Origin of the sequence: Microvirga alba, from assembly GCF_015694465.1 — a bacterium.
Taxonomy (GTDB): Bacteria; Pseudomonadota; Alphaproteobacteria; order Rhizobiales; family Beijerinckiaceae; genus Microvirga; species Microvirga alba.
Window position 1 is genome coordinate 283,124 of record NZ_JADQDO010000003.1, and the last position, 57,226, is coordinate 340,349.

The 57,226-nt window shown below is 62.1% G+C and carries 54 protein-coding genes and 2 pseudogenes (1 of these 56 only partly in view); 16 read left to right on the top strand and 40 right to left on the bottom strand.

The annotated features are described in order from the left end of the window. The 25 genes and pseudogenes from I2H38_RS09520 to I2H38_RS20950 form a co-directional block, all read right to left on the bottom strand. On the bottom strand, positions 1–112 hold the start of the coding sequence (locus I2H38_RS09520; RefSeq protein WP_196271607.1) for a DMT family transporter. The gene continues 770 nt to the left of window position 1, outside the view; the window shows 112 of its 882 coding nt (coding positions 1–112); the start codon lies at positions 110–112; the stop codon falls past the left edge of the window. Between the two features lie 103 nt (positions 113–215). Then, on the bottom strand, positions 216–1,694 hold the full coding sequence (locus I2H38_RS09525) for an AMP nucleosidase (RefSeq protein ID WP_196271608.1): 1,479 nt from the start codon (positions 1,692–1,694) through the stop codon (positions 216–218). Positions 1,695–1,800: 106 nt separating this feature from the next. Continuing rightward, positions 1,801–2,487, bottom strand: a complete 687-nt coding sequence (locus I2H38_RS09530) for an SDR family oxidoreductase (RefSeq protein ID WP_196271609.1) — start codon at positions 2,485–2,487, stop codon at positions 1,801–1,803. A gap of 9 nt (positions 2,488–2,496) precedes the next feature. Continuing rightward, positions 2,497–4,149: an energy-dependent translational throttle protein EttA gene (gene ettA / locus I2H38_RS09535; protein ID WP_196271610.1), complete on the bottom strand. Its 1,653-nt coding sequence runs from the start codon at positions 4,147–4,149 to the stop codon at positions 2,497–2,499. Between the two features lie 138 nt (positions 4,150–4,287). After that, positions 4,288–5,631 carry an erythromycin esterase family protein gene (locus I2H38_RS09540; protein WP_196271611.1) on the bottom strand — a complete coding sequence of 448 codons (1,344 nt, stop codon included), beginning with the start codon at positions 5,629–5,631 and terminating at the stop codon, positions 4,288–4,290. 64 nt (positions 5,632–5,695) lie between these two features. Then, positions 5,696–6,394: an SDR family oxidoreductase gene (locus I2H38_RS09545; protein ID WP_196271612.1), complete on the bottom strand. Its 699-nt coding sequence runs from the start codon at positions 6,392–6,394 to the stop codon at positions 5,696–5,698. A 63-nt stretch (positions 6,395–6,457) separates the two neighbouring features. Next, positions 6,458–8,401 carry a mechanosensitive ion channel family protein gene (locus I2H38_RS09550; RefSeq protein WP_196271613.1) on the bottom strand — a complete coding sequence of 648 codons (1,944 nt, stop codon included), beginning with the start codon at positions 8,399–8,401 and terminating at the stop codon, positions 6,458–6,460. Positions 8,402–8,517: 116 nt separating this feature from the next. Next, positions 8,518–10,266, bottom strand: a complete 1,749-nt coding sequence (locus I2H38_RS09555) for a M14 family zinc carboxypeptidase (RefSeq protein ID WP_196271614.1) — start codon at positions 10,264–10,266, stop codon at positions 8,518–8,520. Next, complete coding sequence (locus tag I2H38_RS09560; RefSeq protein WP_196271615.1) at positions 10,263–11,120, bottom strand: ABC transporter permease; 858 nt, start codon at positions 11,118–11,120, stop codon at positions 10,263–10,265. Before I2H38_RS09560 ends, I2H38_RS09555 begins: the two co-directional genes overlap by 4 nt. 5 nt (positions 11,121–11,125) lie before the next feature. Further along, a complete protein-coding gene (locus I2H38_RS09565) occupies positions 11,126–12,049 on the bottom strand; it encodes an ABC transporter permease (protein WP_196271616.1) in 924 nt (307 codons plus the stop codon). A 39-nt stretch (positions 12,050–12,088) separates the two neighbouring features. Continuing rightward, on the bottom strand, positions 12,089–13,615 hold the full coding sequence (locus I2H38_RS09570; protein WP_196271617.1) for an ABC transporter substrate-binding protein: 1,527 nt from the start codon (positions 13,613–13,615) through the stop codon (positions 12,089–12,091). A 24-nt stretch (positions 13,616–13,639) separates the two neighbouring features. Beyond that, positions 13,640–15,523 (bottom strand): ABC transporter ATP-binding protein, encoded by a 1,884-nt coding sequence (locus I2H38_RS09575; protein WP_196271618.1) that lies wholly within the window; start codon positions 15,521–15,523, stop codon positions 13,640–13,642. Between the two features lie 172 nt (positions 15,524–15,695). Continuing rightward, entirely contained in the window at positions 15,696–16,961 is a 1,266-nt protein-coding gene (locus I2H38_RS09580; protein ID WP_196271619.1) for an aminopeptidase, read from the bottom strand. Between the two features lie 78 nt (positions 16,962–17,039). Continuing rightward, positions 17,040–18,149 (bottom strand): molybdenum ABC transporter ATP-binding protein, encoded by a 1,110-nt coding sequence (gene modC / locus I2H38_RS09585; protein WP_196271669.1) that lies wholly within the window; start codon positions 18,147–18,149, stop codon positions 17,040–17,042. Then, positions 18,149–18,844 carry a molybdate ABC transporter permease subunit gene (modB, locus tag I2H38_RS09590; RefSeq protein ID WP_324617372.1) on the bottom strand — a complete coding sequence of 232 codons (696 nt, stop codon included), beginning with the start codon at positions 18,842–18,844 and terminating at the stop codon, positions 18,149–18,151. The genes modC and modB overlap by 1 nt, the downstream gene beginning before the upstream one ends. Continuing rightward, a complete protein-coding gene (gene modA, locus I2H38_RS09595; protein WP_407664052.1) occupies positions 18,841–19,656 on the bottom strand; it encodes a molybdate ABC transporter substrate-binding protein in 816 nt (271 codons plus the stop codon). The genes modB and modA overlap by 4 nt, the downstream gene beginning before the upstream one ends. 66 nt (positions 19,657–19,722) lie before the next feature. Next, positions 19,723–20,367: a protein-methionine-sulfoxide reductase heme-binding subunit MsrQ gene (gene msrQ, locus I2H38_RS09600; RefSeq protein ID WP_196271620.1), complete on the bottom strand. Its 645-nt coding sequence runs from the start codon at positions 20,365–20,367 to the stop codon at positions 19,723–19,725. Next, the gene (gene msrP, locus I2H38_RS09605; RefSeq protein ID WP_196271621.1) at positions 20,367–21,314 is read right to left on the bottom strand and encodes a protein-methionine-sulfoxide reductase catalytic subunit MsrP; all 948 of its coding nucleotides are present in this window, start codon (positions 21,312–21,314) and stop codon (positions 20,367–20,369) included. The genes msrQ and msrP overlap by 1 nt, the downstream gene beginning before the upstream one ends. A gap of 88 nt (positions 21,315–21,402) precedes the next feature. After that, on the bottom strand, positions 21,403–22,473 hold the full coding sequence (locus I2H38_RS09610; RefSeq protein ID WP_196271622.1) for an ABC transporter ATP-binding protein: 1,071 nt from the start codon (positions 22,471–22,473) through the stop codon (positions 21,403–21,405). Positions 22,474–22,547: 74 nt separating this feature from the next. Further along, positions 22,548–23,231: an N-acetylmannosamine-6-phosphate 2-epimerase gene (locus I2H38_RS09615; RefSeq protein ID WP_229426627.1), complete on the bottom strand. Its 684-nt coding sequence runs from the start codon at positions 23,229–23,231 to the stop codon at positions 22,548–22,550. Positions 23,232–23,239: 8 nt separating this feature from the next. Next, positions 23,240–24,109: a carbohydrate ABC transporter permease gene (locus I2H38_RS09620; RefSeq protein WP_229426628.1), complete on the bottom strand. Its 870-nt coding sequence runs from the start codon at positions 24,107–24,109 to the stop codon at positions 23,240–23,242. Next, positions 24,106–25,038, bottom strand: coding sequence for a carbohydrate ABC transporter permease (locus tag I2H38_RS09625; protein WP_196271623.1), 933 nt, complete (start codon positions 25,036–25,038; stop codon positions 24,106–24,108). Before I2H38_RS09625 ends, I2H38_RS09620 begins: the two co-directional genes overlap by 4 nt. Before the next feature lie 57 nt (positions 25,039–25,095). Further along, positions 25,096–26,343 (bottom strand): extracellular solute-binding protein, encoded by a 1,248-nt coding sequence (locus tag I2H38_RS09630; protein WP_196271624.1) that lies wholly within the window; start codon positions 26,341–26,343, stop codon positions 25,096–25,098. A 75-nt stretch (positions 26,344–26,418) separates the two neighbouring features. Next, entirely contained in the window at positions 26,419–27,219 is an 801-nt protein-coding gene (locus I2H38_RS09635) for a hypothetical protein (protein ID WP_196271625.1), read from the bottom strand. 176 nt (positions 27,220–27,395) lie between these two features. Beyond that, positions 27,396–27,624 (bottom strand): annotated as a pseudogene (locus I2H38_RS20950) (4-hydroxybenzoate 3-monooxygenase); the annotation flags it as partial. A 3-nt stretch (positions 27,625–27,627) separates the two neighbouring features. Between I2H38_RS20950 and I2H38_RS09640 the strand changes: the two are divergent. Next, complete coding sequence (locus tag I2H38_RS09640) at positions 27,628–27,831, top strand: helix-turn-helix domain-containing protein (RefSeq protein ID WP_196271626.1); 204 nt, start codon at positions 27,628–27,630, stop codon at positions 27,829–27,831. A 10-nt stretch (positions 27,832–27,841) separates the two neighbouring features. Here I2H38_RS09640 and I2H38_RS09645 read toward each other — a convergent pair whose 3' ends face one another. After that, positions 27,842–28,906 carry a 3-carboxy-cis,cis-muconate cycloisomerase gene (locus tag I2H38_RS09645; RefSeq protein WP_196271627.1) on the bottom strand — a complete coding sequence of 355 codons (1,065 nt, stop codon included), beginning with the start codon at positions 28,904–28,906 and terminating at the stop codon, positions 27,842–27,844. Between the two features lie 21 nt (positions 28,907–28,927). Further along, positions 28,928–29,127 (bottom strand): annotated as a pseudogene (locus tag I2H38_RS09650) (CoA-transferase); the annotation flags it as partial. A 21-nt stretch (positions 29,128–29,148) separates the two neighbouring features. Between I2H38_RS09650 and I2H38_RS09655 the strand changes: the two are divergent. The 6 genes from I2H38_RS09655 to I2H38_RS09680 all read left to right on the top strand — a co-directional run bounded on the left by I2H38_RS09655 (position 29,149) and on the right by I2H38_RS09680 (position 34,545). Next, on the top strand, positions 29,149–29,727 hold the full coding sequence (locus tag I2H38_RS09655; protein ID WP_196271628.1) for an IclR family transcriptional regulator domain-containing protein: 579 nt from the start codon (positions 29,149–29,151) through the stop codon (positions 29,725–29,727). A gap of 247 nt (positions 29,728–29,974) precedes the next feature. Next, positions 29,975–30,784, top strand: coding sequence for a diaminopimelate epimerase (dapF, locus tag I2H38_RS09660; protein ID WP_196271629.1), 810 nt, complete (start codon positions 29,975–29,977; stop codon positions 30,782–30,784). Between the two features lie 103 nt (positions 30,785–30,887). After that, entirely contained in the window at positions 30,888–31,721 is an 834-nt protein-coding gene (locus I2H38_RS09665) for an exonuclease domain-containing protein (RefSeq protein ID WP_196271630.1), read from the top strand. Then, the gene (locus I2H38_RS09670; protein ID WP_196271631.1) at positions 31,718–32,200 is read left to right on the top strand and encodes a ribonuclease H family protein; all 483 of its coding nucleotides are present in this window, start codon (positions 31,718–31,720) and stop codon (positions 32,198–32,200) included. Before I2H38_RS09665 ends, I2H38_RS09670 begins: the two co-directional genes overlap by 4 nt. A 61-nt stretch (positions 32,201–32,261) precedes the next feature. After that, positions 32,262–32,582: a hypothetical protein gene (locus tag I2H38_RS09675; RefSeq protein ID WP_196271632.1), complete on the top strand. Its 321-nt coding sequence runs from the start codon at positions 32,262–32,264 to the stop codon at positions 32,580–32,582. 157 nt (positions 32,583–32,739) lie between these two features. Next, positions 32,740–34,545, top strand: coding sequence for a DEAD/DEAH box helicase (locus I2H38_RS09680; RefSeq protein ID WP_196271633.1), 1,806 nt, complete (start codon positions 32,740–32,742; stop codon positions 34,543–34,545). A 233-nt stretch (positions 34,546–34,778) separates the two neighbouring features. On the opposite strand, the gene cls is transcribed toward I2H38_RS09680, so the two are convergent. From cls to I2H38_RS09700, 4 genes are all read right to left on the bottom strand, one after another. After that, entirely contained in the window at positions 34,779–36,215 is a 1,437-nt protein-coding gene (gene cls / locus I2H38_RS09685; protein WP_196271634.1) for a cardiolipin synthase, read from the bottom strand. A 158-nt stretch (positions 36,216–36,373) separates the two neighbouring features. Beyond that, positions 36,374–36,877 (bottom strand): phage holin family protein, encoded by a 504-nt coding sequence (locus I2H38_RS09690; RefSeq protein WP_196271635.1) that lies wholly within the window; start codon positions 36,875–36,877, stop codon positions 36,374–36,376. A 3-nt stretch (positions 36,878–36,880) separates the two neighbouring features. Beyond that, positions 36,881–37,183, bottom strand: coding sequence for a hypothetical protein (locus tag I2H38_RS09695; protein WP_196271636.1), 303 nt, complete (start codon positions 37,181–37,183; stop codon positions 36,881–36,883). A 2-nt stretch (positions 37,184–37,185) separates the two neighbouring features. Then, a complete protein-coding gene (locus I2H38_RS09700; protein ID WP_196271637.1) occupies positions 37,186–37,425 on the bottom strand; it encodes a hypothetical protein in 240 nt (79 codons plus the stop codon). A 364-nt stretch (positions 37,426–37,789) separates the two neighbouring features. On the opposite strand from I2H38_RS09700, the gene I2H38_RS09705 reads away from it, so the two are divergent. After that, entirely contained in the window at positions 37,790–38,029 is a 240-nt protein-coding gene (locus tag I2H38_RS09705; RefSeq protein ID WP_196271638.1) for a hypothetical protein, read from the top strand. 250 nt (positions 38,030–38,279) lie between these two features. Next, complete coding sequence (locus I2H38_RS09710) at positions 38,280–38,684, top strand: GNAT family N-acetyltransferase (RefSeq protein WP_196271639.1); 405 nt, start codon at positions 38,280–38,282, stop codon at positions 38,682–38,684. A gap of 68 nt (positions 38,685–38,752) precedes the next feature. Here I2H38_RS09710 and I2H38_RS09715 read toward each other — a convergent pair whose 3' ends face one another. The 9 genes from I2H38_RS09715 to uxaC form a co-directional block, all read right to left on the bottom strand. Beyond that, on the bottom strand, positions 38,753–40,744 hold the full coding sequence (locus I2H38_RS09715; RefSeq protein ID WP_196271640.1) for a PAS domain-containing sensor histidine kinase: 1,992 nt from the start codon (positions 40,742–40,744) through the stop codon (positions 38,753–38,755). Between the two features lie 675 nt (positions 40,745–41,419). Further along, complete coding sequence (locus I2H38_RS09720) at positions 41,420–41,713, bottom strand: HU family DNA-binding protein (RefSeq protein WP_196271641.1); 294 nt, start codon at positions 41,711–41,713, stop codon at positions 41,420–41,422. 183 nt (positions 41,714–41,896) lie between these two features. Then, on the bottom strand, positions 41,897–43,105 hold the full coding sequence (gene manD / locus I2H38_RS09725) for a D-mannonate dehydratase ManD (RefSeq protein ID WP_196271642.1): 1,209 nt from the start codon (positions 43,103–43,105) through the stop codon (positions 41,897–41,899). A gap of 19 nt (positions 43,106–43,124) precedes the next feature. Then, the gene (locus I2H38_RS09730) at positions 43,125–44,609 is read right to left on the bottom strand and encodes a mannitol dehydrogenase family protein (RefSeq protein ID WP_196271643.1); all 1,485 of its coding nucleotides are present in this window, start codon (positions 44,607–44,609) and stop codon (positions 43,125–43,127) included. A 7-nt stretch (positions 44,610–44,616) separates the two neighbouring features. Beyond that, the gene (locus tag I2H38_RS09735; protein ID WP_196271644.1) at positions 44,617–45,459 is read right to left on the bottom strand and encodes an ABC transporter permease; all 843 of its coding nucleotides are present in this window, start codon (positions 45,457–45,459) and stop codon (positions 44,617–44,619) included. A gap of 4 nt (positions 45,460–45,463) precedes the next feature. Beyond that, complete coding sequence (locus I2H38_RS09740; RefSeq protein WP_196271674.1) at positions 45,464–46,369, bottom strand: ABC transporter permease; 906 nt, start codon at positions 46,367–46,369, stop codon at positions 45,464–45,466. A gap of 11 nt (positions 46,370–46,380) precedes the next feature. Continuing rightward, positions 46,381–47,454: an ABC transporter ATP-binding protein gene (locus tag I2H38_RS09745; protein ID WP_196271645.1), complete on the bottom strand. Its 1,074-nt coding sequence runs from the start codon at positions 47,452–47,454 to the stop codon at positions 46,381–46,383. Between the two features lie 14 nt (positions 47,455–47,468). Beyond that, a complete protein-coding gene (locus I2H38_RS09750) occupies positions 47,469–48,656 on the bottom strand; it encodes an ABC transporter substrate-binding protein (RefSeq protein WP_196271675.1) in 1,188 nt (395 codons plus the stop codon). 50 nt (positions 48,657–48,706) lie between these two features. Beyond that, a complete protein-coding gene (uxaC, locus tag I2H38_RS09755; protein WP_196271646.1) occupies positions 48,707–50,110 on the bottom strand; it encodes a glucuronate isomerase in 1,404 nt (467 codons plus the stop codon). Positions 50,111–50,235: 125 nt separating this feature from the next. Between uxaC and I2H38_RS09760 the strand changes: the two genes are divergently transcribed. The 7 genes from I2H38_RS09760 (at position 50,236) to I2H38_RS09790 (ending at position 57,186) form a co-directional block, all read left to right on the top strand. Further along, positions 50,236–50,961, top strand: coding sequence for a GntR family transcriptional regulator (locus I2H38_RS09760; RefSeq protein ID WP_196271647.1), 726 nt, complete (start codon positions 50,236–50,238; stop codon positions 50,959–50,961). 57 nt (positions 50,962–51,018) lie between these two features. Further along, the gene (locus I2H38_RS09765; protein WP_196271648.1) at positions 51,019–52,551 is read left to right on the top strand and encodes a UxaA family hydrolase; all 1,533 of its coding nucleotides are present in this window, start codon (positions 51,019–51,021) and stop codon (positions 52,549–52,551) included. Between the two features lie 605 nt (positions 52,552–53,156). After that, positions 53,157–53,882 carry a GntR family transcriptional regulator gene (locus I2H38_RS09770; protein ID WP_196271649.1) on the top strand — a complete coding sequence of 242 codons (726 nt, stop codon included), beginning with the start codon at positions 53,157–53,159 and terminating at the stop codon, positions 53,880–53,882. A 226-nt stretch (positions 53,883–54,108) separates the two neighbouring features. Beyond that, positions 54,109–55,137: an ABC transporter substrate-binding protein gene (locus I2H38_RS09775; protein ID WP_196271650.1), complete on the top strand. Its 1,029-nt coding sequence runs from the start codon at positions 54,109–54,111 to the stop codon at positions 55,135–55,137. Next, positions 55,137–55,952, top strand: coding sequence for an ABC transporter ATP-binding protein (locus I2H38_RS09780; protein WP_196271651.1), 816 nt, complete (start codon positions 55,137–55,139; stop codon positions 55,950–55,952). Before I2H38_RS09775 ends, I2H38_RS09780 begins: the two co-directional genes overlap by 1 nt. After that, positions 55,942–56,727, top strand: coding sequence for an ABC transporter permease (locus I2H38_RS09785; RefSeq protein ID WP_196271652.1), 786 nt, complete (start codon positions 55,942–55,944; stop codon positions 56,725–56,727). The genes I2H38_RS09780 and I2H38_RS09785 overlap by 11 nt, the downstream gene beginning before the upstream one ends. 60 nt (positions 56,728–56,787) lie before the next feature. Further along, positions 56,788–57,186 carry a RidA family protein gene (locus I2H38_RS09790; protein ID WP_196271653.1) on the top strand — a complete coding sequence of 133 codons (399 nt, stop codon included), beginning with the start codon at positions 56,788–56,790 and terminating at the stop codon, positions 57,184–57,186. Positions 57,187–57,226 lie beyond the last annotated feature (40 nt).

Sequence of the window (57,226 nt, forward strand, 5' to 3'; positions counted from 1 at the left end):
ATGGGTTGAGATGCTCGACGGCAAGATGCGTGAAGGGCAGCGTGCCGGCGAAAATGCAGACGCCGACAAAGCCGAACAACAATCCCAAGGTTTCCCGCCGCATCTTACTCATGCTGAAACGCCAGCGCGCCGACGATTGCCGGCGCGACCGTTCCACCCCTTCACTCAGGCATGATCGTGTCGGACGTCTCGATCTCCGCTTCTTCCGATCATGCTCAACGGAAGGGAGGCTCGTCGAAGCTGCGCAGCTTGCGCGAATGCAACGATGAGCGTTGATCGCGCAAGATGTCGATGGCGGCAAGGCCGATCATCAAATGCTCGCTCACCGCGCGCTCATAGAAGGCATTCGCCGCGCCCGGCAACTTGATCTCGCCATGGAGCGGCTTGTCGGAGACGCAGAGCAGCGTGCCGTAGGGCACGCGCAGACGGTATCCCTGCGCCGCGATCGTGCCGCTCTCCATGTCGACCGCGATGGCGCGGGAGAGGTTGATCTGCCGCCGCTCCTGGCTCCAGCGGAGTTCCCAGTTGCGGTCGTCGTAGGTCACGACAGTGCCGGTGCGCAGCCGCCTTTTGAGTTCCTCACCCCGTTCCCCCGTGACGCGCGCGGCGGCCTCCTGCAGGGCCAGCTGCACCTCGGCGAGAGCCGGGATCGGGATTTCCGTCGGCACGGCCTCATCAAGGATGCGATCGCGGCGGAGATAGCCGTGAGCAAGCACGTAGTCGCCGATGGTCTGCGATTGCCGTAAGCCCCCGCAATGCCCGACCATCAGCCAGCAATGCGGACGCAGGACAGCGAGATGGTCCGTGATGTTCTTGGCGTTCGAGGGGCCGACGCCGATATTCACCAGGGTCACGCCATGCCCGTCGCGATGAACGAGGTGATAGGCGGGCATCTGGAAACGGTGCCAGGGCGAAGATCCCACCAGCTCGGCGACGGCCGCCTCGTCGAGCCCGCGCTCGATGGTGATGCCACCCGGCAAAACCAGCTTGATGTAGGGGCTCTCGTCCTTCGCCAATTCGCCGACCGCCCAGCGAACGAACTGATCCACATAGCGATGGTAGTTGGTCAAAAGGATCCAGGGTTGGATCGAGCGCCAGTCGCTGCCGGTGTAATGCACGAGGCGGCGGAGCGAATAGTCGCTGCGGGCCGCATCGAAGAGCGCCAGCGGGCGCGGTTCGTTCTCGTGGAAGATCCAGGTGCCATCGGCAATCTCGTCACCGACCTTCGCAAGGAGCGGCGTCGGGAAATGCTGTGCGAGTTCGGCCGCCGAATGCGCGCCCCGCCCGAGTTCGTCGCCGCGCTCGAAAACGTAAGGATAGGGAATTTCCTGATCGCTCACCCCGACTTCCAGCGTCGCGCCATAGTCGCGCACGAGGTAATTCAGTTGTTCCTGCAGATAGCTTTTAAAGAAGGCGGGCTGCGTCACGGTCGTTGCGTAAACACCCGGCCCCTGGAACTTGGCATAGGCGCGCTGCTTGACCGGCGGCACCGAGTTGGCCCGGTAGATGACGCGAAGTTCGGGATACCGAAAACGGGCCCGCTCGCTGGCGGTCGGCGCTATGCCGGTGGCGAAGAAATGCTCAAGCGCATGGCGTTGCGCGTCGATGGCGGCGTCATGCAGCCGGATGAGCTGAGCGACTGCTTCTTCGGGAGTGGCGACGGATTTGAAGGCTGAAATGTGATCGGCGGGCACGTGGACTTCTCATTTTTGTGTCTCGTGCCTCAAGGGTCATACACTGTTTCATCGAAGAACCCAACTGCCTTAATTCAAGGATTTGGGTTCCGCAGCGTCACGACCATCAAAACGGTATCGCGTCTCCCTGCCAATCGAAAAAGCCGCCCGTTTCTTTCAGTGTCAGCCGATCGACAAGTTTCACGAGTCCGGCGGCGCTCTGTTGCACCGAAATATCCGCTCCCGAACCACCCATGTCGGTTTGGACCCAGCCCGGATGCACGGCAATCGCCGCGATCCCGTCCACCGCAAGGTCGGTCGCGAGTCCCTGCATGACCTTGTTCACGGCGGCCTTGGAGGCGCGATAGGCGATCCGGTCCGATTTTGCGTAAGACAGGGAGCCCATGCGGCTCGATATCGTGACGATCTTGGCCTGCGGCGATCGACGCAACTGGGGCAAGAACGCCTGCACGACCCGCAAGGGCCCGAGCGTATTCACCCGCAACGTGTCGAGAAAGCCCTCGAAATCCATGTTGAGGGTCGACTGCCGGTCAGGGCCGATGATGCCAGCATTGTTGATGAGCACATCGACCGGCTCGTTCACGCGGCTCGCAGCGTCGGCGATCGAGGCCTCGTCGCGAACGTCCAGCTTGAGCAATTCAAGCCGGCCGTTCTTGACGAAGGCCTCCCATTCGGCGGGCACCTGACCCGGATCGCGAACCGTCCCGATCACGCGATCTCCACGGGACAACAGGATGCGGGTCAGCTCTTGGCCGATTCCACGTCCGATGCCCGTGATGAGGTATGTGCCCATGACAAGTCTCTAGCGCGAGAACTTCTTGTACTTGATGCGGTGGGGAATCGTGGAATCCACACCGAGGCGGCGCTTCTTGTCTGCCTCGTAATCCGCGAAGTTGCCCTCGAACCATTCCACATGGCTGTCGCCCTCGAAGGCGAGGATGTGGGTGGCGATACGATCGAGGAACCAGCGATCGTGGCTGATGATAACGGCGCAGCCCGCGTAATCTTCCAGCGCCTCTTCGAGCGCGCGGAGCGTATCCACGTCGAGGTCGTTGGTCGGCTCGTCGAGGAGCAGGACGTTCGCGCCCGACTTCAGGATCTTGGCGAGGTGCACGCGGTTGCGCTCACCGCCTGAGAGCACGCCGACCTTCTTCTGCTGGTCCGCGCCCTTGAAGTTGAATGCGCCGCAATAGGCCCGCGCATTGATTTCGCGCTTGCCGAGATAGAGCACCTCGTTGCCGCCCGAGATTTCCTCGTAGAGCGTCTTGTTCGGGTCGAGGGAGTCACGGCTCTGGTCCACATAGCCGAGCTTCACGCTCTCACCAATGGAGATCTTGCCCTCGTCCGGCTGCTCCTGGCCGTTGATCATGCGGAACAGGGTCGTCTTACCGGCGCCGTTCGGGCCGATGATGCCGACGATGCCGCCCGGCGGCAGCTTGAAGGACAATCCGTCGATCAGCAGCTTGTCACCGAAGGCTTTTTTCAGACCGTCGAACTCGATGACGTTGTTGCCCAGGCGCTCGGCGATCGGGATGATGATCTGCGCGGTCGTCGGGGCCTTCTCGTTCGCCTTGGCGACGAGGTCCTCATAGCGCTGGATACGAGCCTTCGACTTGGCCTGACGGGCCTTCGGCGAGGCCGAAACCCATTCGCGCTCGCGCTCGATGGTGCGCTTGTGCGCCTCATCCTCGCGCCCCTCCTGCTCAAGGCGCTTCTGCTTCTGCTCCAGCCACGAGGAGTAGTTGCCCTCATAAGGAATGCCGCGGCCACGGTCGAGTTCGAGAATCCAGCCGGTGACGTTGTCCAGGAAGTAACGGTCGTGGGTGACGATCAGGATCGCGCCGGGATAGGAGCGCAGATGCCCTTCGAGCCAGCCGGTCGTCTCGGCGTCCAAATGGTTGGTCGGCTCGTCGAGGAGCAGCAGTTCCGGCTGTTCGAGCAGAAGCTTGCAGAGCGCGACACGGCGGCGCTCACCGCCCGAGAGCTTATCGACGCCCCAGTCGTCCGGCGGGCAGCGAAGCGCGTCCATGGCCTGATCGACCTTGGAATCGAGATCCCACAGGCCCTTCGCCTCGATCTCGTCCTGAAGGCGGGTCATCTCGTCCGCCGTCTCTTCCGAGTAGTTCATGGCGAGATCGTTATAGCGGGTGAGGATCGCCTGCTGCGGGGCTACGCCTTCCAGCACGTTCTCGCGCACCGTCTTCGTCGGGTCGAGCTGCGGCTCCTGCGGCAGGTAGCCGACGCGCGCGCCTTCCGCGACCCAGCCCTCGCCGTTCCAGTCCGTGTCGATGCCGGCCATAATGCGCAAGAGCGTCGATTTACCCGCGCCGTTGACGCCGAGCACGCCGATCTTTGCGTCCGGGTAGAAGGACAGGTGAATATTGTCCAGGACCTTCTTCCCGCTGGAATAGGTCTTGGTGAGGCCACGCATGTGGTAGATGAACTGACGAGACACTGAAAAAGCCTGCTAACGGGGTTGAAGGAGTTGCGCGTCAGTTAGCAGGGGGGGAGGGCCGGAGCAAGGCGGACAAGTGACGGGCGAGTGCCTGATCAGAGAAAGCGGAATCCTGTTTTGCCGAAAGATCACGCGGCTTCAGAGACCGAACGGATATGTTTCCGGCATCCCCTCGCTATGGGCGTGCGACAGCGGCGTCACGGCCTTCGTCTTGTCGAACCAGACGAACGCGTCGAACTGCTCAGCGAGGATCGCCTCGAAATAATGGCTGTAAAGCTCACTTTCGGGCCGATAGATCACGCCGATGGCCCGTTCCAGGCGCGGGCGGGATAGAGCGTCGATCAGTTCGTTCTGCCCGTTTTCCCGCCAATCGGTCAGAAAACGGCCAAGCCCCGCATCCCGGAAAAGCCGCTCGTGGCTGTCCGACCGCGCGGGCCGCACGTCCTTGACCTCCATAGGCGCATCCCAATCGCTCGCGGCAGCAACCGTCCCGCGATCCGTGCCGAAGCCGATGAGCACCGCCTTGTCGCGGTAGGACGTACGGCAAAGCCCGCCGATATTGAACTCGCCCTGCCAGCCCATCGCGGTGGCTGACGCGTCGCCGATGTGGGAATTATGCGCCCAGATGACCGCCCTGGCCCCTTCCCGCCTGGCCAGCAGGCTCTCGAGGGTCTCGAACATGTGCCGGTCGCGCAGGTTCCAGGATTCCGTCGCGCCCTCATACATGATCCGGTAATAATGCTCTGCCGCGTGGACGATCTTGGCGTTCTGAATGGCATCCAGAAACTCGTCGCTGCCGTCGGCCCCCAGATAATCGAGCCGGTGGTCCAGCATGGTCTGAAGCTGGGCGAGCAGCGCCCGGTCGCAGGGTCGCTTCTGGCCGGTCAGAACGGCCTTTCCGTAGCGTGCAGGGTCGGACTGCCAGGGGCTGAGGCAACCAAAGCGCGCCCTCGCCTCCTCGGCGGCTTGTCGATCGACCCTGTCGAGATAGTCGAGTACCGCACGGATCGATGTGTTCAGGCTGTAGATATCGAGGCCCCGGAACTCGACCTGGGCGGCTGCCGGACGGTCCTTGTTGTAGGCCCGCATCCAGTTGACGAAATCGGCCACCTCCCCATTGCGCCACATCCAGGTGGGAAAGCGCTCGAACGCCACGTCCTCACCCCGGGGAACGGGTTTATGCCGCACATAAGCGTCGATCCGCGCCGCGTCCGGCCAATCGGCCTCGACGGCGACGACGGTGAAGCCATGCTCTTCGATCAGCCGCCGCGTGATCGCCGCGCGGGCGCGATAAAACTCCGACGTGCCATGCGTCGCCTCGCCGAGAAGCACCACATGGGCATCGGCGAAGCGGTCGAACATTGCGCCGAAAGCCTGACCATCCGAGAGAGGCGGAAGCGGTTCGCCCTGATCGCGCAGGGTGCCAACCGCCTCCTTGATGGCCGCTTCGCTCTCACTCCGCTGCCAGCGCAACCAGGCCATGGCCGCCACTCCCGAGGCTGAAGCAAAACCTACTAACGGCTGCCCCGGTTGCGCTGTTCCGAGTTTACAACCCGCGAACGAGCCCGCCGTCGACCATGATGTTCTGGCCGGTGATGTAGCCCGCATCGTCCGAGAGCAGGAACGCCGTGGTCTTCGCCACCTCGGCCATGGTGCCATAGCGCCCCATCGGAATGCGGGCCATGCGGTCGGATTTTTCCGGCAGGCTGTCAATGAAGCCCGGCAGGAGATTGTTCATGCGGATGCCTGCTTTGGCATAGCGGTCCGCGTAGAGCTTCGCGAAGGAGGCGAGCGCCGTGCGCAACGCCGCCGAAACCGGAAAGTCCGGATCGGGCTCGAAGGCGGCAAAGCTCGAGATGTTGACGAGGGCCCCCTTCCCCGCCTTCTCCATGACCGGGGTCACGAGGCGGGCCATGCGCACCACGTTCATAAGCACGACGTCGAGCCCCTTGTGCCAATCCTCATCGGGGATGGCGAGAAGATCACCCTTCGGCGGATGGCCGGTATGGTTCACAACCGCGTCGACGCGGCCATAGCGGTCGAGCGTCGTTTTGACGAGCCGCTCCAGATCGGCCGGTTCCGTCACGGACCCTTGCACGGCGAGAGCCTCCGTCTCGCGGGCGATGGCTTGCAGATTATCCGAGCGCGCAAGCAGTGCGAGACGATAACCGCGTGCGTGCAGCTCTTTTGCAATGGCCGCGCCCATTCCCTGGCTGGCGGCGGTGACGATGGCGACAGGACTCATGAAAACATTCCCTCAGCGATCCGTCGAAGGGGCCACAGATAGCCGAAGACTTCAAGGCCGCGTTCATGCCTCGGGCGACTTGGGGGACCCGTTGAGGGTCGTAAGCGCCGCAGCCTTCACCACATCCGGGTTATCCACCCCCGGCGGCATCTGAACGACCACCTGCGGCCGGGCGAAATCGACGCCCTCACGGGCAAAGGCATCGCGGATGCGGTGGAAGACCTCCCGTCGCAGTGCGAATTGCTCACCCGGCTTGGAGGTGAACTTCACGCCCACCACGAGCCCGTATTGCTCCATGCGTCGCACGCCCTGGAACTTCAGCGGCTGGAGCAGATGGGGCATGAGTTCGGGATCGCTGTTCAGCTCCGCCGCGATCTGTTTCACGATCTTTTTCGCTTTAACGAGATCCGTGTCGAAGGCGATCGTGAACTCGATCTTCACGATGGTGTAGTCGCGGCTGTGATTGACGATCTGCCGGATCTCGCCGAACGGCACCGTATAGAGCGGGCCGCGCGGATGGCGCAGGCGCAACGAGCGGATCGACATCTTCTCGACATTGCCTTTCGCGTTGCCAATCTCGATGAACTCGCCGAGGCGGAAGGCGTCGTCCGCCAGGAAAAACAAACCGGAAATCACGTCCTTCACCAAGGTCTGCGATCCGAAGCCGATGGCAATGCCGAGAACACCGGCACCCGCCAGCATGGGGCCGATATTCACGCCGAGCGAGGCGAGGATCACCATGCCCGTTACGACGGCGATGAAGATCCCCGTCGCGGCGCGCAAGAGCGGCAGAAAGGTCTCGATGCGGGTCGAGGTCCTGGTGTGCCCCGGCTCCTCGGCGTGCTCCCCCTCACCATGCGCAGGCGGGCTATAGGAATCCAACGCCGTGCGCGCGAGTTCCCACAACATCAGGGCGAGCGCGCAGGCGACACCGGTATCGATCAACGCCCGCACAACAGGTTGCCCGATCCTGTCCGAGGCAAGGGTCAACGGATTGATGCCCCAGATGACGGCCAAGCCCAGCCAATACGCCGCGAAAACGGCAAGGCGCGCGCAGCGCCTGAGCGCCTGCCGCCAAGGCCGCGTTTCATCGGCAGCGACGTCTGGTTTCACGAACAGGAAGACCAGCACGACACCCAGCAGGAGAACGCTTCCAGCTCCTTTGACGAAGGCGAAACCGCCCTGATTGACGGAAGAAACCAAGGTCATGATGGCGGTCAGCCCCAGCATGAAATTGGAAACGCCATACCAATGGGGGCGAATGTATTGGACGATAATATCGCCCTTCTCGTGCGGCAACTCCCAATCGAGGGGCAAGGTATCCCGAAAAGCCTTCAGCACCGCGAACCCCGTGCCGATGAACACGAGCCACAGGATCGTCGCGAGCGCCAGCCGCGCCTCCGGCTCGACGCCGGCAATCCGCATCAGGCCCAGGCCAATATAGCTGAAGACCAGGATACCGAGGCAGAGCTGGATCCGTTGCAGGGGCCGGCGGGCGATTTCGGCGGCTGCGGGCTTGATGAAGGTCCGCAAGAAGGCGCCCACGATGTGAACGACGCTCCAGGCCAGGGCGATGGAAAGCGCGGTCGAGCGGATGGGAGATCCTTTGAACGCGAAGAAGACCAAGGACGGCAGAGGAATCAGAAGGCTCAGAAGGAAGGTTCCGCCGCGACCCGGCCCGACTTTCTGCGGATTGCGTGAGCGCCAGAAGCGCCTTGCGAGCTGCTCAAGCACATAGCCCGCCAGGATCGCGGCCGTAACCGTCAGCAGAAGGAGCAGCATGGCGCGGAGCGGAGGACGGTCATCGACGATCCACTGGATCGTCCGTCTAAGGGCATCCGGAAGGCGATCGAACCCCCGTCCGACCGTCTCGGCATGGACCGCGATTTTCTCCGCCGCCTCTTCCGACGCGCCGACGAGGGCCGATGCATCTTCCTGCGCAGACGCCGCCCCGCTCCCTGCGAGGAAAACGCCGATACCAATTGCACCCGAACCGAACCGCGTCATCGCCTGACACCTCGCTTCATAGCCGCCGGGCATACGAGACGTTCCGGCGTTTTTCTATGAGATACGATTAGATAGGGTGCCGCGACGGCATTGACAGAAACAATGCCTAGAAGGATTTAGGCCACCGCCGCCATCATCTCCGCCAGGGCTTCCTCGGCGGCGAGAACCGTCGTCATCTGGACTGTATGGGCGAAGCGGTAGGGCTCGCCATAGATCGTCTCGTCAGGGAACTCGGTGATGAGGGTCAGCGGGGTCGGATGACGCTCCTCCGCCGTCAGCAGGCAAGGCACGCCGTTGATGATCTCATAGGGAGTGCCCCCGGTGTGGATCGAACAGATCTCGATCTGACGACGATTGAACTCCACGAGCCCCGGAACGGCCGAAAGGCGCTTTGTCACCGCCTCGACCAAATCCCTCGCGCGCTCGGTCCATGAAGGGTGGTGGCGCAGGATCAGGAAGAAGCCCTTCGGGATCGTCCAAAGCTCGAAGCCGCGCGGCAGGTAGCCGGTAAAGGGCCGGGTCCATTCATGGGCCGGGTAACCGTGCAGATTGACGTGCAGTTGCGCGCCCGACATCTCCAGCGCCTTGAGGCGTGCGCCGACTTCGTAGGTCGGGTTGCCGCGATCGTATTCCACGTCGCTGCCGAGCGAGGTGTAGCGCGCCGCGTGGTGCATGTGGCGCGGATTACCCTCGCAGAGACGTCCATGGAGGGCGTATCCATCCGGGTTCTCGACCGGGATCAGGGCGATATTCGCGTCCGGATCGGCGAGGAGTTGGCGCACCGCACGAAGCGCGCCGACAGGGGCCGAGGTCTCGTTGGCATGCTGCCCCGCCGACACGAGAACCGCAGGCCGGGAGCCAGGGCGGTAGAGGCCGCGCACCGGACGTCCCTCACGAGAGCGGCCCTCGAAGGTCTCACCCGGCAACGCGGCGAGTTCCCGATGAAGCTGGGCCAGGCTTGGCGCAGCATCGGCCTTCGCGAGCACCTGTTCGGGTCGAACCGGATCCTTCGGGACACCGAAGGAGCGCAAGGCCACGCGCACATGCGCATCGCCCTCACCGGCACGGATGTCGGGCACGATCTGGCCCGGCTGCACGCTGCGGTCCTCGGGCGGCCGGCCGGACTTGCGCTTGAAGAATTCGAGGAGCGAGAAATAGAAATCCTCGTGCAGCGCCTCGCGCGTGCTCATGACCTCGTCGCCATAAGGCAGAGCGCGCTCGATGCCCGCCATGGTCACGTCGATGGCAAGCGTTTCCGCATAAGGCTCTTCCGTCGGCCATTCGTGGGCCTCGATGGCCGCCATGACATTCTGAAAGACGAGCTCGGCATCCGTCTCAAGATCCTCGTCGATCTCCGGCGCGTCATCGGGACGGTGCGTGATCCGCAGCCAACCGGTGGGCGTCAGGTCGATCTCGTCGAGATGGTTCTCGCGCAGGCGGTTCGGCGCGAACACCTCGTGCTCGGCAACGCGTCCGTCGCGATATTCCGCTTTCACCCGATAGGTCAGATCTGCCTCGCCGGCCTCGAACTGCGTCTCGACGCCATCGAGCAGAGCCGCCAGCGGATAGGCTTCGGAGAGGAAGCGCAAGCGAGCAGCTTCTTCGTGCACGGGAAAGCGCAGGGTAACGCGCTTCAGGTCGCTGGTGTCGATCTCTTCGAGGAAGGCATGGATCATGGGCTTGTAGGCGCTGCGCAGATGCGCCTCGACGCCAACCTTCGCGAACGTATTTTCCGCGTCGCGCCGGGCCGCCTCATCCTCGAACAGCCACGCCTCCAGGCGCGCGCCGCGATGCTCGGGCTTGGCCCAATCGCGCAGGAGCGCATCGAGGGTGCGCGGAACGCGCGTGTCCAGCAAAATGATCATTTTCCAGTCTGTCCCGTCGGATCCAACAAATCACGCAGCCAATCGCCCAGCAGGTTGAGGCCGAGCACGGTGAACATGATGGCGAGGCCAGGAAAGACGCTGACCCACCAAGCCGTCTGCAGATAGGTTCGCCCATCGGCGAGCATGCCGCCCCAGCTCGGGATCAACGGATCGACGCCAAGCCCGATGAAGGTCAGGCTGCTTTCGAGCAAAATATTGTTCGCCACATTGAGCGTCATCAGAATGACGATGGGGCCGAGCACGTTGGGCAGAATATGCGTGAAGATGATGCGACCGTTCCCCACGCCGATGGCGCGGGCGGATTGAATGAACTCCCGCTCGCGCAGGGCCAGAACGGAGCCGCGCACAAGGCGCGCATATTGCACCCATTGCGCGACGATCATGAAGAAGATCACCTTGTCGACGCCTGTGCCGAGGATGGCGAGGAACATGATGGCGACGAGGATGAACGGCAGCGCGAGCTGAATATCGGCAAAACGCATCAGCAGGATTTCAGCGATGCCGCGATAATATCCCGCGGCGAGGCCGACCAGCGTGCCGATCGTCATTGCGCCCAGCATCGAGAGCAGGCCGACGGTCAGCGAAATCTTGCCGCCTACGACGACGCGCGCCAGCATATCCCGCCCGAGCGGATCGGTGCCGAGGATATGAGCTGCTTTCTGGAATGGCGGTACGAGACGCGCCATCAGGTCCATGCTCTCGCCGCCATCCGGGAACAGAAACGGCGACAACAGAACGGCAAGGCTCATGCCGCCTGCAAAGAGAATGCCGAGGGTGAATTCGAGCGACCGGAAATGCCGCCGGCCTGAAGATACAGCTTGAGCCGCCGCCATAAGCCTCACTCCGTCCGGATGCGGGGATCGACGAGCCCATAGGCGATATCGACCGCGATGTTGATGAAGACGATGAAAAGCGCCAGCACCGTTATGGAGCCTTGAAGCACAGGGTAGTCGCGCGCCGAAATGGCGTCGAAGGCCAGCGTGCCCATGCCGGGCCAGTTGAACACCCGTTCCACGATGACAATGCTGCCGATCAGGCCGCCGAACTGGAGGCCGATATAGGTCACGAGCGGAATGGCGGAATTGCGCAGCGCATGCTTGTAGAGCACCACCCAATCCTTCAGGCCTTTCGAGCGGGCCACCATGATGTATTGCTGCGAGAGCGTTTCCAGCATCGAGGTGCGCACGAGCCTGACATTCGTCGCGGTCAGGATAATCGCCATGGTGAGCGCGGGCATCACGAAGCTCTGCGGTCCCTCCATGCCGCTGGGCGGCAGAAGGCCGAGGGTGATGGAGAAGAACAGCACCATCATGATCGCAAGCCAGAAATTCGGGAATGACAGGCCGACAAGCGACAGGATGCGGATGAGCTGATCCGGCCAGCGTCCGCGCTTCACCGCCGCGTAGACGCCGAGCGGAACCGAAATAGCAATCGATGTCAGAAGCGACGCGAAGGCGAGAAGCAGCGTCGCGGGGAGCGCCTGGCCGATGAGTTTCGCCACGGGCGTTCCGCCCATGAAGCTGCGCCCGAAATCGCCCACCAGAATGCCCTGGAGGAAGCTGAAATACTGGGCGAAGAACGACCGCTCGAGGCCGAGCGCCTTGCGGATATTCTGCAGATCCTGCTCGGTGACGCCACCAGCGCCACCGGTCAGCATGATTGCAGGATCGCCCGACAACCTGACCGCGAAAGAGACGATCAGGGTGACAGCCAGGACCACGAAGACGGCCTGAAACAGCCGCTTGAGGATGAAACCCGCCATTTCGTGATCCTGTTTCTTATTGTTGTTCGATGCGTGCGATCAGTCCACCGACACGTCGGTGAAGCGGAAGCGCATATCGGCCGGAGCGACGAAGTTCTTCACGCGCTTGTTCACGCCCAGAATCGTGTTCTGATTGTAGAGCGGGATTTCGAGCGCCTCATCGGCGACGTAGCGGGAAACCTCCTGCAGGATCTTCTCGCGTTCCTTCACGTCGTAGATCGTGCGCTGCTTCTCCAGAAGCGCATTGAGCTTCGGATCGTTGCCGTAGGGATTCCACTTCTCGCCGGAATGGTACATCAGGTAGGCGGTGTTGTCGTAGTCGAAGGTCCAGCCGCCCCAGCTATTGTGCCAGGCCTCGCCCGTCTTCCCGTTCGGGATGATGTCGTTGAGAAGAACCGGCGCCTCATAGGGCTGAACCGAGGGCTTCAGGCCGAGCGCCTGGAAGTAGCCCGCCGCAGCCTGCGCGACTTCGCGGAACGTCGCGTCGTTACCGCGGAAGTCGATCTTGATGGCAGCGCCCGGCTGGACACCCGCCGCCTGAAGCATCTGCTTGGCCTTGGCGAGGTCGAAAGGCACCGGCTTCAGGTTCGGATCGTAGCCGAAGGACAGTTCGGACTGGAAGCTCGCGATGGGCTTCGCGTGGCCGAGCAGCACCGCCTTGATGATCGCCTCACGGTCGACCGCCATGTTGAGCGCCTTGCGGACGTTCAGATCCTTGGTGATGCCGTCGCGGGTATTCAGGCGCAGCGCGACGACCGTCGGGCCCGTGATGCTGACCAGCTGGAGGTTGGACGCCTGCTGCACCGTCGGAGTGAGACCGAACGGAATGAGCGTGGCGATGTCGATGCGGCCCGCCTGCAATTCGGCGATCTGCGTGTTCGCTTCCGCGATCATGCGGTAGACGACCTTGTCGAGCTTCGGCGCACCGCCCCAATGCTCGGGGAAGGCTTCGAGCGTCAGGTTAACCTTCGGATTGTACTCGGCGAACTTGAAGGGACCGGTACCGACGGGATGAGTATTGAAATACTCGTCGCCCTTTTCCTGGATGTATTTCGGCGGCACGATCATCGCGCCATATCCGGCGAGCTTGGTGAGAAGCACCGGATCGGGCTGCTTCATCACGAAATCGACCGTGTTGTCGTCGACGATCTCCACGTGATCGATGGAGTTGTAGTTCGATTGCTGCGGTCCCTTCTTGCCTTCATCGCCGAGCAGGCGATCGAAGGTGAACTTCACCGCCGCCGCATTGAAGGGCTCGCCATTGTGGAACTTCACATTCTGGCGCAGCTTGAAACGGATGCGGGCATTGTTGTCGAGAAGTTCCCAGCTCGTGGCGAGGCCGGGTTGCAGCTTCATGTCCGGCCCGCGCGAGGTCAGGCCGTCATAGATGTTCGTTGCGGCGGACGCCCACGGCACCAGGAAGGTGTCGATCGGGTCCCAGCTGCCGGGATCGATGGTCAGGCCGACGGTCAAAGTACCGGCGGCTTGCGCGCTCGGAGCCGCCATCGGCGCCGCAAGTGCGGCGGCCGTGAAGCCGAGTGCGGTCAAGAATTTCGAAAACGTCATGTTTTCAGTCCCCTCTTTTGAGTTTTATGCCGCGCCGCGCATGGTGTCGGCCTCAAGCGCGACCCAATGCCCGGGCTCGACCTCGTGCATGCGATGAATGGCGGGCTCTTTCCCGACCGGGCGCACCGGGCTCGGAATCTCGCCTTCGATGCGTGTCTTCGCGCGCTCGCGCTGCGGGTCCGCGATCGGCACCGCGGAAAGCAGCTTGCGCGTGTAGGAATGCTGCGGATTCTCGAACACCGCCTGACGTGTGCCGATCTCGACGATCTGACCGAGATACATCACCGCGACGCGATGGCTGATCTTCTCCACCACCGCCATGTCGTGGGTGATGAAGAGATAGGATAGCCCCCGGCGCTCCTGCAGCTCCATCAACAGATTGACGATCTGCGCCTGGATCGACACGTCGAGCGCGGAGACCGATTCATCGGCGATGATCAGCTTGGGATCGCTCGCCAGCGCACGCGCGATGCAGACGCGCTGGCGCTGGCCGCCGGAGAACTCGTGCGGGTAGCGTTTGGCATGCTGCGGCTGCAGGCCGACCTGCTCCAGCAATTCCTGCACGCGCTTGTCGATGGCCTTGCGGTCCTTGATGAGGCCGTGCACCACGATGGGCTCGGCAATGCTGTAGCCGACCGTATGGCGCGGATCGAGCGAGGCGAACGGGTCCTGGAAGATATACTGGATCTGCTGGCGCAGACGCCGCCGCTCGCCATGGCTCATGGCGTTCATGTCGCGCCCATCAAAGCGCACCGTGCCGCCGGTCGGCTCGATGAGTTGCTGGAGCGTGCGCCCGATGGTGGATTTGCCGCTACCGGATTCACCGACCAGCGCCAGGGTCTCGCCCGGATAGATGTCGAAGCTGACCTCTTCAACGGCGTGAACGCGGTGCGTCACGCGGCCGAAGAATGTCTTGCCCACATCGAAGCGGGTGGTCAGCTTGTCCACCTGCAGAATGGGCTTGGTGTAGTTGGCGGTGTTCTGCACATGGGTCTCGCCGACTTGGCGAGGCTCGCCGCCATCCATCACCATGACGGGGCTGCGCTTCGGGAGCGGCTGCCCCTTCAGGCTGCCGAGGCGCGGCACGGCGGAGAGGAGGGCGCGGGTATAGGGATGCTTCGGCGCGGCGAAGATCTCGCGCACAGGCGCCTGCTCGACCTTGTCGCCCTTCCACATCACCACCACGTCGTCGGCCATTTCGGCGACCACGCCCATGTCGTGGGTGATGAAGATGACGGCAGTGCCCATCTCCTGCTGAAGATCGCGAATGATGTTGAGGATCTGCGCCTGGATCGTCACGTCGAGCGCGGTCGTCGGCTCGTCGGCGATGAGCAGTTTCGGATTGCACGCCAGCGCCATGGCGATCATCACGCGCTGGCGCATACCGCCGGAGAGCTGGTGCGGATACCGATCGAGGAGCTTGTCCGCGTCGGGCAGTCGCACCTTCTGCAACAGCTCCTTCGCCCGCAAACGGGAGTCACGCGTGTTCAGACCCTCATGCAGGGCCAGCGTCTCGCCGATCTGATTGCCGATGGTGAAGACGGGGTTGAGCGAGGTCATCGGCTCCTGGAAGATCATCGCGATGTCTTTGCCGCGAATTCCCCGGAGCGTGTCGTCCGACGCCTTCACGAGGTCGATCGCCTCGCCGCCCTTGGGCCGGAACAGCACCTCGCCCCCGGCGATGCGCCCGCCCGTGTAGTCAGTGAGCCGCATGATCGCGAGGGACGTGACGGATTTGCCCGAGCCCGATTCACCCACCACGGCGAGCGTCTTTCCCGGCTGGACGTCGAAGCTGACATCCTTCACCGCCCGGAAGGCGCCCTGATCCGTACGGAATTCAACCGAAAGGGAACGCACCGACAGGAGCGGCTCATTCGCCGATCCGATTTTGGCTGTGTGCTCAGACATCAATCCATCGCTCATAGCGAGGCACTGCTCCAACATAATGTCACAACAGTACCTCTTTAATACCTGTCACAAAACACCGCGACCAGGCTCGCTCGTCAAGCCCTGATCGCGCTTTGCCGTGACTTACAGGCCGGAATGCTGAGCGGCAATCCAAGTCGGCAGCGACGTTTCGTTACGGCGCAACCCACTCGCCGCCGCGCATGAGCGGTTCGGCCTTCCCATCCGCCGAGATGCCATCCACATCCACCTTGTCCGATCCAATCATCCAATCGATATGGATGAGGCTCTTGTTGGCGCCGCGGGAGGCAAGCTCCTCCTCGCTCATGGACCCGCCATTCACGAGACACTTGCTGTAAGCCTGCCCGAGCGCGATGTGGCTCGAAGCATTTTCGTCGAACAGGGTGTTGTAGAACAGAAGGCCGCTCTTCGAGATCGGCGAGGAATACGGCACCAGCGCCACCTCACCAAGGCGACGCGCGCCCTCGTCCGTCTCCAAAACCTTGTTGAGCACCGCCTCGCCGGTCCGGGCTTTGCCCTCGACGATCCGGCCGCCCTCGAACTTCACCTGAATGTCCTGGATCAAGGTGCCCTGATAGGAAAGTGGCTTGGTGCTGGTCACATAGCCATCCACCCGGTCCTTGTGCGGGGTCGTGAAGACCTCCTCCGTCGGAATATTGGCGTTGCAGACGACGCCGTTCTTCGCCGTGGTGGAACCGCCCGCCCATTCATGCCCATCCGCCAGTCCGACCCGCAGGTCCGTGCCGGGGCCACGGAAATGCAGGGCGGCGTAATTCTTGGCGTTCAGCATCCGGGTGCGGGCGCGCAGGCTCCGGTTATGGATGCCCCAGGCCCCGATCGGGTCGGCCACATCCGCCCGCGATGCGGCGAAAATGGCGTTCCACAGCTTGGCGACCGCGACATCCTCCGGATCGTCCGGAAACACCGCCTTGGCCCAGGCCGGCGTCGCGGCGGAAACGATGGTCCAGTTGGTGTCGAAGCCCGCGATCAGGTTGAGCGCCGGCTGATAGGCCTTGGAGCGGGCCCGGTTGGCGCGGGAGACCTTTTCCGGGTCTTCCTTGGCGAGCAGCGAGGGGTCCTCTCCCACGATGGCAAGGCGTGCCGCGCCGCTTTTGAAGGCTGTCGCCATGCCCTCGTAGAGCCAGGCGGATGCGGCATCGAAGCTTTCATCGCGCGCGTGGCGATAGCGCATGAGCGTCGCTTCTTCGTCGGAGAAGAGTGTCGTGACCAGCGACGCGCCGGCCTTGTAGGCCTGCTCGGTGATCCGGCGGGCCAGCGCCACCGCTTCGAGCGGCGCGGTCATGACAACTTCCTGGCCCGGCTTCACCCCCAGCCCGACCCGCACGGCGACTTCCGCCATCCGGTCGAGCAACACGTCATGGGACGCGGCGGCGGAGGCGTTTCGGACTTGCTCGTTCATCGTCATCTCTCTCGAAGCAGAATGTTGCGAGGCAGGCTACACGCCCCGACGCAAGGTGCAACCCTCGCGGGATTGGCCTCACACATCCGTGGTGACCGGCGCACGACCCAGCGCCTCCCGGTCGAAGGCGATGCTCTTGATGATGGCATGGATCGCCAGCCCCGGCCGCAAGGCCAGACGCTCCACGGATTTGCGCGTCACGCGGGCCACGAGGCTGTCGCCGCCGCAATCGAGCGTCACGTCGACGCTCGCCCCGTCTGGTTCGTCGATGGAGGAAATTGTTCCCGGCAACACATTAAGCGCGCTCAGGCCCTCCGGCGGGCGCAGGGACAGGATGATGTCGCGGGCGCGAAGGCGCACGCGCATGGGGGCGCCGGGCGCGAGATCGAGGCGCGGAACCGTCAGCGGGCCGGCCTTCGCCTGCAGGATTGTCAGGCCGAACGCATCCTCGTGCCGCAGCACGCGCGTCTCGATCAGAGCGCCCGCCTCTGCCGGGCCGGATTGCGGGAAGAGGTTCGTGTGCCGGAGGATCTCCTCCGCCGGTCCCGAAGCCGTCACGCGGCCATCGGCGATGACAACGATGGACGTCGCGAGCCGTGCGATCTCCGCGACGGAATGGCTGACGAGAACGATCGGAACGCCGCCCTCGTCCCTCAGCCTCTCGATATAAGGATAGATCTCGGCCTTCCTCGCTTCGTCGAGCGAGGCCAGCGGTTCGTCCATGAGAAGGAGTTGCGGATCGGCCAGCAGCGCCCGTCCAATCGCCACGCGCTGCTTCTCGCCGCCCGACAAAGTCGACGGTTTCCGATCGAGCAGATGCCCAATCCCGAGAAGACCGACCATCGCCTCGAAATCCGTCGCGCGGTCCCGTCTCGGCGTGAACCAGCGCCCGAAAAGCAGGTTTTGCCGCACGTTCAGATGCGGGAAGAGACGCCCCTCCTGGAAGATATAACCAATCCGCCGTTTGTGTTTCGGCACGAAGATGCCGCGCTCCGTGTCGACGAGGACCCGCCCATTCACCACGATCCGCCCTTGCGACGGGCGGATGAGGCCGCCGATGGCGTTGACGAGCGTGGTCTTGCCCGCGCCCGATTGACCGAAAAGAGCCGTCAGCCGGCCGTCGGATCGGATGCGCGCATCGAGAAGGAACGCCCCCTGCCGATGCCGGATATCGAGATCGAGCGCCATCAGGCCAGGAACCTCCGCCGGACCCGACGCGCCATCCACTCGGACATCCAGAGGGCGGCCACGGAAATCGCAATCGACACGAGCGTCAGGCGCATCGCGCCGCCCTCCCCGCCCGGAATTTGCGTGAAAGTGTAGATGGCGGATGGCAGGGTCTGGGTCTCACCGGGAATGTTCGACACGAAGGTGATGGTCGCGCCGAACTCGCCCATGGCCTTGGCGAAGGACAGGACCATTCCGGCGATGATACCGGGCAGGATCAGCGGCAACGTCACGACGAGAAAGACCCAGACGCGATTGGCGCCAAGCGTTCCGGCCGCATCCTCCAGCTTGCGGTCGACCGCCTCGATGGACAACCGAATGGCGCGCACAAGCAAGGGAAAGCCCATGATCGCGCAAGCAAGCGCCGCGCCGGTCCAGCGAAACGAAAACACAATGTCGAAATGCTCGGCGAGAAACGCGCCGATGGGCCCGCGTTTACCGAAGCCAAGCAACAGGAAATAGCCCACGACCACCGGCGGCAGAACGAGGGGCAGATGCACGATCACATCAAGCGCCTGCCGCCCCCAGAAACGACCGCGCTCCAGAATAAGCGCTATGGCGATGCCCGGAATGAGGCTCGCCGCCATCGCCGTCAGGGCGACCTTGAGGCTGAGGCGGACTGCCGTCCACTCCTCCGGGGAAAGCCAATCGATCACGAACCGGATACCGGCTTATCCATGAATGTGAAGCCCTGCTTCTCGAAGAGAGACCTCGCCTTGGTCGAGCGCATGTAGGTCAGGAAGGCCTGCGCGTCGGGATTGGCCGACGCCTTCAGGAGCGCCACGGGATAGATGATCGGCGGATGGCTCTCGGCTGGAAACGTGCCGACGATCTTCACACTCGGATCGGAGGCGGCATCGGTGCGGTAGACGATCCCGAGCGGGGCCTCGCCGCGCGACACGAGCACGAGCGCAGCGCGGACGCTCTCGGCTTGGGCGACCTTGTCTTTCACACCGTTCCACGCGCCGAGCTTCTCCAGCGCGGCTTTACCGTATTTGCCGGCAGGGACCGCATCCACGTTGCCCATGGCGAGACGCCCCGATCCCAATGCCGCGGCCAGATCGAAACCTCGCTCGATGGAAACCTGCACTGTCGAATCCTTGGGCGCAACGAGCACAATGGAATTGCCGAGAAGGTTCGAGCGGCTCTCCGTCTGGATCAGATTCTTGGAGGCGACATAGTCCATCCAATCGAGATCGGCAGAGAAGAACAGATCGGCGGGAGCCCCGGCCTCGATCTGCTTGGCGAGCGCGTTGCTTGCCGCATAGGAAACCACCGCCTTCTTGCCGGTTTCCTTCTCCCAGGCGGCATTGATGTCATCGAGCGCGTTCTTCAGGCTGGCGGCGGCGAACACCACCACATCCTTGCTTTGCGCATAAGCGCCGGATGTCATGCAAACGCCGGCGAGAGCCAACCCCAAAAACATGGCGCGGATCGTTTGAACCCAACAGCGCCCGACCCGATGCATGACATTCTCCCATCACGGCGGACCTTCACCGCCATGAATGACATCCTAACGGAGGCCCGCCCATCTTCAAGCGGCGCGTCGTTTGGGAACAATCTTCCTGATGAGGGAGCGGACGAGCCGATAGCCGAGCAGGGAGGTGACGATCGCCGCGTAGACCATGGGTTCCGGCGGCCAGGATTTCACCACCATCAGAAAATGCACCGCCGCGCCGATGGCGGCGAAATAGACGAGGCGATGAAGCCGCGCCCAAGCTTGGCCGCCAAGACGCCGGATCGACACATTGTTCGAGGTGACCGCGAGCGGGACGAGAACAAGAAACGTCGCCATGCCGACAGTGATGTAGGGCCGCTTGACGATGTCGGCCCAGATCGCCTCGAAATCGAGCCCCTGGTCGAGCACGAGATAAGTCAAAAGATGCAGGGCCGCATAATAAAAGGTCAGGAGGCCAATGGCGCGGCGATAGCGCAGCAGATTGATGTTGAAGATCTGCCGCAAGGGGGAGATCGTCAGCGTGGCGATCAGGAAGCGGAGCGCCCACAGGCCGAGCGCCTGTTCCAGATAGCGCATGGGGTCTGCGCCGAGCTGGTTGGTGACGCCGAGATAGAACAGCAAAACCGCCGGGATGAAGCCGACGATATAGATCGCGATCTTCGGCACCTGGGGCAAGGCGAAGCCTCGTTTTGCCCCTTGAGCGGAAGCTTGGCCCGCCATCAGTAGAACTTCCGCAGGTCCATGCCGGAATAAAGTTGCGCCACCTGCTCGCCATAGCCGTTGAAGGGCAGCGTCGGCCGCCGCTTCACGAACAGGCCTCCCTCACCGATCCGCCGTTCGGTCTTCTGGCTCCAGCGCGGATGGTCCACATCCGGGTTCACGTTGGCATAGAAGCCATATTCGTCAGGCGCTTGCAGATTCCACGAGGTGGCCGGCTGCTTCTCGACGAAGCTGATGCGCGTGATCGACTTGATGCCCTTGAACCCGTATTTCCACGGCACGACAAGCCGGATCGGCGCGCCGTTCTGGTTCGGCAGCGTCTCTCCATACAGGCCGACGGCGAGGATCGTGAGCGGATGCATGGCCTCGTCCAGTCGCAAGCCCTCGACGTAGGGCCACTCCAGAACCGGAAAGGCCGATTGCTGGCCCGGCATCTCCGGCGGGCGATAGACCGTCTCGAAGGCCACATACTTGGCGCTGCCCTGCGGCTCCACGCGCTTGATGAGGTCCGCCAGGGGGAACCCGACCCACGGGATGACCATGGACCAGCCCTCCACGCAGCGCATGCGATAGATCCGCTCTTCCAAAGCCGAGTTCTTGATCAGGTCTTCGACCGCATACTCGGCCGGCTTGGCGACGAGGCCATCGACTTTCACCGTCCAGGGCGAGGTCTTGAGCGTATGGGCGTGGGCCGCAGGCGCGGTCTTGTCGACGCCGAACTCGTAATAGTTGTTGTAGTGGGTGACGTCCTCGAGGCTCGTCAGCTTTTCATCGGTGGCGGAGAGCGGGCTCTTGGCCGCCGACAAGGGCGCGGCCATGATTCCCTTCGCTGATCCGGCAGCGAGTACAAGGCCGGCTGCTCCAGCCATCATCTGCCGGCGGTTGAGATAAAGCTCCCGAGGCGTAATCTCGGAGGCGGGAATGTCGGTCGGGCGGCGGATCAGCACGGTGGCACCTCGTTTGTACCCATGTGAAATGGGTACACCCGAGAAAGCAAGACGCGATCTCACGTTTGCGTTATTGCCGCTCCTCACCTCAGGTCGAGGCGACGCGCACTCCGGCATCGTCAAAGAGATGCGCTTGGCTGGAGGCGGGTTTGAGAGCGATGGCCTCGCCCGGCTTGAGGTGGAAGCGTTCCCGCAGCACCACTGTCACATTGCCGCCTTCCGCCTTCGCGATCAGCGTCGTATCCGCCCCCGTCGGCTCGATGACCGACACGGTTGCGGGAATGGCGCCCGGGGTTCCGACCGCGGCGAGTTGAAGATGTTCGGGGCGGATGCCGTAGGTCAGCTTCGTTCCTGCCGAAATGGCGGGGCGCACATCCAGCGGCAAAACCGTGCCGCTCGGCAAGGCGAGACCACCCGCGTCCAAGTACCCGTCGATGAAGTTCATGGAAGGCGAGCCAATGAAGCCGGCCACGAAGCGGTTGGCCGGACGGTCATAGAGTTCGAGCGGCGCGCCGATCTGCTCCACCACGCCGTCATGCATCACCACGATCTTGTCGGCCATCGTCATGGCTTCGATCTGATCGTGCGTCACATAAACCGTCGTGGTCTTCAAACGCTGATGCAGTTCCTTGATTTCGGCGCGCATGGCCACGCGCAGCTTGGCGTCGAGGTTCGAGAGCGGCTCGTCGAACAAGAAGACCTGTGGATCGCGCACGATGGCGCGGCCCATGGCGACGCGCTGGCGCTGGCCGCCGGAAAGCTGGCGCGGATACCGGTCGAGCAGCGGCGTCAGGCCGAGCGAAGCCGCCGCATCAGCCACACGCTTCTTCTGCTCCGCTTGCGGCGTGCCCTTGAGCTTGAGCGAGAAAGCCATGTTCTCGGCCACCGTCATATGTGGATAGAGTGCGTAGCTCTGGAACACCATGGCGATGTCGCGGTCTTTCGGCGGCACGTCGTTGACCACCCGTGGGCCGATGCGGATTTCGCCGCCGGAAATGTCCTCAAGCCCCGCGATCATGCGCAGCAGCGTGGACTTTCCGCAGCCGGACGGGCCGACGAGAATGACGAACTCGCCGTCCTCGATATCGACATTGACGCCCTTGATGATCGACACAGGCCCGAACGACTTCCTGACGTCGCGGATCGATACATTCGCCATGACAATCTCCGGTTAGCATTTTCCGCAAAAGTGGATGCCGGTTTTGCGGAAGAAAATGCGGCAGAACAAAACTCTTAAACTGCGCGACGCTGCGTGGCGTGAACGAATTTTTTGGTGATTTCGCGAGGATTGGTGATCGCGGTACCGACAACCACCGCATGGGCGCCACGCTCGAACGCCGCCGCCACCAGATCCGGCGTGTCGAAGCGCCCTTCGGCGATGACGGGGGTCGATACGGCAGCAACCAGCGCGGAGAGAAGATCCAGATCCGGCCCGTCGGCCTTCGTCGCCGCCGTCTCGTCGGTATAACCTGAAAGCGTGGTGGCGATGTAGCTCGCGCCATGGGCGCTTGCAGCCTTGCCCTCTTCCAGGGTGGAAACGTCTGCGAAGACTTCGCGCTTCAGTTCATTGCGGATGCGCGCGATCAACCTGTCGACCGGCTCGCCATTGCGCGGACGTGGCGTAGCGTCGAGCGCGATGATGTCGGCGCCCGCTGCAGCGATGCGCGAGGCGCTGTCGAAATCCGGCGTGATGTAGACCGGGAAGCGGTCGTCCCACACCTTCGAGATCCCGATGATCGGCAGCGTCGAGATGGCGCGGATCGCAGCGACATCCTCCGCGCCATTGGCGCGAAAGCCTTGCGCGCCGCCAGCGGCTGCCGCGCGGGCCATGGCGGACATGAAGATGGGGCCGTGCAGCGGGTTATCGGCGCGGGCCTGGCAGGAGACGACCAGCGCGCCCTTCGGGATCAGCATCATTAAGTCCCCTATTTCACCGCGCCTGCGGTCATGCCCTGGATGAACTGGCGTGACAACGCGATGTACAAAAGCGTGATCGGAGCCGCCGCGATGGTGAGGCCGGCAAACAGCATGCCCCAATCGGTGGTGTATTCACCCATGAAAGATGTCAGGCCCTGCGGCAGGGTCTTGGCGGAATCGGTCTGGATGAAGACCAGCGGAAAGAAGAAGTCGTTCCAGATCGGCACCGCGTTCTGGATGGCAGCGATCGCCATGGGCGGGCGCGCCAAAGGCAGCATGACCGACCACATGATGCGCGGCTCCGACGCGCCGTCGATGCGCGCCGCGTCCTCAAGCTCGGACGGCAGCGAGCGCAGGAAGCCCGCCATGATGAACACGGCGGAAGGCAAGCCGATGGCCGTATAGGTGACGATCAGGCTCCACCGGCTGTCCAGCAGACCCAGATCGCGCAGCAGGATGAAGAGTGGGATGACCGCAAGCTTCAGCGGCAGCATCAGCCCCGCGAGGAAGAACAACAGAATGAACGTGTTCGTGCGGGATTCGTATCGCGCCACCGCGTAACCGGCCATGGTGCCGAGCACCAGGATCAGAAGGATCGAGGCTCCCGTGACAACGATGGAGTTGAGAAAGTAGGTCGGCATCGAGGTTTCGCCGAGCACGCGGGCGAAATTCTGGACCTGGGTGAAATCGGGAATCGCAAAGGGATGCTCGAAGATCTCGCCGGTCGATTTGAAGGCCGAGAAGACCATGACCACGACGGGATAGAGCATGATGAACGAATTCAGGATCAGAATGATCTGAGCCAGGAACGCGAAGGAGATGGACCGCGACGTATCGGACTGAGCGGAGACGGCGGAAGGCGCGAATGCGATGGTCAAAACTGGATCTCCCGACGGCGCAGCCACAGGGTGAGCATCGATGCGAACACCACGATGAAGAGAAACAGAACCGTCGCGAGCGCCGAGCCCTGGCCGAAATTCTGGATGCTGGCGCTCTGATTGCCAAAGGCCGTACGGTAGAACACGAGGCCGAGCACATCGGTCGTGCCATAAGGCGAGCCGTCGAGGCCGACCATCACATACGGAATCTCGAACCAGTTGAACGCGCCGATGAAGAGTAGCGTGAAGAGAATGGTCGTGCTTGGCGCGACCAGCGGCCACACGACATTTTTGAGCAATTGCCACTCGCTCGTGCCGTCAAGCCGCGCGGCCTCGATAATCTCGGAAGGAATGCGCTGCATGCCCGCGAGATAGACCAGCGTCGGGAAGCCGACGAAGTGCCAAGCATTGGCGAGGATGAGCGCGCCGAGCGCGGTCGATGCATCCCCGAGCCAGGGTTTGGCCAAGGCGTCGAGACCGACGGAATAGAGCGCCTGGTTCACGAGCCCGAAATTCGGATTGAGAAACAGCTTCCAGAGGAAGCCGACGATAATGGTCGAGAGCACCACCGGCACGAAAACCGCGACCCGATGGAAGCGGAAGCCGAACGGCTCCTTATAGAGCAGCCATGCGAGCAGGAACCCGCCGCCATTCTGGATGATCATGAGCGCGATGAGCGCATAGACGTTGTGGAGAAAGGCATTCCACACCACGGGGCCCATGGTGGCGCCAAACAGCACCTCCTTGAAATTCGCCAGCCCCACGAATTCACCGCGCGCCAGCCCGCGCCATTCATAGAAGGCGTAAGCGAAGGCGGAGAGGATCGGATAGACCACGAACAGCGACATGAAGACGATGGGCGGGACGACGAGAAACGCCACCCAGCTCCGGTGCTTCAGCGTGCGGGCCTGTTTGGGCGAGACGGGCATGGGCTGAACTTTCAAAAATGGCGGCGGACTCGAAGTCCGCCGCCATCCATCCAAGGCTTACTTCTGGAACGGCTTGTAGTAGGTCGCGATGCCCTTGTTGATTTCGGCAGCGGCCTGCTCGGGGGTCTGCTGACCGGCGAGCAACTTCTGCACGTTCGACTGGAGCAGCACCGATCCGCTCGGCTCCTGATAGCGGAAGCGCACCAGCATCAGGTAGGACATGGAATTGTCCGCGAGTTTCGCGACGTCCTGGGTGATCGCGTCTTCGATCTTGATGCCCTTGATCGGCGACAGATTCTTCAGCGTGTTGGTGAAGGCCGTGCCGTAGTCCGGCGTCGCGAGGAAACGGACGAATTTCAGCGCCGCATCCTTCTTGTCGGTCTTGGCGTTCACCGCATAACCGCCGTCGTAGTAGCGCGCGATGAGACGCTCATCACCCGCCTTCGCGACGGGGGACGCGAACACGCCGAGGTCGAGGCTCGGGTTCTGACCCTTGAAGTTCGCCACCTCGAAGGAGCCGCCCGCGAACATCGCGGCGCGACCGGCCACGAAGAGCTGCTGCGACGAGGCGTAATCGACGCCCGTGAAGTTCGGCGCGAAATTGGTGCTGATGTCCTTCAGTTTGGCGAGCGCGTTGACGAAACGCGGATCGGTGAAGTTCGCCTTGCCCGAAACGATGTCATCCTCGAACTGCTTGCCGAGCTGGGAGCTGAGCAGAGCAGCGACGATGGTCTCGTTCTGCCAGGCGGTTGCCGTGCCGTTGGCGAAGGGCGTGATGTTCTTGGCCTTCAGAGCCTGGGTCAGGGCAACAAGTTCATCCCAGGTCTGCGGCGGGTTCACGCCCGCATCCTTGAAGATCTTCTTGTTGTAGACGACCAGCATGGTCTGGGTCGCGAAGGGCACCGCATAGACCTTGCCGTCCGCGCGCAGCGTTTCAGCAGCCAAAGCGGAATCGGGGAAGTTCGCCAGCTCCGGCACGGCCTGCTTGTCGAGCGCCAGCAGGTAGCCCGGCGTCGCGATGCTCTCGAGGTTGCCGTAGGCGCGAACCTGGATCACGTCCGGGCCGCGACCGGCGGCGAGCGCCGTGGACAGAATGGTCTGGTAGTTTTCGGGCGCGTAGGTCTCGAACTTCACCGAGATTTCGGGCTCTTTCGCCTCGAACTTCTTGATGACGTCCTGGTAGAAAGCCTTGTCTTCCTGGCGCCAGCTCCAGAAGGTCAGCTCGGTCTTGGCCATGGCGGCCCCAGCTGAAAGAATGTAACCGCCCACGGCGGCGCCCATCAGAATGCGTCTCGTCAGTTTCATGTTGAGTTCCCTCATCGTTGAAGTCCTTCCTCCCACCGAAGGGCACCCCAGCCGGATGCGCCCCTCGGAATCCTTTCAGCCGTATGGCTCGGCCGCGATCACGAGAACCGTCGCGTCGTCGTGAGTTTTAACACGAGGATAGGCGTCCGCCATCGGGTCGCCCAGCTCCAGGTCCCGCAACTCCTGCATCAATCGATCCCCCCTGCCCTGCGCCAGGGCAGCATGAAGGGAGGCGTCGGAATAGGCCCCAAACACGTCGACGAGCCGCATGAATCCGTCGGTCGCCAGCACGATGGGCTGGTCCGGCGACAGGGATGCCTCGAACCGCAATTCCCGTCCGGCCCAGGACCGGCGGGGGTTCACGACCCAGTATCCGTCTGGCTGATTGAGTTTGGTGCGGTTTTCCAGAATCTGGCGTCGAACCGCCTCCGGAACCCGGCCGGGCTCGCGCTCTCCGGTCCCGAGAGCCGCCAGGGTCCGTTTCTCGAAGGGCTTCGCCCGCTCATCCGTCCACCGGACGACGCCCTGATCGGTCGGAACGAGCGCCACCACATCGCCGAGGAAAGCACCCTCGACGACGAGGCCGCCACTCTCCGCACCGGGACGGATGCCGACGAAGCCGAGGCAGGCGGAGGGAGCATGATCGTCGTTCGCAGGGCTTGCGTGAGCCGCCGCCTGGGCGAAGACGCGGCTGATCTCCGTTTCCAGATCCCCGAAAACGGCCTCAGCGGCCCTATCCGACGCCGCGAGTCCTTGGATCCTCTCGCCGATCTCTCCGGCGAGCCAGGCCGCATCGCTCGCCCCGGGAGTCACACGCTCGGCCGACATTCCCGTCGCGCCATCGACGATCCATGCGCGGCGGCCAAGCAACCCCACCCCGTCCTCGTTCACGCGAGAGCCGGGCAAGGATTGCCGATACAAGGATCGGAAGCGCGGATATGGGCCAGTTTCGTTCACACCTAACTGGTCTCATATTGGTCGCCTCCTGTCCATACTGGTCTTACAGGCTTTTTGCACCCCACTTGAGCAGCAGGACAGACAGGCAAAAACTCTCAGATCGGAAGCCCCGTATAGTTTTCCGCCATCGACCGGGCGGCCGCCCCTTGAGCTGACCAGATAGTCGAACTCCGTCCGCTGCATCTTGCGGCCGAAAGCATCCGTGTCCGGGAAGGTATGGAGGATCGATGTCATCCACCAGGAGAATCACTCGGCCTTCCAGACCCGGGACAGGACGCGGGCGGAATAGCCGTCGATCCCGGCTGCGGAGCGATCTGCCGGGAACACTTGGGCGATACCGCTCTCGGTGTCATTCACCAGCGCATCATTCTCGAGGCCAAACGTTACCTGACCTTCACCTCCCTGAGCGCGAAGGAGACCGCCCTCGCGCTCGCGTTCGACGACCCGTCCTGCTTCACGCGCTTCTTCAAGCAGAAGACGGGAATGTCGCCGCTCGGCTTCCGGGCTTTGCAGAAGATTTCGATGGCTTGAGAGTCTCCGCTCAGCGCAAAACAGAGGACTGAAAGGTGAGACCTTGCAGGAGCGCATGAGCCTTGCTGAGGCCTGCGCCCGCTGCCACGACCATTTGCGGCAGAACCAGCCATTCAAGCGTCCAGGCCGCGCCCGAGCGTTCGTTCTCGTGCACGAGCGCCTGATGGAGCGTGCCGAGCAGCCCCGCATTGAACCGTCCCAGCGTCACCAGCACTTCCGCCGGGACGGGATTGGATTTGTGCGGCATGGCTGACGAGCCGCCGACCGTCGCGAGACGGACCTCGCCCACCTCGTTCTGCGCCATCAGGGCAATATCCTGCCCGATCTTGCCGAGCGTGCCGGTGAGAAGCGAGAGCCAGGAGGCGAACTCGCCGATCCGGTCGCGCTGCGAATGCCAGGAGGGCGCGAACCCGAGATCGAGACGCTCCGCCAGGGCATCGGCCACCGCATCGCCATGGTCCTTCAACTCGCCGCGCGTGCCGATGGGACCGCCGAGCTGGATGACGAGCAGGCGCGGCGCGAGCTCGCGCAAGACTTCCTCGTGCCGCTCCAAAGGCTGGAGCCAGGTATCGATCTTGTGCGCGGCGGTGAAGGGCAGCGCCTGTTGCATCCGCGTATGGGCCATGAGCCGGGCGGAGCCGTCGCGCTCTTTCAAATCGAGGAGAACACGGGTGAGCTCCTCGATCCGCTGGAAAAGCAGCGCCGTCGCATCTTTCAGGCGCAGGATCAGACCGGTATCGGTGATGTCCTGGCTCGACGCGCCCAGATGCACTGACCTCGCGTGTGGCTCGCCCACGGCGGCGCGCAACTGCTTCACGAACTCCGGAACGATCACGCCATCATGGGCCAACCCCTTGGCGAGCCCGTTCCAATCCGGCTGGAAGGCACGGCAGGCCTCGGAGATCCGATAGGCCGCCTCATCCTCGATCAGCCCGATTTCCGCCTCGGCCTCGGCGAGCGCCACCTCCGTTCGCAGCATGGCGGCAAGTTCGGCCTCGTTGGAGAACAACGCGGCCATCTCCTCGTCGCCGACGAGGGCCTGGAGCAGCGGGAACGGAAGCGTTGGCGAGGTCATCGGCAAAACTTAAACGCGTTCAAGAGCAATGGAAATGCCCTGCCCGACGCCGATGCACATGGTGGCGAGCGCCCGCTTCTTGGCCGTGCCGCTCTCGTAGATCAGCGTGATGTCAGGCGCGTGGGTCAGCCGCGCGACGTTGCAGGCGGCCGACGGCGCGCCGATGCCGACGAAGCACACATCGTCGTTGGAGAGAGCGCGCGCGCAGCAATGGTCATCATCTCGGTGGGGGGGAACCGGACATGGTCATTTTTCACAATCCCTGCACACGCATTCTCCGCCTCGGCTACGCCTATCTTTGCTCGACGTCCCTCTCGGGCCGCCTGCAGCCCTTCCTGGAGCGCATTTCAGAGCAGACGGGAGAGTCGAGTTCGGCGGCGCTCCTCGATGGAGACGACATCGTTTACGTCGCGCGCTCGGCGACGCGCCGCATCATGTCGATCGGCCTTGGCGTCGGAAGCCGCCTGCCCGCCCACTGCACATCCCTCGGCCGAGCCATCCTCGCCTATCAGTCGCCCGAGGAGATCGAGGCCTATCTGCGCCGCGTCAAACTGGAGCCGCGCACGCCGAAGACCATCATCCGCAAGCCCGAACTGCGGGAGGCCCTCGATGTCGTGCGCGCAAAGGGCTTTGCTCTCATCAACGAGGAGCTGGAGTTCGGCCTGCGCTCCATCGCCCTGCCGTTGATCCAGAAAGATGGGCGGGTCGTCATCGCACTCAACATCAGCGCGCAGGCGGCCCGCGTTCCCATCACGGAGATGGAACAGCGCTTCCTCCCGCTCTTGCAGGGGGCAAGCGACGCACTGCGCTACACTTTCTGAGCGCAGCGCCCTGGGGCGTTTCGATTGCCGTTTTGCCAGCAAGACCGCAGCGATATTCACCACAGAGCCGCGTGAGCAAACTTTTCGAAAATCGTCGTTTGGAATGGGGGGGCGACCCGCTTGACTTGCCCTTGGGGAGCACCCAGTCTGCGCCCAGGCCGCTGGGCTCTTGCCGGGTGGAACCCTCCTTTTCACGTAGTATCGCCCCTTGTTCTCGATCACTCCTTCCGGACGACCGTTTCTGAAGATGCATGGCTTGGGCAACGATTTCGTCGTTGTCGATGGCCGCGAAGCGGCGTTCAGACCTGCGCCTGACGCCATCCGCTTGATCTGCGATCGGCATCTCGGCGTCGGCGGCGACCAGCTTCTCGTCATCGAGCACCCATCCGCCACCGGCGCGGATGCCCGAATGCGCATCTATAATGTGGACGGCACAGAAGCGCAGACATGCCTGAACGCGACCCGCTGCGTGGCATGGCTGCTGCTGCGGGAAAGCGGCGCGCAAAGCTTGGTCCTTGAAACCCTCGGCGGCCTGATAGAAGGCTCTCAGCCCACCGGCAATCAGCTTGCGCTCCGTCTCAGCTCTCCGCGCTGGGATTGGCAGAGCATCCCGCTCGCCTCCGCGGCCGACACGCTCGCGGTCGGGTTGTCCTCCGGCCCCCTCGAAAAGCCGACGGCGGTGAATGTCGGCAACCCGCATCTCGTCTGCTTCGTCGAAAGCCGCGATGCGATCGACGTCCCGCGCTGGGCTCCCGCGATCCAGAACGACCCTTTCCTGCCCGAAGGAGCCAATATCGGCGTCGCCGAGGTGGTCGCCCCGGATCGGCTGCGCCTTGTGGTCTGGGAGCGCCCGGGAATTCTGACGCAGGCTTGCGGCAGCGGCGCTTGCGCCGCCGTCCTCGCCGCGCGCCGCCGGGGCCTCACGGACGCGCAACGCGTCACGGTGGAGATGCCCGGCGGCATTCTTCAGGTTGAAATCCACGAGGATGAGAGCATGACTCTCATCGGACCCGTCGCCATCGCCTTTTCCGGCCGGCTTTCCGCGGATCTTCAGTAGAGCGCCGGCAGCATTCGCCCGGTGCTCTCGGCCGTGCCTGCGTCGCGGAGGCTCCAGCGCTGGGACTCGACAAGGGCTACTCGCCCGTACGACAAGCGACCCCATGAATTATCTTGTCCTCGACCTCGAAACCGCCAATCCCGATAGCGCCTCCATCTGCCAGGTGGGCATCGTGCTGGTCGAGAACGGGGAAATCGCAGGCACGCTGTCGCGCCTCATCGACCCGCAGGACCATTTCGACTACTGGAACATCAAGGTTCACGGCATCGAGCCGGCGCACGTCGCCGGGTGCCCGACCTTCTCCGAGGTCCTGGGCGAACTGTCTCCCCTGCTCGACAAGCGCATCATTGTGACGCACGGCTCGTTCGACCGGCTCGCGATTGCCAGGGCATGCCAGAAGCACGACCTTCCCGACGTCGAGGCCTATTGGCTCGACAACCAGACCGTGGTTCGGAGGACCTGGCCCCAATTCGCCAAGCGGGGCTATTCCCTCGGCAACCTGGCCCAGCATTTCGGCATCGAATTCCGCCACCACGATGCCCTCGAGGATGCGATGGCGACGGCGCATATTTTCCGCCGGGCGCTGACCGAGAGCGGCAAGAGCGCGAGCGACTGGGTGTCCTCGGTCGCGGCGCGCTCCCATCTGCGGACCGCAATCGTCCATCAAGGCACGGGCGGTGGTCCGTTCTCAGGCAAGACGGTCGTGTTCACGGGGCGGTTGAAGGTGACTCGCCAGGAGGCCACGCGGCTTGCGGCGGAGCGAGGCTTCACCGTGGGGGCGACGATCTCCCCCGAAACCACCATCCTCTGCGTCGGTGCTGAGAGAACCGCCTCCGGGAGGAGTTCCAAGGTCCGCGAAGCGGAACGGCTCATTTCCGGCGGCCACCCCCTTTCCATCGTGAGCGAGGCCGAGTTCTGGCAACTGATCTCCGCATGAGACCGGAGGCCGTCATCTACACCGACGGGGCCTGCATCGGCAGCGGCGGGAACTCTCCGGGCGGCTACGCCGCCGTTATCCTGATCGAGGGCGAGGAGCGGCTGGTGGTGGGTCGAAACCCCGCCACGACGAATACAGCCATGGAATTGATGGGCGCAATCTGCGCCCTCGAGGCCCTCCCGCCTCTGATTCCCGCCATCATCCATACCGACAGCCAATATGTGATCCTGGGCGCGACCGAGCGCCTGCCCTGGTGGCGCTCAAGGGGCTGGCGGATCGTCAAAGGCGGAAAACTCGCCAACAAGGATCTGTGGCAGCGGTTGGCCGCCCTCATGCATGAACGCCCCATCACTTGGAGCTGGTTGAAAGGCCACGCGGGTGATATCCGCAACGAACAGGCCCACGCTCTGGCCTATACGCAAGCCCGACAAGCGGCCGCAGGAGACCGGCGGCACCATTCCCAGCTTGGCAAATGCTGACCGGAATGGCAGTCATGCGCATTCCAGCTTATGATCGATTTGCCCCAATAAAGGAAAAACCATGTTTACACTTGAGATTGCCGGAACGGCTGTGGCCGTTACCAACGCTGACGAGGAGCAGGCCAAGGAACTCTTCCTCAGTGACGGCTTCAAAGATGATCTTTTGTCGTTTAAGAGTGAGGGTCGCCCGCTCTGGGACGGTTCGGCAGCCTTGACCACCCGAAATGCATCGGAAGAAGAAATCGATGCCTTCAACGAGGTCATGGACGAAGAGGACGACGAGCTTGGCGACGAAGAGGACGATGGCGACGACGAACTCGATATTGACGTCGTTTTCCTGGTGTCGATCGATGAGATCGACGACGAAGCCGCCTCGCACTGATCAATCGGCCGGAGCCTGACGAGGCTCCTTTGAGCATGACCTCGCGAAACGGAACGCCGTTTGCCCGGACCAATCATGTTCTCCCCAAAAAACTAGGGCGGACGCGCTGACACAATCAGAGCGATTCCGCTCTAGAAAACGGTTCAGCCGGACTTCCATGCCCTTTCCTAAGACAAATGCCAGCCTCGAACGTGCTCTCACCGATCGGGGCTACAAAGATCCAACCCCCGTTCAGGCCGCTGTGCTCCAGCCGGAAGCCCTGGACCGGGACCTCCTCGTCTCGGCCCAGACCGGCTCGGGCAAGACGGTTGCCTACGGGCTCGCCATGGCTTCGACCCTGCTCGGCGACGCGGAGCGGTTTGACCAGCCACGCGAGCCGCTGGCCCTCATCATTGCCCCGACCCGCGAGTTGGCCCTCCAGGTCAACCGCGAGCTGATCTGGCTCTATGGCCCTGCGGGCGCGCGGGTGGCGTCCTGCGTCGGCGGCATGGATGTGCGGCGCGAGCAGCGTGCCCTGGCGGATGGGTGCCATATCGTCGTCGGCACGCCGGGCCGTCTGCGCGACCACCTGGAGCGCGGCCGCCTCGATACCTCGAAGCTGAAGGTCGCGGTGCTCGACGAAGCCGACGAGATGCTGGATCTGGGCTTCCGCGAGGATCTCGAGTTCATTCTCGACGCCACGCCGCAGGAGCGCCGCACGCTCCTCTTCTCGGCGACGATCCCCAGGAATATCGCGACCTTGGCGCGGCGCTATCAGCGCGACGCGGTGCGCATCGACACGTTGGTCGAAAACCAGCCGCACGGAGACATCGAATATCGCGCCGTCCGTATTGCGCCGAACGAGGTCGAGCTTGCGGTCGTCAACGTGCTGCGTTTCTTCGAAATGCGCGGCGCCATGGTGTTCTGCCATACCCGCGAAGCGGTGCGGCACCTGCAGGCGAGCCTCGGCGAACGGGGCTTTGCGGCAGTAGCCTTGTCGGGTGAGCTGAGCCAGAACGAGCGCAGCCATGCCCTGCAATCGCTCCGCGATGGGCGCGCCCGCGTCTGCGTCGCGACCGACGTTGCTGCGCGCGGCATCGACCTGCCCGATCTCGGCCTGGTCATTCACGCCGACCTGCCGAACGATCACGAGACCCTGCTTCACCGCAGCGGCCGCACGGGCCGCGCGGGCCGTAAGGGCGTCTGCGTGATGCTCGTTCCCTACACCCGCCGCCGCAAGGCCGAGCGGTTGATCGATTCAGCCGGTATCGACGTGACCTGGGGCGGCCCGCCATCCGCGGACGAAATCCGTCAGCGCGACCGGCAGCGCCTGATTCAAGACCCGGCCTTCTCGGAAGAGACGACGGAGGAAGACCTCAGCATGGCCCAGGCGCTTCTGGCGGAACGCTCCGCCGAGGAGATCGCCACCGCCCTGGTGCGGTTCCACCGGGCGCAGCTTCCCGCTCCCGAGGATATTTTCGATGCGGGGCCGGAGCGCGAACCGCGCCAGCGCAAGGACAAGCGTGAGCGGCAGGAAGATCGGGCCCAGGGCGAGCGTGGCCTTCCGAGAGAGCGCGGCCGCGCGGGATCGGACGAGGCGGCTTACGGAGCCTCGGAAGACATGGTCTGGTTCCGCATGAGCGTCGGCCGCCGCAACAACGCCGATCCGCGCTGGCTGCTGCCGATCATCTGCCGTCTCGGCCACGTCACGAAGAAGGAGATCGGCTCGATCAAGATCTTCGACCGTGAGACCAAGTTCCAGATCGCCAAATCCCACGCCCCGAAATTCGCCTCGGCCGTGCGCAAGACCAACGACGAGGATATCCGCATCGAACCGGCCGAGTTCGACCGCGGCGAGCAACGTGAGGGCGGTCACCGGGACGGCCCGAAGAAGGGTCCGAAGGGCCGAGCGCCGTTTCCGCCCGGCAAGCCGCCGCACAAAAAACCCAAGAAGCCGTTCGCCGATAAACGTAAGCGCGACTAGCGGCTGACTCACAAACCCTGATTCAGAAGGTGGCATTCGCCTTTCTGAAAAAGTCATGCGGCATGAAGAGCTTCGAGTTGATCGTGTTTCAAGGAAACATCATCAACTCGAGTTCGGCACGACCCGATGTGATCCACGAACACCTGATGATCCCGGCTGGCACTCCGAGAGTGCGATAGCCATGCCTGAGCGCGGCCGGGGTGACGCGGGGCTCCGCTCACGGATTTGGAGCGTCACAAAAGAGGGCTCATGAGACGAGCAATGTTCTCGGTCGCCTTTGCGTAAAGCGGCCGGGCCTTCCATGCGTCAAGCGTCAGGGATTCGCTCGCGGCGAAATAGCGTTCCTGCTCCTCACGAAGCAGCCTGTTGGTCTCCCGGTCGAACAGGACCAGGCTGACCTCGGAGTTGAGGACGAAGGATCTGATATCGATGTTGCTCGAGCCGATGAGCGAAACCCGATTATCGACGCTCAAATTCTTCGCGTGGAGGAGCTTGCCGCGATAGAGGTGGATGTTGATCCCAGCCTCCAAAAGCTCCGTATAGTAGGATTTCTGAGCGAGGTTCACGAGCACCTGATCCACAGGTCGCGATAGAACGATGTGGACCTCTACCCCGCGCAAGACCGCAGTTTCCAGTGCGTTGAGCAAAGGTTCGCTCGGAATGAAATAGGGCGTCGTCATCACGACCCGCTTGCGTGCACCGTGAACGAGCGCCTCGATCAGGCGGCCGATGCCTGCCTCGGGATAGTCCGGACCGCTCGGCAGCACCTGGGCAACGCTGTTTCCCGCGCGTCGCGGCTCCGGAAACAAAGTCGGATTATCGAGAACCTCCTCGGTCTCCAGGAACCAGTCCGCGACGAACACCGCCTGCAATTCAAGCACGACGGGTCCCACGGTCCGCACCACGAGCTCCTGGTTCGTAACGCCGGCGTTGAAGTCCGCGTTGACGATATTCTGCGAACCGACATACCCGATTTCACCGTCGATCACGGCAATCTTGCGGTGATTGCGCAGATCCGCGCGGGCCGATTTCGGGCGCAGCAGGCTGACCGGCAGAACCAATTGCACCGAGATCCCACCCGCTTTCAACGCATCGACGACATTGGCCGACCAGGGCCGCGACCCGAGCGCATCGATCAGCACGCGGCAGGTCACGCCGCGCTCGGTCGCGCGCGTCAGGGCACTGATGACCTTCCAACCCGTCTCATCGTTGGCGAAAATGTAGAACAGCAAATGGATGTGGGAGCGAGCATTGTCGATATCGGCCACGAGCCGGTCGATCGAGCCATCATAGTCGGTGAGCAATTCGGCCGCGTTGCCGTCGAGGCTTGGGAAGCGCCCGAGATTCTGGATCAGGGTCGCAGCCTGGGTTAGGTTCGCCGGGAGATCCGGCTCCTGCCGGGCGGTGACTTCCCTCACCCTGTCGGATGCCACCTTGAATACGACAGGCAAACGCGCGAACCGCTCGCGCCGCCATCTGGGATAGGCGGGACGGCCAATGAAGAAATAGACGATCAGCGCCGGCCAGGGCAGGAAGAAGACGAACAGCAGCCAACCCTTCGCCGCCTCCGGCGAGCGCCGGAACGGCACAACGATCAACATCACGATCCGGATCATCCACTCGGAGGCGAGATAGATCTCCGCCCATGAGATGCTCGCGATGAGACTCATCGCACCCGCCGCGACATATCAATCACGTTCCCTTCGCTCCCTGGAACGTGCATTTTTGATGGAAACAGAATGCATGTTCTATCTCTTTGTCTGCGCATCGTTTTGCGAGGAACCGCGATCTACGTCTTTGCACGAAGGTTTCGCCGACGAGACAATCGTCAAGCCTTGTCCCCGTCCGACTTCCTGAGGCCCTTGATGATGGCGCCCGCGAGCGGCACGAGCAGTCCAGGCAGAACGGAATCGACGGGATGACGCACGAAACCGACGATCGCCTGCCGGACGCCCCGCACCTCGTCGCGCAATTCACTCAATTGTTCCTGCAAGACCTGCGCATCGGCTTCGAGAGCCTGGATCGCCGAATTGCGCACTTCCAGCGCCAGATCCATCTCCCGCCCCGGTCGCGACCGTTCGGCGATCAGCAGAACAACAATGGCGAGGAAGAGATTGCCGAGCGCGATGAGCGCCGCAGCCCAGATCGAGCCCCATGATGGCTGAAGCGCGAAGAACACGGCGAGATTGCCCATCAGGAACGCGAAGACGCCGAGAAGAGCCGCCGCGCCTCTCAGGCTAGAGCGGGTCATCAACTGCCGGAGACGAATATCGGCAATGATCGATTCGGCCCGCCACAGGACGCGAAGGTTACGCGTGACACTGTCCATCATGGTCTAATCTCTCCCCATCACCCGGCCGATCGCGACGCCCAACGCGAAAGCCGTCAGAATGGACACGAGTGGATGCTTGACGATGAAATCCTCGGCGCTGCCCGTGTATCCGGACAGGGCATCGCCGAGATCGCTCATCTGCGCTTCGAGTTGCTCTGCAAACGCCCCCGATCCGGCCGCCTCTGGACGATTCTCGGCCGCCGAGGCTGTCCGGCCACTCGAACGGCGGGTTTCAGATTTCGGCGCTTTGTGGAGTTCTGCCTGCAAAGCGCTGAGTTCCTCATGAACGGGTATCGGGCCAGCCATCGCTAAAGCGCCTTGCGAACCCGGGTGAAGGCATCTTTGAGCTCTGAACCGAGCGTCTTGACGGCGTCGCTCACGTCCTTCGTGCTGCGCTCTAGCTCTGCCTTATTCTCGAACGCGGACCAGCGCTTTTCGAGATCCGACCATTCGTCCCGAAGATCCTTGGAGCCGAGGTGGATCTTGAGCTTGATCTCGTCGCGCGTGCGCTTCAGGTCCTCATAGAGCTTGGAGAAATCCGGCATCATCTCGTCCTTTCTGGGAGCCTCACTGGTCCCGAAGTGGAGAAGGAACTGGCCGTGCGGAGCGGTCGGGGTATCACTAAACCGATCCGGGCTTTTCGGCCAATGTTTAAGATTTTCGTCCGCGACTCCCGAATGACAAGGCCGCCCCGACAGCCGTCGAGCTTCTATGCCCCATTGCACCGCAGGACATTGATCCCGGTCAAGTCACGGCCCAGCCGGGATCAGGAATGAGAGGCGAATTCCATTGCGGAAGGCAAAGAAAATAAGAAAAAACGACAAGGTAATATTATCCACTCTATGGCCGGAGAGCAGACAACATTGGGGCATGCGAGTAAACCTTGGCGCAACGGAACAACAGGAGAGACACATGACCAACGACCTCGACGGAATCGGCGCCCTCACCAGCTTCTCGGTCGGCACCCTTGACGGCCGCGACGCCATGATGGTGATCGAATTGGCCAAGACCCCGGCCGAATTCGCGCAAGGCATCCGGCATCAAATGCCTGTGGCGATGACGCCTGAACACGCGCTTGAGTTGGGTGAAGCCCTGCTGCTGGCTGCACGTGCCGCGTTGATGGGCAATGCGCCGACCCACGCGCTCAACTGATCGCGCCGCTCAAGAGGGATCGCTCTGGCCATGAGGGCCAGACGAGAGCCCAATCGCAGCGCCCCCATAGACGGCAAATAAAACATCCGCCTGCCATTGCGATCGCCCACCATCAGGCGTCAAAGATCGTCACATCGTCCGAACCACGGGCATTTCTTTTCGACCATTGCGAATAACTCCCCACGTCGGCAGATTGTCTCAGGACAATCGGTCGGGCGCCGCTGTCGCTGAACGACCTCGCGGGGCTGGCATGGAATATCAATGGATCGAGCGCTTTGAATCGGATCGAGGGCGGGAGTTGTTCGATCTCTATCGGAAGGAGTGGTGGACGAAGGAGCGGCCCTTTGACGACGTCGTGCACATGCTCGCGCATTCAGACATTGTCCTGGGTTGCTGCGCGAGTGACGGGCAGTTGATCGGCTTCGCACGAGTCCTCACCGACTACACCTTCAAGGCCTTCATCTTCGACGTGATCGTTCATTCCGACTTTCGAGGACGAGGGATCGGGCAGGCCATCGTCAAGCGGATCATCAGCCACGAGTCGCTGCGAAAGGTGCGCAGCTTCGAGCTTTACTGTCCCGATCGGCTGATTGCGTTCTACGAAAAGCTCGGCTTTATCAAGGGCTCATCGTCCCTGCTCTTCCATCAAAGATAGCGCCTCCTCGCTTCGGCGAAGTGCCCGCGGCCCGCTTGAACGGGGCCGGAAGTGAAGAGCGATGCGTGTCATGCGGATAGGGCAAGCCGCTCCAGCACCTTTGTGTATGAAGGAAACCCGTCCGCTTGCGGGAGCAGTGGGATGTCCACTTTGCAGACAACGCCCGAGGGGGCGAAGTCTATTTGCGCTCTGCCCTGCAGATCTTGAACCAAACTGCGCTCGATAAGCCGCACCCCGAAACCTCGCCGCTGCGGAGGCTGGACGGATGGACCGCCTGCCTCTTCCCAGATGAGAGACAAGAGCGGCGGCTGGGCTTCGTGATCGAGCGACCAGCGAATATCGACCGTGCCGACCTCGTTCGACAGGGCTCCATATTTGACGGCGTTCGTGGCAAGTTCCTGCAGAGCCATTGCGATGGCAAGCGCCGCGCGCGGCAAAAGGCGGACCTCCGGTCCTGAACTGTGGAGCCGGCTCTCGCGCTCGCCTCGATAGGGCTCGAGCGCTCGCGCCACAATCTCCCCGAGGGCAGCCCCTTCCCAATTTTGCTGCGTGAGAATGTCGTGCGCACGGGAGAGTGAAAACAGCCGCGATTCGAGCGCCGCCCGCGCTTCTCCGGTGACATCTGCGTTCCGTAGCGTCTGAGACGATATGGATTGGACGGTGGCGAGCGTATTCTTCACGCGGTGGTTCAACTCATTGAGGAGAAGCTCGCGGTGGGCCTCGGCCCGTTTACGCTCGGTAATATCGCGGAAATAGACCGAGAGTCCGCCGTCGGCCGTTGGAAAAATGCTGATATCCAGCCACCGGTGATCCAGGGACGACAGGCTTTCCAACTGGATCGGATGCCTGCTCCGCATGGCGTTAATGTGGGCCCGGTAGGGTTCGCTGCCGACGGCATCCGGAAACTCGTCCCAGAAGACCCGTCCCATCAGCTCTTCTCTCCGGCGCCCCCACAATTCCTCGGTCTTACGGTTCACGTAAGTGAACCGCCACTCGGGATCGACGGCATAGAAGGCATCATGGATGCTTTCCAGAATATCGCGGGATCGGCCCTCGCTTTGACGCAATGCCTTTTCTGCCAGAGCGCGCTCGACGGCGTCCCAAGTCCGCTCCGCGACCTGCTGCGCCAGGACCTCTTCGTCATCGCGCCAATCGCGCGGTTCTACCTGATGAACCAGCAATGCCGCAGCGACCCGACCGCCCTTGAGGAGCGGCACCGTGATGCCGGAGCGCGCCCCGATCGCGATATAGGTGGCCGCAATTCCATCTCCGGCGGTCAGCTCGTCGTCGAGCGCGTCCCTGAGGCGCATGGTGCGTCCCGCCTTCAACTCGCGGATCAGAGGTTCACCGAAATCTTCGACACGGTATTGACCGACGAGGCTCGGCGCGTTGCCGTCGGTCCAGTCGCGCTCGACCGTGAAAAGCTCGCCTGTGGGTGTGTCGGTGACATAGCCGTAATTGACGCGGGATGCGCGTAAGTGATGCCCCAGCATCTCGGCTGCGACAGCCATGACCTCATGCGGTTCCACGAGATGCCGCAAGCGCTCGTCGAGTTCCAATCGAAATTTCAAATGGCGCTCGGCAAGCACCTGATCCGGCGTCTTCATGCAAGCGCAGAAGAGACCGACGATCCGACCGTCGCCGTCGGGTACAGGCGTACCGGAGAAAGCAAAATGCGCCCCCTCCAGATAGTCGCCAGGTTGCATGACGAACGTGATGTCATCGTCACCCCAGGCCTTGCCGGCATAGGCTCTATCCATGACAGGCCCGATCGTCCCGACATTTTCAGGCCAGACAGCCGCAAAGGGGCGGCCGAGGGCATCGGGATGCCGCGGCCCGAGGAGCTGGGCATATCCGTCGTTGTAGAGCATCAGACGCTGACTGCCCCAAACCAGGAACATGGGTTGGCGTGACCCCAGCATGACGCCAACCAGGGTCCTTAAAGATTGCGGCCACGTTGCCGGATCGCCAAGCGGAGTGGCCTCCCAGTCATGGGCGTGCATGAGCGCACTCATGCTGTCAGCGCCCTCCGGAGCAACGGCGTTCGCCCTAGTGTTCATGAGGAAGGCTCATGTGCTTGAGGGCATGCCGTGCTTGGCCGGTCGTTTCTAGAAGCGAGGTTTCGGCAGGCGCGCCACCCGAATCGCTGTTTCTCGAAAATGTGAGAGCCCAAGCGCCCCACGACCAATTGTCGTCCGGGCAGCTTCTCAGCCCATCCCGACTCGTTGGAAATTTCTACGGCCATTTTCGACCTGTTCATGCCTCGCACCGCACCCGCGCGCCCAAGCGCGGCGCGCGGTGAATGTGCTATCATATAACGAAACGTAATGACATTAAAAGCGGCATTCGCCGGCCGTCTCATGCAATGGAAATCCGCGGCGGCGGCCTTTTCGGTACACCGCCTCTCACGCCACAAGCGCTCATACCCAATGCCAAGACAGCTTCGGGAAGTTAAATAGAATTCAGAACGTGGAACGTAGAAATTATATACGATAGATGCGAGCACTCTTATTTTGAGATCGCCTGAATAAGCTACCCTTCGACGAGAGAATTTTTCCGACAACGATAGGGAGTCGGAAAGACGATATTGCAATACAACGCTATACGTACCCTGCTTCAACAGGATCCTTTAAGTCTTTTCCCGAGGCGCGCCGACCTCCGGTCAAAAAAAACCGGGCATCGCCTCTGCGGCACCCGGTTTCATCAGCCAAAACTGGCAATCAAGCTGTCGGCCTTTATTTCCGGGCGCGACGCTTCGTGTTGACCAGCTCTTTCAAAGCCTTGGCCTGCTCGAACTTGACGTTCTTGGAGGCAGCGATCTTGATGGCCTCGCCAGTCTGAGGATTGCGTCCCTTGCGGGCCTTACGCTCGGTGAGCTTGAATTTGCCGAAGCCGAAGATCGAAACTTCTTCACCCTTGTGAACCGCGTCCGTGATCGACTGGAACACGTTCTCGACGAGATCCTTGGCGAAGGTCTTCGTCAGTTCGTATTCCTGAGCGATATGCTCAATCAGCTCATTTTTGTTCATGGTATCCCCTTTGCTGCTTATGGAAAGCCTGGAGAACAGGCCCTTTTCCAGTAAGATTATGACCTTCGCCGCCGTCGCACGTCTAGAAGCACGACGTCAAGATGAGATTTATAAACTTACACAACCGCAATTGGACTTTGGCGTAGCACCCGTCGGGACCTAGCCCTGCTCGCGGCTTCCCCGTCACCAGCTCCACATCGTTCCATCCTGGAGGCGGGCTACGGGCAGGTAGGCGCGCTCATAGGGGTATTTCGCCGCCAGCTTCTCGTCGATGTCGACGCCGTGGCCCGGCACGTCGCCGGGATACAGGTATCCATCCGCGAAGGTATAGGCGTGGGGGAACACTTCGTCGGTTTCCGGGGTGTGTCGCATGTATTCCTGGATGCCGAAATTCGGCACCCAGAGATCGAAATGAAGCGCCGATCCCATGCAGACGGGGGAGAGGTCGGTCGCCCCATGAGAGCCGGTCCGAACCTGATAGAGCTCGGCGAGCGCCGCGATCTTACGCAGCTGGGTAATACCGCCAGCCCGAACGACCGTGGTGCGGATGTAGTCGATGAGCTGGTTTTGAATCAGCTCGCGGCAATCATGGATCGAATTGAAGATCTCGCCGATCGCGATGGGCGTGACCGTGTGCTGGCGAATGAGCTTCAAGGCCTCCTGGTTCTCCGCCGGCGTCGGGTCCTCCATCCAGAAGAGATGGTACGGCTCGAGGCTCTTGCCCAGCCGCGCCGCTTCGATGGGCGTGAGGCGATGATGCACGTCGTGGAGGAGATGAAAATCGGGACCGTGAGCCACCCGAACCGCCTCGAAGAGCTTGGGTGCGAAATTCAGATATTTCTCGGTCGACCAGATCTGCTCCTCCGGCAGGCCCTTGGTGGCAGGTTCATAAAACAGCTTGCCGCGCGCGATGCCATAGGCGGTATCAAGCCCCGGAACGCCGGCCTGCGCCCGCACGGCCTTGTAGCCGAGTTCGAGATAATGCCCGACAGCATCGAGCGTTTCCGGAATGTCGCGGCCGTTGGCATGGCCATAGACCATGACGCCGGAACGGCTCTTTCCGCCAAGCAGCTGATAGAGCGGCAGGCCAGCGATCTTCGCCTTGATGTCCCAGAGCGCCATGTCCACAGCTGCGATGGCCGACATGGTGACGGGCCCGCGCCGCCAATAGGCCCCTTTGGCGAGATATTGCCAGATATCCTCGATCTGCTGCGGATCGCGGCCGATCAGGCAGGGGATGACATGTTCTTCGAGGTAGGCGGAGACTGCGAGCTCCCGTCCATTGAGCGTCGCGTCGCCGATCCCGTACACGCCTTCATCGGTGACAATCTTGAGCGTGACGAAATTCCGGCCCGGGCACGTCACGATGCAATAGGCTTTTTCGATCTTCATGGTCGTTCCCGAAAGTTCGTCAGTCTGTGGTTGATGGGAATTCGGCGACGGTGCGCTTGGCGCCGTTCGCGTAAAGACGGCTCAATGCGGCGGTCACCGTGCGCGTGAAACGCGGATCCGCCGGCAGATCGTCTCCGAAGATTTCGCGCACGGCGAAGAGTTCGCTCGCGAGTCGCTCCGGGGAGTCGTCGGCTCTGTCGGCCAAGATGCGCAGATGCGAAGCCATGGGATCACGCACATCGATTGGAACGCCGGTTTCATTGATGCCGGTGACATATCGCATCCATGCGGCAACCCCGAGGGCCAGCCGATGGATGGATGCATTGGCGCGCAGCCGGTCGCGCACGGTTCCAAGGAGCCGTTGCGGCAATTTCTGCGAACCATCCATGGCGATCTGCCAGGTGCGGTGCTTCAGGGCCGGATTCTTGAACCGCTCGATCAGCGCTCGTTTGTAGGACGTGAGATCGGCCCCGGGAGGCATGTGGAGCGTCGGAGTGACTTCCTCGTCCATCAGGCCCTGGATCAGCCGCTCGTAAGCGGGATCGGCCATGGCCTCCGCTACGGTTTCATATCCCGCGAGATAGCCGAGATAGGCGAGTGTCGAATGACTGCCGTTGAGAAGCCTGAGCTTCATGTGCTCGTAGGGCTCGACATCGGCGACGAATTCCGCCCCCGCTTCCTCCCAGGCCGGACGCCCCTGCGGGAAGTTATCCTCGATGACCCATTGGGTGAACGGCTCAGTCACGACCGGCCACGCGTCGGTTGCGCCAAGCCGTTCGCTGATCCTCGCGCGATCTTCGTCCGTGGTGGCGGGCACGATCCGATCCACCATGGTCGACGGGCAGGCGACGTCGCTTTCAACCCAACGCCCCAGATCGGGATCGATGCATTCGGCATAGCGTGCGAGAACGCGCTTCACCGTGCGCCCATTGGACGGAAGGTTGTCGCAGGTCAGCACCGTGAACGGCGGCACGCCGGCAGAGCGGCGGCGGCGCAGTGCCTCGACGATCAGACCCGGAGCGGATTTGGGCCGCTGAGGGTTCGCGAGGTCATGCACGATATCCGGATGTCCTTCGTTGAGCGCACCCGTTGCCGGATCATGGCAATAACCCTTTTCGGTCACGGTCAGGGAGACGATGCGCGTGTTGGCATCGGCCATGATGCCGAGAAGGTCCTCCAGCGCTTGCGGTGCGACGATGATCCGTGAAATCGAGCCGATGACACGAAGCGCCTCGCCCGCGCTGGAGCGAACGGAGAGCGTATAGAGGCCGTCCTGCGGCTCCAGCGCATCAGAGGTATCCGAACTGCGAAGGCTCGCGGCGACAATTCCCCAGCGCGGATCGCGAGAGAGAACGTCATCCGTATAGACGGCCTGATGGGCCCGGTGAAACGCGCCGACACCGAGATGCACGATCCCGGTCGCGATCCGCGAGCGGTCATAATCCGGACGCCGCACTGACGCCGGAAGGTCCGCTAGACCGGCTTCGTTCAATCGCTTCGCCATCAAATCCTCAATGAGCCGGTTGCTGCTTCGCGCGGGTCACGATCTGCGTCGGGTTGACGAAGCGGAGCGCAATGATGAGCCAGATGAGCGTCGTCACCATGTAGATCACCGCCATGGCATCAATGGATTGCACCGCCCGCACACCCGCCGCGAAGACCGCATAGTAGAGCGCCACGACGAGGGTCTGACTCGTGGGTCCGGCCACCAGGAAGGTCAACTCGAACATGGCGATGGTGCGCACCAGCACGAGGAGCAACGCCGCGAGAATGCCCGGCAGGAGCAGCGGCATCAGCACGTGAACGAAGAGTTTGAAGGTATTGGCGCCAAATACGCGCGCCGCTGCCTCGATCTTTGGATCGATCTGCTCGATGAAGGGGATCATGACGAGGATCACGAAGGGGACCGTGGGCACGAGATTGGCGGCGACGACGCCCCAGAAGGTGCCGGCGAGGCCCGTCCGATAGAGAACCGTCGCGAGCGGGATGCCGAAGGTGATCGGCGGGATCAGAAGGGGCAACAGAAAGAGCAGCACCAGGAGACGCTTGCCCGGAAAGTCGCGCCTAGCGAGCGCGTAAGCCGCCGTGACGCCCAACACGCCGGAGATCAGGACCACCGCACCGACAACCTGGAAGGTGACGATGAGGACATCCCCGAGCTGAAACTCGCTCCAGGCGGAATCGTACCAGCGCGTGGTCCAGCCAATCGGCAGCCAAGTGCCGAGCCAGCGGGTGGCAAACGAACTCGTCACCACCGTGCCGATCATGGCGAAGAGATTGAGGACGAAGAAGCCGACCAGCGCCCAGATGGCCGCCGCCCAAAGCTTCGCGCCGAGTGTGGTGTCGCGGATCATCGTGTCATCCTTTCGCGCCGCTGGCGGGACCGCGGTAGAACAGGCCGCGCGAGGCGAGCACCCCAACGACGATGGCGAGCTGAACGAAGCCCATGATCATCGCGATGGCAGACGCCATGGAGTAATCGTATTCCTCGAACGCCGCCTGGTAGGCCGCAATCGAAATCACCCGTGTCGGTCCAGCGGGCGCCCCAAGGAGCACCGCCGACGGGAAGACCGAGAAGGCCTGCACGAAGGACAGACAGAACGTGATGGCAAAGCCCGGCATCAAGAGGGGCAGATAGATATGGCGGAAACGCTGCGACGCGCTCGCCCCAAGCGTCGCGGCCGCTTGCTCCAAAGCCGGATCGATGCCCGTGACGTAGGACAATGTCAGCAGGAACGTGAACGGGAAACCCGTGATCACAAGCGAGGCGAAGACGCCCCAGTAATTGTGAACGAGCTTCAGCGGCTGCGAGATAAGGCCGAACGTCATCAGGGTCCGGTTGAGCCAACCTTGCGGGCCGAGATAGTTCAGGAGCCCCTCCGCGACGAGCACCGTGCCGAGCGTGATCGGCAGCACGAGGATCGTCGTCAAAAGCCGCTGATGCCGCATGAGTCTGACGCGAAAGGCAACCGGCACCGCAAGCACCAGATTGAGAAGAGTGACCGGAACGGCGAGCCACAGGGTCTTGGCGATTGTCTCGTAGAGAAATGAATCTGCGAAGAACCGCTCGTAATTGGCAAGCCAGCCGCCGCTCTTCGGTTCGAAAGACAGAACGAGACCGAAGGCGAAGGGATAGACGAACAAACAGAGGCTGAAGATGGCGGCGGGCAGGACGAGCAACGTCACAGAGTCGAAACCGCGAGCCGCCAGCCGCTGGCGCAGGCTGGGGCCGTGAATGATTGTGGGGACAAGGGCCTGATGCATCATCCCCTCCCCTAAGCAGGTTCGGCGAAGACGAGAATGCGCTCGTCACCGGCCCGCAAATGGATGGCGGCCCCAGGCTCGACGGCGAGGTGAGATCGGAACACGAAATCGAGCCCACCGGCGGAACGGGCCGTGCCCACGAATTCGCGCCCGCGATATTCAATGGTGTCGACCGTAACGGCGAGTGCATTTGGCCCCGGCTCACCGGCGACGAGATCGTCGGGCCGGATCGCGGCGAAGGCGGGTGCGCCGACCGCCAGTTTTTCGCGGGCGATGCCGCTGACCTTCGCGCCTTCCACATCGATCACGGCGCGGCCGTTTTCATGAGAGAGGACGCGCCCCTTCAGCTTGTTGCGGAACCCCATGAAATCGGCGACGTCGAGATGGGCCGGAGCCTCATAAAGCTCCTTCGGTGTGCCGACCTGACGGATCACGCCATCGCGCAGCACCACGATCCGGTCGGCCAATGACAGGGCTTCATCCTGATCGTGAGTCACATAGATCGTCGTGGCTCCGAGTTCATTGTGGATGCGCCGGATTTCAGCACGCATCTCGAGGCGCAGTTTCGCATCGAGATTGGACAAAGGCTCATCCATCAGGACGAGGGGCGGCTCGATGACGATGGCGCGGGCAATCGCCACGCGCTGCTGCTGGCCGCCGGAGAGCTGCCCGGGAAGCTTGTTCTCCTGGCCCTGCAGGCGCACGAGACGCAGCGCCTCGTCCACCTTGCGCTCCATCTCCGCTTTCGGAGTGCCGCGCATCTTCAGGCCGAAGCCGATATTCTGGCGCACGTTCAGGTGCGGGAAGAGCGCGTAGTTCTGGAATACCATTCCGAACCCACGCTCCTCCGGCCGCAAGGTGTCGACCCGACTCTTGTCGAGCCAGATCGCGCCACCCGTGACAGGCAAAAGACCCGCGATGCAGTTCAGCGTCGTCGACTTGCCGCAACCCGAGGGCCCGAGCAGCGCAATGAATTCGCGCCGCCGGATCGTCAGGTTGATGTCGCGCAGGGCGTTGAGCGCACCGAAGTCGCGGCTGACATGATCGAGCCGGACCTCGTCGAACTGTGAAAGAGCAATAGTCATCGCGGGTCCTTTGGTTACTTACGCTTCGATCCGCCGACCTGCTCGTCCCAGATGCGGAAGGCGACGACCATCTGGTCCGGCTGGAGCGGCAACTCGATCGGGTTCTCTGCGATCCACTTCTCGTATTCGGGACGTCCGAACTCCTTGATCGCGGCCTGGCTTTCGGCCGGAGCCATATCGAGGGTCACGCCCTTCACGGCCGGACCCGGATAGAAGTAGCCCTCGTCGTAGGTATAGGCCTGCTGCTCCTTGGTGAGCAGGAAGTTCATCAGGTCGATCAGGACCGCCAGCTTCTCATTCGACAGCCCCTTCGGCACGCACATGTAGTGAGCGTCCGCCACCCAATGGAAACCCTTGAGCGCCGCGACTTTCGCTTCCTTCGGCACGACGCCGAGAACGCGCGGGTTGATGTCCCAGCCGGTCGTCGACACGGTCATGTCGCGCGAGCCTTCGCCGAGTTCCTTCATCACCGCGCCGGTGCCCGACGGGTAATATTCGATGTACTGCCCAAGCTCCTTCAGATAGGCCCAGGTCTTGTCCCAGCCCTTCGCGGGATCCTGCGGATTGCTGTCGCCGAGAATGTACGGCAAGCCCATGATGAAGGTACGGCCGGGGCCCGAATTGGCAGGCCGGGCATAGATCAGCCGGTTCGGATTGGCCTTCGCCCAAGCGAGCAGTTCCTGCGCCGTCGTCGGCGGCGTCTGCACCTTGTTGGGCATGTATTCGAGCAGCGGACCGGACGGATAGTACGTCACGACGACGCCCTGGCCTTTGGCCAGCGTCTGCATTTTGGCGGCGGCCGGAAGATAGATGTCGTCGAGCTTCGGCAATGCGCCCGCATGCGTCGGCAGCAGGTCCACCCAGAGCTTCTGGTCGATGCCGGCGGAGAGCGCATCGGTGCCGGTGAGCACGAGATCGATATCGACGCGGCCCGCATCCTGCTGCGCCTTGATCTTGCCTGCGAGTTCTGGGGCCGGCGCCTTCGTGAAGGTGATGCGCGAGACGAGGTTCGGCTTGGCCTTGCGGTAATTCTCGATGGCTTTCTGCGTCAGGGCGAGATTGCCGGCGACGTCGATCACGTTGAGCGCCACCGGCTCCTTCGGTAGTGCCAATTGCGCGAAACTCGATCCGCCGAAGGCAGCAACGCCCGCAGCGCCGGCGACACCGCCGACGAAAGTCCGTCTGGTGATTGGGTTCTTCATCATCTTCCTCCCGTTCTGTGCGGCATGGTCCTTGTGAACCATGTCCGGAGTCACAGCTTGTAGGCCTCTTTGGCGAGGCGATAAGCGAGGTCGTGAGCCACCTCGTGCGCCTCATCCTCATCGAGACGATGCGTGGTCACGAGATCAGCGAGAAAAGCGCAGTCGACCCGGCGGGCCACATCATGGCGCGCAGGGATAGAGAGATAAGCTCGCGTGTCGTCGTTGAACCCAACCGTGTTGTAGAAGCCCGCGGTTTCTGTGGTGAGTTCACGGAAGCGGCGCATGCCCTCGGGGGCATCGAAGAACCACCATGCAGGACCAAGCTTCAGCGCGGGATAATGTCCCGCGAGCGGTGCCAGTTCGCGGGAATAACTCGTCTCATCGAGGGTGAAGACGATCAGCGAGAAATCACGCTCATTTCCGAAGCGGTCGAGAAGCGGTTTCAACGCGCGCACATAATCCGTCCGGGAGGGAATATCCGCCCCCATGTCCCGACCGAAGCGCGCGAAGAGCGCATTGTTGTGATTGCGGAACGAGCCCGGATGGATCTGCATTACCATGCCGTCTTCGACGCTCATGGCCGCCATCTCGGTCAGCATCTGCGCGCGGAAGAGTTCGGCCTCGTCGGCGCTGACCACACCCGTGGAAACCTTGCGGAACAGGGCCTCGGTCTCGGCTCGCGGCAAATCCGCCGTGCGTGCTGTGGGATGCCCGTGATCAGTCGAGGTCGCGCCATGATCGCGAAAGAAAGCGCGGCGCTTCCGGTGCGCCTCCAGATACCCGTCCCATGAGAGAGTATCGCAGCCCGTGATCTCGCCGAAGCGAACGAGGTTGTCCCCGAAGCCCTCGAAATCCGGATCGATCACCGGATCGGGGCGATAAGCCGTGATCACGCGCCCATTCCAGCCCGATTGCCGGATGGTCTCGTGAGACTTGAGCGGATCGAGCGGGCTTTCCGTCGTGGCGATGACCTCGATCCGGAATCGTTCGAACAGAGCACGGGGCCGGAACTCAGGCGTCCGAAGGGCCATATCGATCCGGTCGAAATAATCGTCCGCGGTCTTGGGCGACAGCCGCTCTGTAAAGCCGAAAAGCGTTGCGAATGTATGGTCGAGCCACGCGCGTGTCGGCGTTCCGCGAAAGAGATGATAATGGGCGGCAAAGCGGTGCCAGATCTTGCGCGCATCGCGCTCGACAGGGCTGCCACCCCTTGTCGGAACGCCCAGATCCTCCAGGCTGACACCTTGGCTGTAAAGCATCCGGAAAATGTAGTGATCGGGAATGACGAAGAGCGTTGCCGGATCGGGGAACGGCTCGTTCTGCGCATACCAGCGCGGGTCCGTGTGGCCATGCGGCGAGACAATCGGCAGATTCCTGACAGCATCATAAAGCCGCCGCGCGACGGCGCGGCTCGATGGCTCGGCAGGAAAGAGCCGGTCCGGCTGGATCAGCATGGCGTCACTCCCTCGACGCTTCATTCCGACTTGTTTTTCGATCGGTTTCGAGCGCCTACGATGCAGAAGCTTAGAGCCAGACGCGCTCCTTTGCAATGGTCTACTAGTATGGTAGTGTGCTACTTATGAACGAAAGAACCCTTACGAAGCTGGGAATCAGCCGGGAGCCCATGGCGCGCCAGGTGACCCGCGCGCTCCGCCGGGCCATCGTGACGATGCAATTGTCGCCGGGCGAAATGCTGTCTGAGCAGGATCTCGCGGACCGCTTCGGAGTGAGCCGGTCTCCGGTCCGCGAGGCTTTGATCAAGTTAAGCGAGGCCGGCCTCGTGCGCGTCCTGCCTCAGCGCGGAACCCAGGTGGTGAAAATCTCGCGCGCGGGCGTCGAAGACGCGCGCTTCATTCGGGAGGCCGTGGAAACGGCGGTCGTCCGGGAGGCGGCGCTGAAGGCCAATTCCGAGATCCTCGCTGAATTGAACGCAAGTCTGGCACGGCAACGTCGCGCCCAGCGCGCTAAGACCACGGAAGAGTTTCTGGAACTGGACGAAGAGTTTCACCGTCTCCTCGCCGAAGCCGCGGGTCGCCCGGCGGCATGGCAGATGATCGAGGACGTCAAGCCCCAGATGGATCGGGTGCGGTTCCTCGACATGGCGCAGGCAACGCCGCGACATATCGTGGTGGCTCAACACGTCCTCATCGTGGATGCGATCAAGGCGGGCGATCCTGTGGCAGCGGAGCAAGCCATGCGCCAGCACCTGAGCGAAATTTTGCGGTCCCTGCCGGAGCTCGCGTCGCAGCATCCGGATCTTTTCGAAACGGAACCCGAGGCATCAGCGACTGCCTTGAGCGCATAGGCATTTCGTGCCTCTGACCAATCGATATGGAAACCTACCAGTGAGCAGGATGTAGACATGTTGAACAGACCTGCCCTTACACCTCGCACCGTACGTCTTCATGATCAAGACAACCTGGTCGTGGCGGTCGAGCCAATCGAAATCGGATCCGTCGTGCATGGAGTCACGGCTCGCGAGCGCGTGCCCCGTGGCCACAAGATCGCGATCGCGGCGATCCACCAGGGCGAGCCCGTTCTCAAGTTCGGACAAATCATCGGCTTCGCCTCGAAACCTGTCGAGCCGGGCGAGTGGCTGCATGAGCACAATGTGGGAATGCACGATTTCAGCCGCGACTATCATTTCGCCGAGGACGCCAGTTCCGAAGCCATTTTGCCCGTCGAAGCGCGGGCCACATTCGAGGGTTTCCGGCGCGCAAACGGAAAAGTCGGCACGCGGAACTATCTCGCTATCCTCACCAGCGTGAACTGCTCAGCGTCGGTCGCTCGCTTCATCGCTCGCGAAGTCGAGCGCTCAGGGCTTCTCGACGAGTACCCGAACATCGACGGAGTGATCCCTCTCGTTCACGGCACGGGCTGTGCCATGGACACGAAGGGCGAAGGATACGAAGTCCTGAAACGCACTCAATGGGGCTATGCTGCCAACCCGAACATGGCCGGCGTTTTGATGGTCGGCCTCGGCTGCGAGGTCTTTCAGATCGGCCGCTGGAAGGAGCTCTACAACATCGAGGAGAGCGACACTTTCCGCACGATGACCATCCAGGACATTGGCGGCACCCGGAAAACGGTGGCGGCGGGCGTCGCGGCAATCAGGGACATGCTCCCCGTCGCCAACCGAGCGCGGCGCGAGACGATCCCCGCATCCGAATTGATGCTGGCCCTGCAATGCGGCGGCTCGGACGGTTATTCCGGCATCACCGCCAATCCTGCGCTCGGTTCGGCGGTCGACCTGCTTGTCCGACACGGCGGAACGGCGATCCTTTCGGAGACGCCGGAGATCTATGGCGCCGAGCATCTCCTGACCCGTCGCGCGGCCACGCGCGAAGTCGGCGAGAAGCTCGTTGGATTGATCGACTGGTGGGAGGATTACACCTCCCGCAACAACGCCGAGATGAACAACAACCCCTCTCCCGGCAACAAGGCGGGCGGGCTCACCACCATTCTCGAGAAATCCTTGGGTGCCGCTGCAAAAGGTGGCACGACGACCCTGAATGGCGTCTATCGCTACGCCGAGCCCGTGACGGCAAAAGGCTTGGTGTTCATGGACACCCCCGGCTACGACCCGGTTTCGGCGACCGGCCAGGTGGCGGGCGGCGCCAACATTCTCTGTTTCACGACCGGACGCGGTTCAGCCTATGGCTGCAAGCCCACACCCTCGATCAAGCTTGCCACCAACAGCGAAATCTACCGCCGGATGATCGACGACATGGACATCAATTGCGGCGACGTTCTCGACGGCTCGACAATCCAGGAAAAGGGCCGCGAGATCTTCGAAGCCATCCTGAAGACGGCTTCCGGGCAACGCACGAAATCAGAAGAGATGGGATACGGCGATGCAGAATTCGTGCCATGGCAGATCGGCGCGACCATGTGATGCGAATAACGACATCTCGCGCATGACTTGAGCCCCCTCGCGGTCCGAAAGGGTTGAGATCCCAGGAGCACTCGAAAATGCGCCGGAGAGAGCGGTGTACCGTAAAGCCGAGGTTCTCAAAAGCACGACCGAGCGCGGCCATACCGGAACCTCAGAGGCCGGGTCCACTTTCAGGATCGGATCATCTTCAAGGAATTGATCCGCCTGCCCTTCGACGATGAAAGCCCACTAAGCGCCGCAAAGAGCGCATTGAACTGAATCACCGGGTCGCTCACGTTACCATCGGTGGCGCGCCCCGCTCGAAGTGGCAGAAGCAATCTGCCGCGCAACCTGCTCCCGATCCAGGTTCTACGCGGCCCTCGATCCTATCCTTGAGGCCCGCCGTATTGCCGCCGTTGCTGGTAACAGGCAACTTTCATCCCCCGGCGGCAACAGCATCGCGACAACCGCTTCGGCCGCCCCGCCTCCTCCTGAGCATCGTCTCGTCCTCCGAATTGCGAATAGTCATAATCACAAGGACACTTCTTAGAAGTCATGACATTACGTTTCGTCAGACAATGCCAAACAAGCTTGACAGCAAGGGAATGGTACGTAGAATACTACACATGACACACATGACGGCCGTTTTGAGACCTCAATCCCTGCGAGAGGAAGCGCTCACGAAAATTCGCGAGGCTATCGTATTCGGAGCCCTTCCAGGCGGACAGCTCTTTTCGGAGCAGACGATCGCGGACCAACTGCAGATCTCGAGAACGCCTGTGCGCGAAGCGCTCCTACAACTCGGCTCTGAAGGATTGATCGAATTCGTGCCCAATCGTGGCGCGCGCATCGTGCCGGTCTCGAGCGAATATCTCAGACAGGTGTTCGAGCTGCGTGCCAGCATTGAAGGCTACTGCGGCAAGCAACTGGCTGCTGCCTCTAGCCGAAAGCGGATCCTCGACAAACTCGACGCCAGTCTCGCGGAACAGCGACAGATTATCGATACCAATGACCAGTCCGCATGGGTCGCCGCGAATATGCGGTTTCATATGTTGATGGTGGAGGATTACGGCAATCCGCTCATGATTGATGTGCTGAACAATCTAGCAACGCACACGATGCGGATGGGCTACCAGGTCAATGAGCGCGCGAATGATCGAATGGAGCAATCGCTCACCGAACATACGTTGATCGTCGAGGCAATGCGCGAGGGCCAGCCTGACGTTGTCGTCAGGCGGATCGAAGATCATCTGGCGGCGACCGGATTGCTGGTCAATTCGCTGATCGGCCCGGGCGCCGAAAAGATTTCCGGATCAACAGGCGTTGTGGAGGATTCAATGGGGAGAAAATGAGTCCGTTGATCGCTGAGACGATCGCCGGGCTCTACGGCTTGAGAGCCCCGTCCCCAAGGACTTCCCGGTAAGCATCGAACACAGCGCCGACACTGACGCCGCTGGTTCAAGAAGTATTTCAAACAATGGCACGGCAGGCCAGTTGCTGGGTGATTCATTCGCCGCGGCCCGGACAGTCGCGCCTCAGGAGCATCGCGAAAAACGCGACGACAAGGGAGAAAACGAAATGAGATACGCACTTCAGGCTTTTAGCGTCCTAACGGCGCTGCTCTTCACCATACCGGCTGAGGCACAAGAAAAGCCAAAGCCCGAAAAGAGCAAGGTCACTCTGGGAGTCGGAGGCAGATCAACTCTCCCGTACCTCCCCTTCTCCATCGCCGCGCAACGCGGGTTCTTCAAGGATGAAGGCGTCGAGGTCGAATTTTTCGATGTCGCCGGCGGAACCCGAGCCCTTCAAGCGATGATCGGCGGCAGCGTGGATGTCGGCGCTGGCGGATATCAGCACACGATTTCCCTGCAGCCAAAAGGCCAGTACGCGTCATGCTTCGTGCTGATCACGCATAACATCGGCGTCGCTCTCGTCATGCCGAAAGAAAAGGCCGCGGCGGTGAAATCACCTCGCGATCTCAAGGGGCTCAGCATCGGCGTCACCTCTGTCGGGTCCGGTTCGCATCAGTTCGTCAACCATCTTCTCGGGACGGTTGGCATGAGCAACGCAGACATATCCGCAATCGGCGTCGGCGCCGGACCGGTTGCGGTTGCCGCCATGACGGGAGGCAAGGTCGACGCACTGTCCATGGGCGAACCGGTCATCGCAACTCTGGGCGACTCCGTGAGCGTGGTGGCGGAATCCTTCACCAACAAGAGCGCGCAGGAGCTATTCGGTGGCCATGTCCCCATCATCTGCGGCTATGCACCTGAGTCTTTCATCAAGGAAAACCCAAAGACCATCCAGGCTCTGACCAACGCGATCGTCCGCGCGCTTAAGTGGATGAGCACGGCCTCCGCCGCTGAAATCGCTGACTCAGTGCCGCCGGAAGACCTGCAAGGCGATCGGGATCTCTACATTCGCGCTGTCCAGAATACGCGTGAAATGTACTCGCCGGACGGATACGTCAAAGACGGTTCCCCGGATCGCGTGCTCAAGATGCTGAGTGCCTTCGACGACGCAGTCCGCGACGCCAAGATCGACTTCTCGAGAACCTACACGAACAAGTTCGTTCAGGGCGCTCACGAGCGTGCGGAGAAGAAGTAATGAATGTGCATGCAGGAGATCGGACACTTCGTCTCGATAACGTGACCTGCGTCTTTGACGGCGGCTATGTCGCCGTCAAGGACGCCTCACTAACCGTTAATGATGGCGAGTTCATCTGCATTGTAGGTCCTACCGGATGTGGAAAGTCGACGTTGTTGAATGTCGCGGCGGGGCTGCTTGAACCCTCGCGAGGGAATGTCTCGGTGTTCGGCCAGGAGTTGACTGGCATGAACAAGCGGGCGGGCTACATGTTTCAGGCCGAGTCGTTGATGCCTTGGCGGACAGCGCTCGACAACGTCGCGCTCGGCCTCGAAATCCGGGGCGTCCCGGTGGATAAGGCGCGTGAGCAGTCGAAGTTCTGGCTCGAGAAGGTTGGCCTTGCCGCCCACAAACACAAATATCCTCACCAGCTATCGGGGGGTATGCGCAAGAGAGCGTCGCTCGCTCAAATGCTGATCCTGAACCCGGAAATCATTTTGATGGACGAGCCGTTCGGCGCGCTCGACGTGCAGACACGCCAGCTGATGGAGAACGAGCTTCTGCGGCTGTGGTCGGAAGACCGCAAAATCGTGCTCTTCATCACGCACGATCTGGAAGAGGCGATTGCGCTTGCGGACCGGGTCATCGTGATGTCAGCCGGGCCGGCCGCCAGGCCCATCGGCAATTTCTCTATCGATCTCCCTCGCCCACGCGACGTCGCGGAAGTTCGACTGACGCCGGAGTTTCTCAAAGCCCACTCGGCGATTTGGGATGTCATGAGAGAAGAAGTTCTAAAGAGCTACAAGCAGTTTGAGGGGGCTTCTCATGACGCGTAAACCCAGTTTGCCTTTCCTAAGGCTGTGTCAGATCGGGCTTTTTTTCTTCCTGGTCCTGGCGTGGTACGTGCTGACGGCATTCGAATTGGCGCCAAGCTTCTTCTTCGGAAAGCCTCTTGTGGTTGCCGATCGGCTCTACCAATGGTTCGCGACGGGGAAGATCTACATCCATCTTTGGACGACCCTCCTGGAGACGCTTCTTTCATTCGGCATCGGCACCATCGCCGGCCTCGCTGTCGGCATGTGGCTTGCTCTCGATCCGTTCGCGTCGGCTCTTCTTGACCCCTATGTCAAAGCAGCCAACTCGATGCCTCGGATTATTCTCGCGCCGATTTTTGCCATATGGTTCGGCCTGGGTATTTGGTCGAAGGTCGCGCTCGCGGTCACTCTCGTTTTCTTCGTGGTGTTCTTCAACGTTTATCACGGCGTAAGAGACGTCAGTCCCGTGCTCGTCTCCAATGCCCGCATGATGGGTGCCTCATCCAGGCAGCTCCTGCGGTACGTGTATATGCCATCGGCGACCAGTTGGGTGTTCTCCAGCCTGCATGCTTCTGTCGGCATGGCTTTCGTGGGCGCCGTGGTCGGTGAGTATCTGGGATCAGCGCGCGGCGTTGGCTTTCTCATTCTCCAAGCCGAGGGCGTGTTCGACATCAATACCGTCATCGCAGGGATGGTTCTTCTGACGATATTCGCCCTCATACTCGACACGATCGTGACCATCGCGGAGCGCCGGTTCCTGGCATGGAGACCGTCTCAGGGCAGTCAGAGAGCATGAGCGCCCTTGGCCTTTAGACCTTCCGACCATTTCGCTTGAAAAAACCGTGAGAATTGAGCAATGCAAGCTAAAGAAATCATCACCGATGAGTTGGCTTATCCTCCCAAATTCGGCAGCCCTACCGCCCTTGCAATAGAAGCGGGCGACTTTGTCTACGTGTCAGGCATGATCGCCTGGGACACCGAGCGGCGCATCGTTGGCGTTGGTGACGTCAAAGCTCAGACGAAGAAAGTCATTCTCAATATCGAAGCGGCATTGAGGGCTGCGAACTTGAGCCTGAAGGATGTGATCAAGGTCACTTTCTATCTTACCGACATCCGATCCAAGGATGCGGTATGGGAGGTCCGGAAGGAATTGTTCAAGGATTGCCGTCCGGCATCAACGCTGGTGGAAGTCGTGCATCTGGTAGATCCCCTGGCGCTGTTGGAAGTCGACGCCGTGGCCTATCGAGGCCGCTAAGCGCCCCCCTCTCAGTACATGCGACGTGCTCGTGCACGTG

Excerpts from the sequence above, each read along its gene's own strand:
- I2H38_RS09730 (WP_196271643.1), bottom strand. The coding sequence starts at position 44,609 with ATGGCGAAGCGATTGAACGAAGCCGGTCTAGCGGACCTTCCGGCGTCA.
- I2H38_RS09705 (WP_196271638.1), top strand. The coding sequence starts at position 37,790 with ATGACCAACGACCTCGACGGAATCGGCGCCCTCACCAGCTTCTCGGTC.
- I2H38_RS09680 (WP_196271633.1), top strand. The coding sequence starts at position 32,740 with ATGCCCTTTCCTAAGACAAATGCCAGCCTCGAACGTGCTCTCACCGAT.
- I2H38_RS09780 (WP_196271651.1), top strand. The coding sequence starts at position 55,137 with ATGAATGTGCATGCAGGAGATCGGACACTTCGTCTCGATAACGTGACC.
- I2H38_RS09700 (WP_196271637.1), bottom strand. The coding sequence starts at position 37,425 with ATGATGCCGGATTTCTCCAAGCTCTATGAGGACCTGAAGCGCACGCGC.
- I2H38_RS09670 (WP_196271631.1), top strand. The coding sequence starts at position 31,718 with ATGAGACCGGAGGCCGTCATCTACACCGACGGGGCCTGCATCGGCAGC.
- I2H38_RS09715 (WP_196271640.1), bottom strand. The coding sequence starts at position 40,744 with ATGAACACTAGGGCGAACGCCGTTGCTCCGGAGGGCGCTGACAGCATG.
- uxaC (WP_196271646.1), bottom strand. The coding sequence starts at position 50,110 with ATGCTGATCCAGCCGGACCGGCTCTTTCCTGCCGAGCCATCGAGCCGC.
- I2H38_RS09785 (WP_196271652.1), top strand. The coding sequence starts at position 55,942 with ATGACGCGTAAACCCAGTTTGCCTTTCCTAAGGCTGTGTCAGATCGGG.
- I2H38_RS09580 (WP_196271619.1), bottom strand. The coding sequence starts at position 16,961 with ATGAACGAGCAAGTCCGAAACGCCTCCGCCGCCGCGTCCCATGACGTG.
- modA (WP_407664052.1), bottom strand. The coding sequence starts at position 19,656 with ATGCATCGGGTCGGGCGCTGTTGGGTTCAAACGATCCGCGCCATGTTT.
- I2H38_RS09545 (WP_196271612.1), bottom strand. The coding sequence starts at position 6,394 with ATGAGTCCTGTCGCCATCGTCACCGCCGCCAGCCAGGGAATGGGCGCG.
- I2H38_RS09760 (WP_196271647.1), top strand. The coding sequence starts at position 50,236 with ATGAACGAAAGAACCCTTACGAAGCTGGGAATCAGCCGGGAGCCCATG.
- I2H38_RS09560 (WP_196271615.1), bottom strand. The coding sequence starts at position 11,120 with ATGGCGGCGGCTCAAGCTGTATCTTCAGGCCGGCGGCATTTCCGGTCG.
- I2H38_RS09550 (WP_196271613.1), bottom strand. The coding sequence starts at position 8,401 with ATGACGCGGTTCGGTTCGGGTGCAATTGGTATCGGCGTTTTCCTCGCA.
- I2H38_RS09750 (WP_196271675.1), bottom strand. The coding sequence starts at position 48,656 with ATGAAGAACCCAATCACCAGACGGACTTTCGTCGGCGGTGTCGCCGGC.
- I2H38_RS09645 (WP_196271627.1), bottom strand. The coding sequence starts at position 28,906 with ATGACCTCGCCAACGCTTCCGTTCCCGCTGCTCCAGGCCCTCGTCGGC.
- I2H38_RS09530 (WP_196271609.1), bottom strand. The coding sequence starts at position 2,487 with ATGGGCACATACCTCATCACGGGCATCGGACGTGGAATCGGCCAAGAG.
- cls (WP_196271634.1), bottom strand. The coding sequence starts at position 36,215 with ATGAGTCTCATCGCGAGCATCTCATGGGCGGAGATCTATCTCGCCTCC.
- I2H38_RS09740 (WP_196271674.1), bottom strand. The coding sequence starts at position 46,369 with ATGCATCAGGCCCTTGTCCCCACAATCATTCACGGCCCCAGCCTGCGC.
- I2H38_RS09570 (WP_196271617.1), bottom strand. The coding sequence starts at position 13,615 with ATGACGTTTTCGAAATTCTTGACCGCACTCGGCTTCACGGCCGCCGCA.
- I2H38_RS09770 (WP_196271649.1), top strand. The coding sequence starts at position 53,157 with ATGACACACATGACGGCCGTTTTGAGACCTCAATCCCTGCGAGAGGAA.
- I2H38_RS09695 (WP_196271636.1), bottom strand. The coding sequence starts at position 37,183 with ATGGCTGGCCCGATACCCGTTCATGAGGAACTCAGCGCTTTGCAGGCA.
- I2H38_RS09630 (WP_196271624.1), bottom strand. The coding sequence starts at position 26,343 with ATGAAACTGACGAGACGCATTCTGATGGGCGCCGCCGTGGGCGGTTAC.
- I2H38_RS09625 (WP_196271623.1), bottom strand. The coding sequence starts at position 25,038 with ATGCCCGTCTCGCCCAAACAGGCCCGCACGCTGAAGCACCGGAGCTGG.
- I2H38_RS09655 (WP_196271628.1), top strand. The coding sequence starts at position 29,149 with ATGGTCATTTTTCACAATCCCTGCACACGCATTCTCCGCCTCGGCTAC.
- modC (WP_196271669.1), bottom strand. The coding sequence starts at position 18,149 with ATGGCGCTCGATCTCGATATCCGGCATCGGCAGGGGGCGTTCCTTCTC.
- manD (WP_196271642.1), bottom strand. The coding sequence starts at position 43,105 with ATGAAGATCGAAAAAGCCTATTGCATCGTGACGTGCCCGGGCCGGAAT.
- I2H38_RS09565 (WP_196271616.1), bottom strand. The coding sequence starts at position 12,049 with ATGGCGGGTTTCATCCTCAAGCGGCTGTTTCAGGCCGTCTTCGTGGTC.
- I2H38_RS09555 (WP_196271614.1), bottom strand. The coding sequence starts at position 10,266 with ATGATCATTTTGCTGGACACGCGCGTTCCGCGCACCCTCGATGCGCTC.
- I2H38_RS09765 (WP_196271648.1), top strand. The coding sequence starts at position 51,019 with ATGTTGAACAGACCTGCCCTTACACCTCGCACCGTACGTCTTCATGAT.
- dapF (WP_196271629.1), top strand. The coding sequence starts at position 29,975 with ATGCATGGCTTGGGCAACGATTTCGTCGTTGTCGATGGCCGCGAAGCG.
- I2H38_RS09615 (WP_229426627.1), bottom strand. The coding sequence starts at position 23,231 with ATGATGCTGATCCCGAAGGGCGCGCTGGTCGTCTCCTGCCAGGCCCGC.
- msrQ (WP_196271620.1), bottom strand. The coding sequence starts at position 20,367 with ATGGCGGGCCAAGCTTCCGCTCAAGGGGCAAAACGAGGCTTCGCCTTG.
- I2H38_RS09675 (WP_196271632.1), top strand. The coding sequence starts at position 32,262 with ATGTTTACACTTGAGATTGCCGGAACGGCTGTGGCCGTTACCAACGCT.
- I2H38_RS09710 (WP_196271639.1), top strand. The coding sequence starts at position 38,280 with ATGGAATATCAATGGATCGAGCGCTTTGAATCGGATCGAGGGCGGGAG.
- I2H38_RS09610 (WP_196271622.1), bottom strand. The coding sequence starts at position 22,473 with ATGGCGAATGTATCGATCCGCGACGTCAGGAAGTCGTTCGGGCCTGTG.
- I2H38_RS09745 (WP_196271645.1), bottom strand. The coding sequence starts at position 47,454 with ATGACTATTGCTCTTTCACAGTTCGACGAGGTCCGGCTCGATCATGTC.
- I2H38_RS09790 (WP_196271653.1), top strand. The coding sequence starts at position 56,788 with ATGCAAGCTAAAGAAATCATCACCGATGAGTTGGCTTATCCTCCCAAA.
- I2H38_RS09775 (WP_196271650.1), top strand. The coding sequence starts at position 54,109 with ATGAGATACGCACTTCAGGCTTTTAGCGTCCTAACGGCGCTGCTCTTC.
- I2H38_RS09575 (WP_196271618.1), bottom strand. The coding sequence starts at position 15,523 with ATGTCTGAGCACACAGCCAAAATCGGATCGGCGAATGAGCCGCTCCTG.
- I2H38_RS09720 (WP_196271641.1), bottom strand. The coding sequence starts at position 41,713 with ATGAACAAAAATGAGCTGATTGAGCATATCGCTCAGGAATACGAACTG.
- I2H38_RS09735 (WP_196271644.1), bottom strand. The coding sequence starts at position 45,459 with ATGATCCGCGACACCACACTCGGCGCGAAGCTTTGGGCGGCGGCCATC.
- I2H38_RS09665 (WP_196271630.1), top strand. The coding sequence starts at position 30,888 with ATGAATTATCTTGTCCTCGACCTCGAAACCGCCAATCCCGATAGCGCC.
- I2H38_RS09540 (WP_196271611.1), bottom strand. The coding sequence starts at position 5,631 with ATGGCCTGGTTGCGCTGGCAGCGGAGTGAGAGCGAAGCGGCCATCAAG.
- I2H38_RS09690 (WP_196271635.1), bottom strand. The coding sequence starts at position 36,877 with ATGATGGACAGTGTCACGCGTAACCTTCGCGTCCTGTGGCGGGCCGAA.